Source organism: Glycomyces sp. NRRL B-16210 (assembly GCF_000719515.1).
Lineage (GTDB): Bacteria > Actinomycetota > Actinomycetes > Mycobacteriales > Micromonosporaceae > Glycomyces.
Genome location: NZ_JOGR01000009.1, coordinates 57,132 through 112,774, shown reverse-complemented (window position 1 = coordinate 112,774; position 55,643 = coordinate 57,132). Strand labels below are relative to the sequence as shown.

55 protein-coding genes, 1 tRNA gene and 1 pseudogene (2 of these 57 cut by a window edge) are annotated in these 55,643 nt (G+C 69.8%); 29 read left to right on the top strand and 28 right to left on the bottom strand.

Features of this window, described 5'->3' with window-relative positions; translation table 11 throughout:
- The 3 genes from IF12_RS0113850 to IF12_RS0113840 all read right to left on the bottom strand — a co-directional run.
- On the bottom strand, window positions 1-693 hold the beginning of the coding sequence (locus IF12_RS0113850) for an FAD-dependent monooxygenase (protein ID WP_035749083.1). The gene continues 732 nt to the left of window position 1, outside the view; 693 of the gene's 1,425 nt are visible here — the first part of the coding sequence; it begins with the start codon at window positions 691-693; its stop codon lies beyond the left edge, outside the window.
- A gap of 250 nt (window positions 694-943) precedes the next feature.
- Window positions 944-2,110, bottom strand: a complete 1,167-nt coding sequence (locus IF12_RS0113845; protein WP_133884349.1) for a VLRF1 family aeRF1-type release factor — start codon at window positions 2,108-2,110, stop codon at window positions 944-946.
- 94 nt (window positions 2,111-2,204) lie between these two features.
- Complete coding sequence (locus IF12_RS0113840) at window positions 2,205-2,921, bottom strand: DsbA family oxidoreductase (RefSeq protein ID WP_030159209.1); 717 nt, start codon at window positions 2,919-2,921, stop codon at window positions 2,205-2,207.
- A 119-nt stretch (window positions 2,922-3,040) separates the two neighbouring features.
- On the opposite strand from IF12_RS0113840, the gene IF12_RS0113835 reads away from it, so the two are divergent.
- Window positions 3,041-3,115: transfer RNA gene (locus tag IF12_RS0113835), tRNA-Val, on the top strand.
- Window positions 3,116-3,183: 68 nt separating this feature from the next.
- Here the strand turns inward: IF12_RS0113835 and IF12_RS25010 are convergent.
- From IF12_RS25010 to IF12_RS0113825, 3 genes are read right to left on the bottom strand one after another with little or no spacing between them, the layout of a single operon-like run.
- On the bottom strand, window positions 3,184-3,561 hold the full coding sequence (locus IF12_RS25010) for a tyrosine-type recombinase/integrase (RefSeq protein ID WP_166659614.1): 378 nt from the start codon (window positions 3,559-3,561) through the stop codon (window positions 3,184-3,186).
- Window positions 3,549-4,316: a site-specific integrase gene (locus IF12_RS23085; protein WP_081913585.1), complete on the bottom strand. Its 768-nt coding sequence runs from the start codon at window positions 4,314-4,316 to the stop codon at window positions 3,549-3,551. The genes IF12_RS25010 and IF12_RS23085 overlap by 13 nt, the downstream gene beginning before the upstream one ends.
- Window positions 4,309-5,631, bottom strand: coding sequence for a replication initiator (locus tag IF12_RS0113825; RefSeq protein ID WP_035749081.1), 1,323 nt, complete (start codon window positions 5,629-5,631; stop codon window positions 4,309-4,311). Before IF12_RS0113825 ends, IF12_RS23085 begins: the two co-directional genes overlap by 8 nt.
- Before the next feature lie 465 nt (window positions 5,632-6,096).
- Here IF12_RS0113825 and IF12_RS0113815 point away from each other — a divergent pair, with 465 nt between their 5' ends.
- Window positions 6,097-6,693 (top strand): helix-turn-helix transcriptional regulator, encoded by a 597-nt coding sequence (locus tag IF12_RS0113815; RefSeq protein WP_030159203.1) that lies wholly within the window; start codon window positions 6,097-6,099, stop codon window positions 6,691-6,693.
- Entirely contained in the window at window positions 6,694-7,011 is a 318-nt protein-coding gene (cutA, locus tag IF12_RS0113810) for a divalent-cation tolerance protein CutA (RefSeq protein ID WP_030159200.1), read from the top strand.
- A 71-nt stretch (window positions 7,012-7,082) separates the two neighbouring features.
- On the opposite strand, the gene IF12_RS25670 is transcribed toward cutA, so the two are convergent.
- A complete protein-coding gene (locus tag IF12_RS25670) occupies window positions 7,083-8,507 on the bottom strand; it encodes a hypothetical protein (RefSeq protein ID WP_133884350.1) in 1,425 nt (474 codons plus the stop codon).
- Window positions 8,508-9,112: 605 nt separating this feature from the next.
- Between IF12_RS25670 and IF12_RS0113805 the strand changes: the two genes are divergently transcribed.
- The 6 genes from IF12_RS0113805 (at window position 9,113) to IF12_RS0113780 (ending at window position 13,800) form a co-directional block, all read left to right on the top strand.
- Entirely contained in the window at window positions 9,113-9,643 is a 531-nt protein-coding gene (locus IF12_RS0113805) for a hypothetical protein (RefSeq protein ID WP_030159198.1), read from the top strand.
- Between the two features lie 948 nt (window positions 9,644-10,591).
- Window positions 10,592-10,747, top strand: coding sequence for a hypothetical protein (locus IF12_RS25665; RefSeq protein WP_156036837.1), 156 nt, complete (start codon window positions 10,592-10,594; stop codon window positions 10,745-10,747).
- A 30-nt stretch (window positions 10,748-10,777) separates the two neighbouring features.
- On the top strand, window positions 10,778-10,900 hold the full coding sequence (locus tag IF12_RS26920; RefSeq protein ID WP_255343551.1) for a hypothetical protein: 123 nt from the start codon (window positions 10,778-10,780) through the stop codon (window positions 10,898-10,900).
- A 15-nt stretch (window positions 10,901-10,915) separates the two neighbouring features.
- A complete protein-coding gene (locus tag IF12_RS24200) occupies window positions 10,916-11,104 on the top strand; it encodes a transposase (protein ID WP_133884351.1) in 189 nt (62 codons plus the stop codon).
- Between the two features lie 394 nt (window positions 11,105-11,498).
- Complete coding sequence (locus IF12_RS26225; RefSeq protein WP_166659615.1) at window positions 11,499-11,996, top strand: hypothetical protein; 498 nt, start codon at window positions 11,499-11,501, stop codon at window positions 11,994-11,996.
- Window positions 11,997-12,051: 55 nt separating this feature from the next.
- A complete protein-coding gene (locus IF12_RS0113780; protein ID WP_166659616.1) occupies window positions 12,052-13,800 on the top strand; it encodes a M48 family metalloprotease in 1,749 nt (582 codons plus the stop codon).
- A gap of 598 nt (window positions 13,801-14,398) precedes the next feature.
- Here IF12_RS0113780 and IF12_RS0113775 read toward each other — a convergent pair.
- Both IF12_RS0113775 and IF12_RS0113770 read right to left on the bottom strand, forming a co-directional pair.
- On the bottom strand, window positions 14,399-14,986 hold the full coding sequence (locus tag IF12_RS0113775; protein ID WP_030159192.1) for a maleylpyruvate isomerase family mycothiol-dependent enzyme: 588 nt from the start codon (window positions 14,984-14,986) through the stop codon (window positions 14,399-14,401).
- A gap of 80 nt (window positions 14,987-15,066) precedes the next feature.
- Window positions 15,067-15,570, bottom strand: a complete 504-nt coding sequence (locus IF12_RS0113770) for a MarR family winged helix-turn-helix transcriptional regulator (protein ID WP_051704376.1) — start codon at window positions 15,568-15,570, stop codon at window positions 15,067-15,069.
- A gap of 116 nt (window positions 15,571-15,686) precedes the next feature.
- Between IF12_RS0113770 and IF12_RS0113765 the strand changes: the two genes are divergently transcribed.
- Entirely contained in the window at window positions 15,687-16,166 is a 480-nt protein-coding gene (locus IF12_RS0113765) for a MarR family winged helix-turn-helix transcriptional regulator (protein ID WP_030159187.1), read from the top strand.
- Between the two features lie 3 nt (window positions 16,167-16,169).
- Here IF12_RS0113765 and IF12_RS27240 read toward each other — a convergent pair whose 3' ends face one another.
- Both IF12_RS27240 and IF12_RS0113760 read right to left on the bottom strand, forming a co-directional pair.
- On the bottom strand, window positions 16,170-16,475 hold the full coding sequence (locus IF12_RS27240) for a GNAT family N-acetyltransferase (RefSeq protein WP_369807728.1): 306 nt from the start codon (window positions 16,473-16,475) through the stop codon (window positions 16,170-16,172).
- Between the two features lie 36 nt (window positions 16,476-16,511).
- A pseudogene (locus IF12_RS0113760) lies at window positions 16,512-17,447 on the bottom strand (pirin family protein); the annotation flags it as partial.
- Between the two features lie 143 nt (window positions 17,448-17,590).
- On the opposite strand from IF12_RS0113760, the gene IF12_RS0113755 reads away from it, so the two are divergent.
- The 3 genes from IF12_RS0113755 (at window position 17,591) to IF12_RS0113745 (ending at window position 19,872) form a co-directional block, all read left to right on the top strand.
- Window positions 17,591-18,055, top strand: coding sequence for a carboxymuconolactone decarboxylase family protein (locus IF12_RS0113755; RefSeq protein ID WP_030159183.1), 465 nt, complete (start codon window positions 17,591-17,593; stop codon window positions 18,053-18,055).
- 81 nt (window positions 18,056-18,136) lie between these two features.
- Window positions 18,137-19,231, top strand: a complete 1,095-nt coding sequence (locus IF12_RS0113750) for an LLM class flavin-dependent oxidoreductase (RefSeq protein ID WP_369807727.1) — start codon at window positions 18,137-18,139, stop codon at window positions 19,229-19,231.
- Window positions 19,228-19,872, top strand: a complete 645-nt coding sequence (locus tag IF12_RS0113745) for an NADPH-dependent F420 reductase (RefSeq protein WP_030159179.1) — start codon at window positions 19,228-19,230, stop codon at window positions 19,870-19,872. Before IF12_RS0113750 ends, IF12_RS0113745 begins: the two co-directional genes overlap by 4 nt.
- Window positions 19,873-19,935: 63 nt before the next feature.
- Here the strand turns inward: IF12_RS0113745 and IF12_RS0113740 are convergent, their stop codons facing one another.
- Together IF12_RS0113740 and IF12_RS0113735 are read right to left on the bottom strand one after the other, a co-directional pair.
- The gene (locus tag IF12_RS0113740) at window positions 19,936-20,841 is read right to left on the bottom strand and encodes an inorganic polyphosphate kinase (RefSeq protein ID WP_030159177.1); all 906 of its coding nucleotides are present in this window, start codon (window positions 20,839-20,841) and stop codon (window positions 19,936-19,938) included.
- A complete protein-coding gene (locus tag IF12_RS0113735) occupies window positions 20,838-21,839 on the bottom strand; it encodes an SPFH domain-containing protein (protein ID WP_030159175.1) in 1,002 nt (333 codons plus the stop codon). Before IF12_RS0113735 ends, IF12_RS0113740 begins: the two co-directional genes overlap by 4 nt.
- A 58-nt stretch (window positions 21,840-21,897) precedes the next feature.
- Here IF12_RS0113735 and IF12_RS0113730 point away from each other — a divergent pair, with 58 nt between their 5' ends.
- The 3 genes from IF12_RS0113730 (at window position 21,898) to IF12_RS0113720 (ending at window position 24,348) form a co-directional block, all read left to right on the top strand.
- A complete protein-coding gene (locus IF12_RS0113730; protein ID WP_030159173.1) occupies window positions 21,898-22,584 on the top strand; it encodes an NUDIX domain-containing protein in 687 nt (228 codons plus the stop codon).
- Window positions 22,585-22,685: 101 nt separating this feature from the next.
- A complete protein-coding gene (locus tag IF12_RS0113725; protein ID WP_133884352.1) occupies window positions 22,686-23,354 on the top strand; it encodes a HEAT repeat domain-containing protein in 669 nt (222 codons plus the stop codon).
- The gene (locus IF12_RS0113720) at window positions 23,341-24,348 is read left to right on the top strand and encodes a HEAT repeat domain-containing protein (protein WP_030159169.1); all 1,008 of its coding nucleotides are present in this window, start codon (window positions 23,341-23,343) and stop codon (window positions 24,346-24,348) included. The genes IF12_RS0113725 and IF12_RS0113720 overlap by 14 nt, the downstream gene beginning before the upstream one ends.
- Window positions 24,349-24,385: 37 nt before the next feature.
- Here the strand turns inward: IF12_RS0113720 and IF12_RS0113715 are convergent, their stop codons facing one another.
- The 5 genes from IF12_RS0113715 to IF12_RS0113695 form a co-directional block, all read right to left on the bottom strand.
- On the bottom strand, window positions 24,386-25,228 hold the full coding sequence (locus IF12_RS0113715; protein WP_030159167.1) for a carbohydrate ABC transporter permease: 843 nt from the start codon (window positions 25,226-25,228) through the stop codon (window positions 24,386-24,388).
- Complete coding sequence (locus IF12_RS0113710) at window positions 25,218-26,162, bottom strand: carbohydrate ABC transporter permease (RefSeq protein ID WP_030159165.1); 945 nt, start codon at window positions 26,160-26,162, stop codon at window positions 25,218-25,220. The genes IF12_RS0113715 and IF12_RS0113710 overlap by 11 nt, the downstream gene beginning before the upstream one ends.
- Entirely contained in the window at window positions 26,159-27,427 is a 1,269-nt protein-coding gene (locus tag IF12_RS0113705; protein WP_030159163.1) for a sugar ABC transporter substrate-binding protein, read from the bottom strand. Before IF12_RS0113705 ends, IF12_RS0113710 begins: the two co-directional genes overlap by 4 nt.
- Window positions 27,428-27,488: 61 nt before the next feature.
- A complete protein-coding gene (locus IF12_RS0113700) occupies window positions 27,489-29,093 on the bottom strand; it encodes an FAD-dependent oxidoreductase (RefSeq protein WP_030159161.1) in 1,605 nt (534 codons plus the stop codon).
- Window positions 29,090-30,127, bottom strand: coding sequence for a LacI family DNA-binding transcriptional regulator (locus IF12_RS0113695; protein ID WP_030159159.1), 1,038 nt, complete (start codon window positions 30,125-30,127; stop codon window positions 29,090-29,092). Before IF12_RS0113695 ends, IF12_RS0113700 begins: the two co-directional genes overlap by 4 nt.
- A gap of 219 nt (window positions 30,128-30,346) precedes the next feature.
- Between IF12_RS0113695 and IF12_RS0113690 the strand changes: the two genes are divergently transcribed.
- Window positions 30,347-31,312, top strand: coding sequence for a hypothetical protein (locus IF12_RS0113690; RefSeq protein ID WP_030159157.1), 966 nt, complete (start codon window positions 30,347-30,349; stop codon window positions 31,310-31,312).
- 50 nt (window positions 31,313-31,362) lie between these two features.
- On the opposite strand, the gene IF12_RS0113685 is transcribed toward IF12_RS0113690, so the two are convergent.
- From IF12_RS0113685 to IF12_RS0113670, 4 genes are all read right to left on the bottom strand, one after another.
- Window positions 31,363-32,289 (bottom strand): diacylglycerol kinase family protein, encoded by a 927-nt coding sequence (locus IF12_RS0113685; protein ID WP_030159155.1) that lies wholly within the window; start codon window positions 32,287-32,289, stop codon window positions 31,363-31,365.
- A gap of 211 nt (window positions 32,290-32,500) precedes the next feature.
- On the bottom strand, window positions 32,501-32,956 hold the full coding sequence (locus IF12_RS0113680; RefSeq protein WP_030159153.1) for a hypothetical protein: 456 nt from the start codon (window positions 32,954-32,956) through the stop codon (window positions 32,501-32,503).
- A gap of 165 nt (window positions 32,957-33,121) precedes the next feature.
- Entirely contained in the window at window positions 33,122-33,895 is a 774-nt protein-coding gene (locus tag IF12_RS0113675) for an ABC transporter permease (protein WP_030159151.1), read from the bottom strand.
- Window positions 33,892-34,815, bottom strand: coding sequence for an ABC transporter ATP-binding protein (locus IF12_RS0113670; protein ID WP_030159148.1), 924 nt, complete (start codon window positions 34,813-34,815; stop codon window positions 33,892-33,894). The genes IF12_RS0113675 and IF12_RS0113670 overlap by 4 nt, the downstream gene beginning before the upstream one ends.
- 132 nt (window positions 34,816-34,947) lie before the next feature.
- Here IF12_RS0113670 and IF12_RS0113665 point away from each other — a divergent pair, with 132 nt between their 5' ends.
- Window positions 34,948-36,069, top strand: a complete 1,122-nt coding sequence (locus tag IF12_RS0113665; protein ID WP_030159146.1) for a sensor histidine kinase — start codon at window positions 34,948-34,950, stop codon at window positions 36,067-36,069.
- The gene (locus IF12_RS0113660) at window positions 36,066-36,716 is read left to right on the top strand and encodes a response regulator transcription factor (protein ID WP_030159143.1); all 651 of its coding nucleotides are present in this window, start codon (window positions 36,066-36,068) and stop codon (window positions 36,714-36,716) included. Before IF12_RS0113665 ends, IF12_RS0113660 begins: the two co-directional genes overlap by 4 nt.
- 3 nt (window positions 36,717-36,719) lie before the next feature.
- Here the strand turns inward: IF12_RS0113660 and IF12_RS0113655 are convergent, their stop codons facing one another.
- A complete protein-coding gene (locus IF12_RS0113655) occupies window positions 36,720-37,457 on the bottom strand; it encodes a TetR/AcrR family transcriptional regulator C-terminal domain-containing protein (protein WP_030159140.1) in 738 nt (245 codons plus the stop codon).
- Window positions 37,458-37,596: 139 nt separating this feature from the next.
- Between IF12_RS0113655 and IF12_RS0113650 the strand changes: the two genes are divergently transcribed.
- Window positions 37,597-38,805 (top strand): DUF418 domain-containing protein, encoded by a 1,209-nt coding sequence (locus IF12_RS0113650; protein ID WP_051704375.1) that lies wholly within the window; start codon window positions 37,597-37,599, stop codon window positions 38,803-38,805.
- A 116-nt stretch (window positions 38,806-38,921) separates the two neighbouring features.
- Here the strand turns inward: IF12_RS0113650 and IF12_RS0113645 are convergent, their stop codons facing one another.
- Window positions 38,922-39,899 (bottom strand): LysR family transcriptional regulator, encoded by a 978-nt coding sequence (locus tag IF12_RS0113645; protein ID WP_197034713.1) that lies wholly within the window; start codon window positions 39,897-39,899, stop codon window positions 38,922-38,924.
- A gap of 53 nt (window positions 39,900-39,952) precedes the next feature.
- Between IF12_RS0113645 and IF12_RS0113640 the strand changes: the two genes are divergently transcribed.
- The 7 genes from IF12_RS0113640 (at window position 39,953) to IF12_RS0113610 (ending at window position 48,348) form a co-directional block, all read left to right on the top strand.
- Window positions 39,953-41,200 carry an acyl-CoA dehydrogenase family protein gene (locus IF12_RS0113640; RefSeq protein ID WP_030159135.1) on the top strand — a complete coding sequence of 416 codons (1,248 nt, stop codon included), beginning with the start codon at window positions 39,953-39,955 and terminating at the stop codon, window positions 41,198-41,200.
- A gap of 40 nt (window positions 41,201-41,240) precedes the next feature.
- On the top strand, window positions 41,241-42,347 hold the full coding sequence (sfnG, locus tag IF12_RS0113635) for a dimethylsulfone monooxygenase SfnG (protein WP_030159132.1): 1,107 nt from the start codon (window positions 41,241-41,243) through the stop codon (window positions 42,345-42,347).
- Entirely contained in the window at window positions 42,344-43,561 is a 1,218-nt protein-coding gene (locus tag IF12_RS0113630; protein ID WP_030159130.1) for an SfnB family sulfur acquisition oxidoreductase, read from the top strand. The genes sfnG and IF12_RS0113630 overlap by 4 nt, the downstream gene beginning before the upstream one ends.
- A 14-nt stretch (window positions 43,562-43,575) precedes the next feature.
- Entirely contained in the window at window positions 43,576-44,721 is a 1,146-nt protein-coding gene (locus IF12_RS0113625; protein WP_030159128.1) for an LLM class flavin-dependent oxidoreductase, read from the top strand.
- A gap of 23 nt (window positions 44,722-44,744) precedes the next feature.
- Window positions 44,745-45,266 carry a flavin reductase family protein gene (locus IF12_RS0113620; RefSeq protein ID WP_030159126.1) on the top strand — a complete coding sequence of 174 codons (522 nt, stop codon included), beginning with the start codon at window positions 44,745-44,747 and terminating at the stop codon, window positions 45,264-45,266.
- Window positions 45,267-45,386: 120 nt separating this feature from the next.
- On the top strand, window positions 45,387-47,165 hold the full coding sequence (locus IF12_RS0113615) for an ABC transporter substrate-binding protein (RefSeq protein ID WP_030159124.1): 1,779 nt from the start codon (window positions 45,387-45,389) through the stop codon (window positions 47,163-47,165).
- A gap of 217 nt (window positions 47,166-47,382) precedes the next feature.
- Entirely contained in the window at window positions 47,383-48,348 is a 966-nt protein-coding gene (locus IF12_RS0113610) for a cation diffusion facilitator family transporter (RefSeq protein WP_030159122.1), read from the top strand.
- A gap of 73 nt (window positions 48,349-48,421) precedes the next feature.
- Here the strand turns inward: IF12_RS0113610 and IF12_RS0113605 are convergent, their stop codons facing one another.
- Window positions 48,422-48,886 (bottom strand): peroxiredoxin, encoded by a 465-nt coding sequence (locus IF12_RS0113605; protein ID WP_030159120.1) that lies wholly within the window; start codon window positions 48,884-48,886, stop codon window positions 48,422-48,424.
- A 125-nt stretch (window positions 48,887-49,011) separates the two neighbouring features.
- Complete coding sequence (locus IF12_RS0113600; RefSeq protein ID WP_030159117.1) at window positions 49,012-49,428, bottom strand: DUF3052 domain-containing protein; 417 nt, start codon at window positions 49,426-49,428, stop codon at window positions 49,012-49,014.
- A gap of 374 nt (window positions 49,429-49,802) precedes the next feature.
- Between IF12_RS0113600 and aceE the strand changes: the two genes are divergently transcribed.
- Window positions 49,803-52,535: a pyruvate dehydrogenase (acetyl-transferring), homodimeric type gene (gene aceE / locus IF12_RS0113595; protein ID WP_030159115.1), complete on the top strand. Its 2,733-nt coding sequence runs from the start codon at window positions 49,803-49,805 to the stop codon at window positions 52,533-52,535.
- A gap of 106 nt (window positions 52,536-52,641) precedes the next feature.
- Here the strand turns inward: aceE and IF12_RS24195 are convergent, their stop codons facing one another.
- Window positions 52,642-54,099 (bottom strand): PDR/VanB family oxidoreductase, encoded by a 1,458-nt coding sequence (locus IF12_RS24195; protein ID WP_051704374.1) that lies wholly within the window; start codon window positions 54,097-54,099, stop codon window positions 52,642-52,644.
- Between the two features lie 180 nt (window positions 54,100-54,279).
- The gene (gene trxA / locus IF12_RS0113585) at window positions 54,280-54,651 is read right to left on the bottom strand and encodes a thioredoxin (RefSeq protein WP_030159110.1); all 372 of its coding nucleotides are present in this window, start codon (window positions 54,649-54,651) and stop codon (window positions 54,280-54,282) included.
- Window positions 54,652-54,833: 182 nt separating this feature from the next.
- Here trxA and IF12_RS0113580 point away from each other — a divergent pair, with 182 nt between their 5' ends.
- Window positions 54,834-55,643 carry the 5' portion of a CdaR family transcriptional regulator gene (locus tag IF12_RS0113580; RefSeq protein WP_030159108.1) on the top strand. 360 nt of this gene lie beyond the right edge of the window, so the window shows 810 of its 1,170 coding nt (coding positions 1-810); its start codon is at window positions 54,834-54,836; its stop codon lies off the right edge, out of view.

The following is a 55,643-nucleotide window of genomic DNA, read 5'->3' as shown; positions in this document are numbered from 1 at the left end:
GTCGACCGGGGCGTCGTCGTCCTGCTGGTTGTCCTTGTTCCAGGCGACGAAGCGCCAGTAGCCGTCGCCGAAGTCGGCGAGGAACCCGAACGCGCCGCGAGCGGTGGAGATGAGCGGGCTGCGGGCGGGCGGGGCGTCGACCTCGACGTCGGCGAGGATGAGCGAGCGCAGGACGGCCTTGCCCGGGAAGGGCATGTCGATCGCGGTGCGGACGGCGCTGTGGACGCCGTCGGCGCCGACGACATAGGCGGCGCGGTATTCACCAGTGCCGGTGCGGACGGTGACGCCACTGGAGTCCTGCTCGATACCGGTGACCTCGACGCCGTGCTCGACGCGGACGCCCGCGGCGGCGGCGCGGCGGCGCAGGACGGCCTCCACGTGGTACTGGGGCGTCACCAGCAGGTACGGGAAGCGCGAGTCGAGCTTGGAGAGTTCGAGCGTGGCGATGCCGAAGAGGTTGACGCCGGGCATCGGCGAGCCGCCTTTGGCGAGGAGCTCGTCGGCGAGGCCCCGGGCGTCGAGGACTTCGAGGGTGCGGGCGTGGACGGCGAAGGCGCGGGAGAGGTTCGACAGGTCGGCGCCGCGCTTCTCCAGGACGGTGACGTCCACGCCGGCTTCGGCGAGGTCCCCGGCCAGGAGCAGGCCGGTGGGCCCGGCGCCGACGACGATGACTTCGGGTTGCTGGACGGACATGGTGGTCTCCCTCGGGGTGGACCGCTGAATTCATCAACTGATGAATTAAATGTAGACCCGCGGACACGGCGAAGGAAGCCCTTCGAAGGCGTTGTGACGGAGGTCAACGGCGGGCCTCGCGCAGCGGAGGCGGGCGGGCCGCGGGGGAACCTGGGAAAGCACCAGGGCCGCGGGAGGTGAGCGCCCGCGGCCCTGGGTCGTGCTGCCGAAAGAAGGTTAGCATAACCTAAGTTCGGGTTTCAAGAGACGGTCACCAACGGAGGAATGCCCCTACACCGCCCGCCTTCTCCCCCAGCGTGGCGCCGTCGCCGAGGATCGACACGCGGGCGTCGGAGGCCAGCGCCATCTCGATCATCGCCTCGCCGAGCTGCGCGTCCGCGACCGCTTGGGCGAGTTCGGGTTCGCCCGGTGCGATGGCGTCGGCGAGGACGGCGCCCGGCGGGATCTGCCTGCCCGACCACACCGAGTCGCGTTCGATGACGAGCCGGTCGACCCGGCCGCCTTGGAGCGCGTCGAGCACCGCTTCGGAGCCGGTCGCGGCCTTCGGCGGGGCCTCGGCGAACGCGGCGGCCAGTTTCGCGTCGCGTTCGGATCTGGCGGCGGCGATCTCGGGGGCGAGGGCCTCTTCGATCTGCGCGGGCGTGGACTGGCTGAGGACCAGTTTCGAGGCGACGACCTCGGCTTTGACGCCGTTGCGCAGGGACTTCGAAGCGGCTTCGACCAGTTCGGGGTCGCCGGTGACGACCAGGAGTTCCCAGCCGAAGGTCGTCACGTGCTCTTCGAGCGTGGTGTGGGCGGCGGCGAGGAACTTCTGGAGGTGCTCGGCGACGCGGTTCTCGAACAGGTCCTGCTGGTTCGAGGAGACGAAGCCGTCGCGGCCGCGCCAGGCGCTGTGGGAGGCGGTGGGGCCCTTCAGGACCCGCCATTCGTCGGTGTCGAGTTCGAAGGAGAGGCCGGAGACCTCCTCGCTGCGCCCGAAGCGGGTGTCGAGCAGGCGCATGCCCTTGCCGTCGACGACGGCGACGCCGACCGGCGCGCCTTCGGCCCAGGCGGCGAGCATCGGGGCGATGTGCGTGCGGGGGCCGAGGGCGACGCGGTCGGCGAGGGGCGTCTGCATCGCCACGCGGTGGGACTCGCCGCTGCCGAGGGCGACGAAGAGGCCGCGGCCGATCCCGGGCGAGCCGGGGCGGACGAGTTCCTCGAGGTCGAGCTTCATCTCCTCGATCCGGCGTCCGAGCAGGGAGCGGGTGCCGTTGTCGACGGCTTCGAGCAGTTGCTTGAGGCCCTGGTCGAGCCGGGTCTTCCAGGGCGGTGTGGAACCTTCCTGCCGGGGGTCGGCGTTGACGTAGAGCGAGAGCACGCCGGTGTCGTCGCGGAGTTTCACCAGCCTGAGTTGCGCCTCGCGGTCCATGGGCATTGGCGATCGCCTCCTCGTTCAGCGGAATTCGCCTCAGGATATTCCCGGGGCCTCCCGTTCGTGAAGGTTTCAGCACTTATGCCCGCGGGCTCGGTCAGACCGGGCACCCGTCTGGGCCGCAGGCCTCGGCGTCGGCGGCGCCCGCGATGGTGGTGATGGCCGGTTGCTTTTCGCCCCAGGCCTTTTCGAGGATCTCGGCGAACAGCTCGGTGGGCTGGGCGCCGGAGACGCCGTACTTCTGGTCGATGACGAAGAAGGGCACGCCGGTGGCGCCGAGGGCGGCGGCCTCGGCCTGGTCGGCGCGGACGGACTCGCGGTAGGCCGCGGGGTCGTCGAGGACCGCGACGACCTCGCCGCGGTCGAGCCCGGCGGCGACGGCGACGTCGATGAGCCGTTCCCGCTCGAAGATCGAGGCCTCGTCGGCGAAGTTCGCGGTGTAGAAGGCGCTCCAGGCCTCGGCCTCCAGGCCCCGCTCGGCGGCGAGGTGCAGGAGCCGGTGGAGGTCGAAGGTGCTGCCGTGGTCGCGGCCCTCGGTCCGGTATTCGAGCCCTTCGGCTTTGGCGAGGTCGCCGAGCTTGTACTCGTTGGCCTGGGCCTGGGCGGGGCTGATGCCGAGTTTCCGAGCGACCATGGGCACGACGGCGGTCACGTCGCCGGGCTCGCGGTTCGGGTCGAGTTCGAAGGACCGGTGGCGGACCGCCACGTCGACCTTCCCTTCGAGCAGGGTCACGGCCTTGTCGAAGCGAGCCTTCCCGACATAGCACCAAGGGCAGGCGATATCCGACCAGATTTCTACACTGAGCTGAGTCACCCAAGTACCAACACTGGAAGCTTCAACTGAATTCCATTCAGGGCCGCAACCCTGCACTCGCGCCCAAGCCCCCGTTCAGGTACCCTGTCTCAGGCTCGGCGCGCCCATCAGCACGCCCAGGGTGCTTAGCTCAGCGGTAGAGCACCTCCCTTACAAGGAGGTGGTCACAGGTTCGATCCCTGTAGCACCCACCAGCAGGACGGCCCCCGACGCAAGTACCGCCGAGGGCCGAAAAGAGCCGGATCAAGAGCCGGACTCCCTCTCAATCCGCCTTCAAGAAGTCGCTTCCGAACGCCTTATCGAGCAGCTCAGCACCCGTGGTGATGACCGGTCGGAGCTGATGGCGATAGACCGTCCGAGTCGTGCTCGTTTTGGCGTGGCCGACAAGATCGGCGATCAGATCATCCGAAGCGCCCTGGTCTGACATGAGTGAGACGAAGGTGTGCCGAAGCTCCCGCGTTGTCCACTCCCCTGGAATCTCGGCATCCTCGACAACCGTGCGGAAGAACCGCCGGACGTTCCGCGCCTCCATCACCGTGTCGTTGCGAGTACCGAAGACGTAGACGATGCCGGCAGACTTGTGCCCGTTCCGCGCGCGACGCTCCCGCTGCTCAGCCTGATACGCGCTCAGGATCTCCACGATGAAGTCCGGGAGCCCAACCGCCCGCAGGAGCAGGTCTCATCCTTGACCGGGTTGAGGTGCGTGTTTTCCCACTTCAAAGGCCGCGCCTCCTCGGTCCGCACGCCGGTAAAGATCGACAGCGCGATGTAGGCGTGAATCCACTTCCCTTGGCTCTCTTCGAGAATTGCCTTCGCCTGGTCGAGCGTGAGCGACTTGCTCTGTCGGCTCTCCTTGCCCTCGAGAGCGTCCACGAGCATCGCGACGTTGCGCCGGACCTTGTTCCGCGACTCGGCATGTCGGATCACGCGGCGGAGCGTCCCCAGGATCCGCGCGATCGTAGAAGTCCTCAGGCCCTTCTTGACCAGACCCTCCAGGAAGTCGTCAACGTCGTTGGGCGTGAGCCGCTTCAGCTTGGCCTTGCCGATGCTCGGCACGATGTGCTTCTCGACCTCAGTCGTCTTCCGCTCGATCGTCGCCGGAGCACGGCCGCTGAGCTTGCGTTCGAGCCAGTCGCGGGCGGCCTGTTCGACGGTGTACTTGTCGCCGAGCTCGATGCCGTCGTCGAAGTCCTCCTTCAACTCCTTGAGCTTGGCGCGGACCTCCTTCTGCGTGGCACCTCGGACGCTCGGCCGGTTCCGAGACCCATCAGGCTTGTAGCCCAACGAGATCGAGCCGACATAGCAGCCGTTGGCCTCATCCCAGTAGATCGAACCGTCGCCGCGGCGAGCTTGCTTCCAAGCCCGGCGCTTCAAGCCCTCCTTACTGTCACTCATCGGTCCCGCCTCCGTTCCGGGCCTCACGGCGCATCTGTCTGGTATGGACCATCGCTTCCGCGATCGCTTGCGCTACTTCGCGTTCGGCATCGTTGTCATGCCCGAAGCCGACTGCTTCCCAGTCGTTGACGACCAGGACCGCGTCCTCGGTGACCTCCAGCTCAGCGAGGACCTCGGCGAGCCGGAACCGGGACCGGATCGCCCGCAGCTCCCCGAGAGTGGTCGACCAGGCCCGCGACTTGGTGAGGAAGTGACCGCGGAAGCCGAGCATGTGCGCCCAACGCCGCAGGTTCAGATCGGAGTACATCTCAAGGCCTCCAAGCTCCCATGCGGTGCGCATCATCGCCTTGTGGTGCGCCGAGACTGGCAGCTCCTCGATATCGGCCGCCGACCGGATACGCCTGTCGGGCCCGTCATGGGAGCCGGTGGACTTGGTGGCGTACTTCGCGACGTAGGAGGCCACCCGGTCAGCAGCGACCCGCGCCGACTCGCCTTCCTCGCTCCGGCCGGCATCGGTGATGTCCCGCAGATCCAACTGCGCCCCGAAGGCGAGATCCAGGACGGTCCCGTCTTTGCGTGCCGTCGTCACGGTGACCGAGTCCGCCGCCGAGCGCACCGCGTCCGCGAGGACCTTCTTCGAAGCCCACCGGGGCGGCGTCGCCGAAGCACCCTCCGCGCCGTCCAGGCGGACCGCGGCATGGAAGTGGACCATGCCCCGCCGCTGGTACTCCGCGACCTTCGAATACGACAGGCGGACTTCACGGTTCAGGTCCGCGACCCGCAGGCCGCCCAGACGAGTAAGCTCCCGCTTCAACGCGATCGTGAACCGATGCCACAGCGCGCCCGCGTGGGCCTGCCACAGCACCGCCGCCTCGAAGTCGTAGGCGCCCATGTCGATCGCCTGCCCGAGACGCGTGTCGGCCTCCTTGTGCCACTCCCCGCATGAGCATGGCCGCATGAGACGGCCACCGGCACCGACGACCCGGGAGTGGACCGGACCGAATGAGGGCGGCGTGAGGGTGACGAACCAACGGGGCCGGTCGGCAACGTCGGCCGTAATGCCCTTTGAGGCGTCGCCGCACAGTCCGGCCCGGATGAGGAGGAACGCGTCTTGGGCATACCACTGCGAGCAGGACGGGCACAGCTTCTCCCGCCGGGTCCCGCACGGCACCCACACCGAACCGACCTTGGACTTGAGGACCTTGCCGGAGGCGCGGTGCGTGATCGTGGAGGAACCGCACAGCTTCACCAGTGCCGCGCAGCCATGCACGGACTTGACCTTCTTGCGCCACAAGGCGAAGCCGGGAGAGCGCATGAGTTGCGCCAACTCCCGGTCACTGACCCAGGAGAATCTGCTCAGGGGTCGGGGTCTCGCCGGGAACCGGATCGAACGAGCCCTGCTCAGCTACGATCGAGTCCTCGTAGCGGACCTGAACAGCTTGGGCCTCAAGCCAAGCGCTGAACTTCACTGCCCGAGGCGCGGCCTTTCCCAGGAACGGTGCGAGCATGTCGCGGGCGATCGCGGCACCGTCCTCACCGGGAGCGGTGGTTGGTAGCGTGAGAGGACATCTGATACTCCTTGGAGCTATCTGAGGAATCCAGCCCTGGCGAGTTGCACCTGGCCGGGACTTTCTCGTCCTTCCCATAGGACGTTTACGCCCCTATATTAGAGGACATGAACGACCGCGTCAAGGACACAAATGACCTCTTCGGAGAAGACGATAAAGTCCCTGCTAGAGGACAAGAAGGTCCTCCCGCGGGGGGAGCTGAAACCGTGGAGATGAACGAAATCATCCAGGAAAAGCGCGAGGAGCGAGGGCTCTCGCAAGCCGCACTCGGGAAGCTGGCCGGCGTCGAGGCACGCCAGATCCGGCGCTACGAGGCGGGCGAATCCCATCCGACGCTGCCCGTCGCAGTGAAGATCGCGAAGGCCCTCGGCATCTCCGTCGATGAACTGGCCGGACTCGCCACCCACCACGTCGACCTCTCCGGAAGCTGGTGGACCAGCTGGCAGACCTCGAAGGTCTTCGAGGAAGTCATCACGGCCCAGGGAGTCGAGATCCGCCAGCAGGGAGAACAGCTCCGTATCGAGACCACGACCCGCGGCATCGCTGTCGAGGACGGCGGATACCACTGGAAGGGGGAACTTCGCCTGTGGGACAACGAAGTCCTCATCGGCTGGTACGCCGCCGACGACGGAGCGGTGCGCTCGAAGGGCACGTTCTACTTCACCGTGCACCCCCACGGCGTCCACATGAAGGGCCGCTGGGTCGGCATGAGCTACGACGGCAGCATCCGAACCGGCTGGGGCGCCATCGCGCGCAGCGAGGCCGAAGCACGTTCGCTAATCGTGGAACTCAAGCAGGAGGAGTCCTAAGTGCAGCCCCTCTGCGAAGTGACGATCACAGCCCCCGATGCCGGCTGGCTCGTCGAATTCACGCGCAAGCTGGTCGAAGAGCGCCTAGCCGCCTGCGGACACAACCTCACCGAGATCCGGTCCATCTACCGCTGGGACGGCCAAGTCCACGACGAGCCCGAAGCCCGCGTCATGCTCCACACCCGAGAGTCCCTGGTCCCCGAAATCATCGAGCTCGCCCGCCAGAAGCACCCCTACGAAGTCCCCTGCGTAATCTCGACACCAATCACACAAGCTAACTCCGAGTATCAGGCCTGGATCATTGCCGAAACCGAATAAACAGGGTAAATCACGCAGGTTGCAGCCACGTTCAACGGGTGGAACTTCCATTCCCACAGTTATATGCACTGCTACCTAGGGGTGACGTTGTAGTGATTGGAGTAAACTCGAAGCTTCTTCATGATGTACGCGGCAATTGCAGCGGCCTTCATTTTCGCATCACTAAGATGATGAAACTCCAGATGAAGATCGCGATCGCTTAGAGGAATCACCGCATCCGCGTAGGCGTCTTGCTCACCCAGGTCAACTTCGAAGCCGCCAAGTTCAGCATTGAAATCCGGAACATTTCTTGAAGCGAGTGCGCAGATAGCCTGATTGATCGATTTGTGACGCTTGGATGAGAGACCTTGGATATATGAATACGCCTCAAGGATCGAGTCAGACGTTCTACCTTTGGAGGTGGAGGTCAACTCATTCATTCCCGCGCCGCTAATGAATTTGCTGAAATCGGTGCTCCCAAAAGTCAAGTTTGCCTTTCCTTGACCCCTTTGGATTCCCAGCGCCTTCAACTCTTCTTGCATGTCCCCTGGACCGAATTCGGCGACTGCGTACACCACCGAACTTGGAGTCATCGTCACCAGCTTTGCACGGAACAGTGAAATCGTATACGCCAAATGATACTTAGGCGTTCCATTTCTCTCCTTCCACCACTTGCCAGCTTCCGATCGCGGCGAGTAGCTGACTAGCTCCTCTGCCTTCAGGATCATGGCGCCAGCTCGCCTTAGGCGATTTGCCTCGCCTACAATTCCGCTCGTAGAGGTGACAACAAAAAGAATCTCAGGAAGATCTTCTTGGACAAAATCTACCCGGCTTGCGATTTCGTCCCTGATAGACGAAAGAAAGTCTCCCACCGTGGAGCTTGAATCGATGGCTTCAAGAATAAACTCTTGCCCCATCCCAAGATCCTCGAGCCGCTGGTCAAGTTGAATGAAGAGCCGGTCCAGTACGTCTGACCATTCAGTCTTGGATGGCCCCAAAATCGTGACATCTGCCGTTTTAGGGGTGAGAGAAGTCCCCCCAATATCTCGCGCAAGAGCTATAAGCTCATTCTTCCAATCGTCATTCGTTGTAGGCCAACAAACAATGACATCTTCACGTTGCCTCAGGATTTGATTTAGCGTCGACATGAATTGGCGGAGGCCAACCGTGTCGTCAGAGGATTCTCTGCCATCCATCAACACCGGAATTGATCTATTGGTGCGAGAGGGCAAATTATCGTGAATCCAATTGGCTACGTCTCGCAGCGAAATGACAGTTGGAACTGAGAGCACTTGAGTGAACTTATCGGACATATTAATGGAGGCCGACCAGATCGAGGTGGTCTTACCACATCCACTCTTTCCGCTTAGGAACGCAAGAATGCCACCGCTTTGAATCTCGGTAGTCTTCCGAAGGATCTCGAATTTCTTTAGATCCTCCTGCACTCTGACAATAAGAGGAGCGGACTCAAGACGATCATTCACAAGAATATGTTCAAAACGAGTAGGTATCTTCATTGATAGTTCCTCACTCCATGCGCAACCGACTGGTATCAGATTAACACAGCAGTGTGCCCAGAAGCACGACCATCCTTCGCGCCCTGTGATGGGGCGTTGCATCATTCCTTATGCCTCTTTTCTCAGGACATGCCCTTCGTGAAACAGCCTTCACGTGCGTGTTCAAACTTTCTATACATCATTTTTCCAAGGGCGCGCTGCGCGCGCCTGGCGCTCGCCGCTCGCCCGGGGCATGCGACCTCCGGCCGTTCCGCGGGCGGCGGCGGCGCCAGCGAGACGGATCAAATGAAGAACGGCCAGCATGGAGCAGGACGCCGGTCCGGGTGGGTGCAGGGGCGCCAGGGCAGCGACGAGGAGACCGTGGGGAGCCCGGACCCCAGGCGGCTGTTCAGCGAGCATTGAGCCCGACGTAGCCCCGTTCGCCAACTCGGTTGAGGTCGACACGAACGTAGTCCGCCGCCATCGTGGAAGCGGTCCGCGGCGGTCGGCGGCACCACCGCAGGAGCAGATAAGGCTACTTGCCGTCGCAAGCGCTGGCTGCGGCAAAGTGGTAGGCAGGAATCGCTAAACCCCCTGAGGCACGGCTGGAGTGCTACGGTCCGTAAATGAAAGATCCCCAGTACCTTGCCGCTGTCGCTGCAATTCTGACCGCTTTGATCGCCTTGTTCGCGCTCGGGCTCAGCATCATCGGAGTCGTGCAGAGCAAGTCAGCTTCGAAGGACGCCCAGGCTGCTCGAGAGAAAGCCTCAGACGCCCAATGGAAGATGACCGAACATCTAGAAACAATCGCGGTGTCCCTCAGGGAGAGCTCGATTTCCGGCGCGGCAGCGGGTTCGTTGGGCGGTCAGCTCACAGCACGCTTGGTACGGCGCGGTCGAGGCGAGAGCCTGGTCGTGGCCAATGTTGGAACTCAACCTGTACGGGTTGAGGACATTGCTGTCATCGACCAGCCGAACATCTTGATCGCGAGCCAGGTTGAGCCACTGAGGGGGTCCGAGCTCCTTCCGGGTGAAGACCACTCGGTTCTGGCGGCCCTCTCCTTGGGCACGCGTCTCCCGCTCAAGGTTGCGCTGAAGTGGAGCGATTTCGACGGTCAACAGCACGAGAGAGAACAGCTAGTCAATTTCTCCAACTAGAGGTTGCGCGCTGATCAGAGCCGAATCCAGAGCCGTTCGCAGCGGACAACAACAGCCAACAACCACCATTGTCCACCGCCCTAAAATAGCCCTCAGCTGCGAAAACGTCCTCGAAACCGGACACTGCCGGGCACAGGTTCTTGCTTACAAGGAGGTGGTCACAGGCTCGATCCCTGTAGCACCCACCATAGACACCCAGGTCATAGGCCTCATTTACGCGACACGCCGACAGGCTCCAAGCTCTTGTCCATGTCCGCGTCCACGAAGACCATGAGCTCAACCCGTTGGTGACACTCTGATACTTCGGACCAGTAGAGTTCGGGGTGCAAGGAGTGACGAGTGTCAACACCAAAGGAGTAAGGCCTCAGGTAGTAGGCGATGTTCTCGGGGTCGATGATCGACCGGCGGGCCAGCACCGACCGGGCATCGCCGGCACGAAGCTCACCACCGGGCGGCAGCAGCCCCAGGCCCAGTCGTACTCGCGCGGGCCGCGTTCGTCGTCTCCTTGAGACAGGCGTGTCCTCGCCTCGGCTGGGACGTTCAAAGGCACCTGGGGACAACACCCGCTCGCCGCCTGGTGCGCAACACTATGGAATGCCTGCATGTGGTCCTGCGCCCGGGCAACGCCGGAGCGAACGACACCGCCGACCACCTCACGGTGTTCACCGCAACCCTCGTGCAAGTCCCCACCACGGGGGGAAGCTCTGTACGCATCGACGGGGCCGACGCCAGTCACACCCTGCTCGAACACTTCCATTCCCTCTGCACCACATGGCGGCGGGTCGCTTACACGGTCGGCTGGAAGATGACGCCCGCCGACGAGATCGCGATCGGCGCCCTGCCCGAGACCGCCTGGTCCGAAGCGGTCACCACCGGGGCGAAGTCCCGCACGGCTACCAGGTCGCGGAACCCACCGGGCTCTCCACCAGGCCCGGCTGGCCGACCGGGATGCGATTGATCGCCCGCCGCGTCCGCCCCTCGCGCCGCCAGATCAAGAACATGACCGCCTTCGAACGCGAACGCGGCTGGGTCTACTCGATCCAAGCCTCCAATATCGCCCACACCGGCCTCCGCTGGAACCTGGCAGGGACCGGCACGATCTAGTTCCTCGACGTCCTCCACCGAGGCCACGCCGTGGCCCGAGACCTCGTCCGGCAGGCCAAAGCCTGCGGCCTGCGCTTGTTGCACTCCCAGTCCTGGGCGGTGAACAAGGACTGGATGCTGGCCGCGAACCTCGCCGCCGACCTCGACACCTGACTCAGGCTCCTCGGCTTGCGCGACCAGCCCGACCTCGCAGGCTCCGAGATCCACGCGATGCGTCACCGCCTCTATACGATCCCCGGCCGACTCACCCGCCACGCGCGCAGGCGCACCCTCCGCCTCGCAGTCGACTGGCCCTGGGCCAAAGCCTTCACCCTGTGCTGGAACCGCATCGGCGCCATCGCGCCGTCACCGACCTGACCAATACCCCAGCCCCAACGACCCGTCGCCAAGAGGCGCAGACGCGGCCGCTACCAGGCAAGCGACATCGCCTGGCGCCACCGCTACGACACCGCGGTCCGGCACCTCCCCACACGGCCGCGGACAAACCAGGAGAACCTAGACCACCCCTCAAACCACAATGGGCGCAGACGAATCGAGGTTAAAACTCAAGCCCGATGTTGGCATTGATGCCACAGGGACCCGACTGGGGTTGTCAGACATAGGGCGGTGGCCCGAAAGGCGCGGCCGACGGGGTACGAACGGTCGGATTCACGGAGGCATGATCGTCGCAAAAAGTTCAGAAGTGCAATCGTGCCCATGCGTTACCAAATGAGGTTTGACAGGGGTACGGAACACGATCAGAATATCCTCCATGCCCCTCCGAACTCCCGATGACGCAAGCTGTGCCATCACTGTTGATCAAGTTTCCAAGGCCGTAATTGCCAAAGTGGCCCCTGGTGAGGCAGGTGTCCTTGACGTGTATCTCGTGGCTTATTCGCGAGACACAAGTGTCGTCGACGCAGTAGCCCGCCCCGGGGCCGACAGCACAGGCTTCGGAGAGTACCTCGAATCGACCACTCCATATGTGGTCGCCCTGTGTCACTTTACACTGCATCAAGTAATCATCAGTGCGGCGGTGGACACTGCTAAAGATAGAATACGAGGTGGGTCGAGATTTCTTCTGAACCGCATGCGGAAACCACAGACTCCACAAGTGACAGTGTCGACCATCACCAGCCTCACTTCGGCGCAGCTTAATCTGGTGCGAGAACGCACTGAACGCAAAGCGCTTCAGTTGGGATTGGCTGATGACACGGCGTCAGTTCTCGCAGACGCTGTTATCGGTTCGATTGTCGAAGCTACCAGCTGAGGCGACCCGTAACACTGCGATGGCACTAGCCCTCATCCGTTCGAAGGACACGAATGTGAACGAACGCCCTGCATCGATTCCCGAAGGCGGGAAGTCAGGACCGAAGCCGCATCCACATTTCGGCGACCTCATCCCACCACCTCCGCGTCGACCTCCAGTCGGCACTGCAGACGGCGAGGGCGATACCGGCGTGTACCTGCACATTCTCGAAGCGGCCGTGCAGGTCCCGAGTGACGCCCAGATGCGGCTCCTCATGCTGCTCGCAGTGCCGTGCACCTTGGTGCTGTTCGTATACTCGGTCACCGGGAACCCCATTGTATTCCTGGTGGTGTTCCTCCTCGCAAGTCGCCGAATGCGCGAGCGGCACCTTCGCCTGGTTCGGAAGAGGAAGCAGATTCCGCTAGCCAGCATCGAAAGTGCCTACCCAGTCCTGCATGCCATCGTGCACCTGGCGAAGCATTTCGATTACAGACAGGCGCCCACGGTTTTCCTGGATCCGAGGTCGCGGTTTCCCGCCGCGACCATTGGGACACCGATGCGACCGGCTCTTGCCCTGGGTCCGAAAATGCTCCAGTTGCACGAATCCGACAAGAACGTGTTCTACACGATTCTGGTCCACGAATTCTTCCACATGAGATTGGGAGACTTGTGGATCTCTTATATCGCAAGGGCTGCGATGCGAACGCTCATCGTTGTCGCCGCCCTGACCGCGATAATCCTCCCGCTGGGCAGCAACATGTATTCCGTGCTGATCTTCGCGCCTCTTCAGATCGGGATCATGGTTTGGGTCTGTACAGTTGGAGTCCTCGGCGTTGAACGGCAGCGCGAATTTTATGCGGACGCGTTCACCGCGCTGCATTTCAAAGGGACCGCGATCGTACGCCGCGCCTTGACTGTGTCCGAGCGCCCTGTTCGACGTGCGTTTCGCTCGTTTCGCACACATCCCACTTTTAGCGAGCGGCGAGCGGCGCTAGAGGAACCTGAGCGGGCATTGCGCATGCGCGCCTCATGGGTGTTCGCTGCCGGGATCGCCACAGGAGTCCTCGTTCCCTCCCTATTCCGGTTCCTGTTCAGCCTCTTCGAGAACACCGCCGTCGGCGCCTACAGCCTGCATATTGCGGCAGGGATCGCTGGAACCGGTTTGGCACTCGTGCTCTCCACCGGTATCTGGCGCAACACCCATCTCGCCATGATGCTCGGAGCGAAACCCGATCGAGGCGTTGCCGCCGGCGCGGCCGCCGGGGTCGGTCTCATCATCGGCAGTCTGCTGCCCGTCGAGGAAGCGTACGGCCTGAGCTACCCGGCAATGCCTCTGTTTGTCTTCGCGATAGTCGCGATTCCGGTTGCCCTCGTCCTCTATTGCGCCTGGCTGTCCTGGTGCGCCCGGATCTATCTCATCCGTGAACCCTGCGTATGGCTCCGCGTCACCTACATGGAGGACTACACGGGGGCGCTGCTAGTCCTCCGGGTCGGATCAGCGGTGGTCGGCGCTGCCCTGGTGTACGCCATTTATTTGATGACGATCGGCTCATCGGTCGAGATCAGCATCAAGATCGCCTCAGTAGTACCTCCTCCATCGGTCGCTGACCATTTCCTCATCATGCAGCAGCACGTGCCGATGGCCTTCTTCACCTATGTGGGGCACCATCCGGGGCTGTACGTAGTGCTGGCGTTGGCTGCTTTGACCACGTGGTCGATCTTTCGGCGGGGACAGCGTGCGGCGTACCGTTTCCGCAGCGACCTGCTCGCATCGAAGCCTCCCTCCCACCCGAAGGACGACACAGGGGGCATGAGTGATGGTTGAGCCGGCAGGACTCTCCGGCCCCGTGGGAAACCTGGTAAGCATGCTGATGCGGCGAGCGCAGGACCATCGCAGAAAGCAGCGTCTGCGACGCGGGAAGGACACCACCGAAGTCCGCTCCGCGCTGGAAACGGTCGTCAGCGACGCTGTGGCCGATGCCGGGCGGCTCCTTGATCTTCCGGTCGTGTCCTGACATCATTGGGCCCTAACGCCGGGTCCTCACATTCCGCGGAAGCGGCGGTGCCATGTCGCAGTTCAGGCAGTCAGCAGTCGGTAGATGCTGCGGCGACTGATCCCGTACTCCGCGGCCAACTCTTTCTTGCAATAGCCGGCCCGCGCCGCGGCCAGTAGCCGCTGATAGTCGGCCGGATCAAGGCGGTCCCTGATCGCGCAGGGTTCTCCGTTATGGGACGAAGCTGCCAACGCCGAGTCTGGCGGACCCGGCTGGTGCCGTTCCCGGGCCGCCGCGGCCGAAATGACGTCCCGTACGCGCGCCAACATGCCTGTGACCTGCGGTGATGAGCTGCAGTAAGCGGCGCTAAGGTCCACTTGGCGTTCATTGCCTTGCAGCGAGGCCCTTCGGGGTGCGGCCCAGCGGGCTTCAGGTGTTGGTTTGTGCGTTTTGGAGGGCGGCTATTGCTTCTGGGGATCCTGTTAGGTCGGTTTCGGCGGCTTCTCGGCGGCCGCTGAGGTAGAGCAGGATCTCCACTGGTTGGCCGGTCAGTACCGCGCCTCCGGCGGGGCCAAAGCGGCGTGTTCGGCCTCCCGGGCTGCGCAGTTCCAGGCCGTGCGGGCGGATCTTGCGGGCGGCACGCCAGCCGGTCAGACGGCTCATCTTCCAGGCGACCTCGTCGAGGTCGGGGCGGTCGGTCCGGCTGTCCATGCCGTTGGCGCGGCGGATGTCCTCGTGGTGGATCAGGTACTCGACGCCGTTCAGGGCCGTGCGGACTCCCGGTATCCGCCACGGCAGCAGCGGGGCTCCCGCGCGGAGCCGGTCGATCAGGGCGGGGAGGCCTTTGGCCTTCTCCGCCGCCATGTTCGCCTCGGTCCATTTGGCGAAGTGCTCGCGCAGCACAAGGTGCGCGGCGAGGTCGAGGGTGGTCCAGCCTTCGCACAGGGTCGGCGCGTCGGGTCCCAGTTCGGCCAGCAGATCGCACAGGTCCCGGCGTTCGCGCGCGTCGAGCGGCATCGCTCGCTCCTTTGTGCTCATTCGCTTCTTCCCCGATCCCGGCCGCGGTGGCCATTTCATCGTACGTCCGTGAGCGGGGCTCAGGCCGGTTCGCCGTCCTGCGTTCCGAGGCGGTCGATCCGCTCCGACAGCTTCGCGGAGAGGCGGCCGAGTTCGGCGAACTCCTCGGCGGTCAGGCCGTCGAGGACGAGGCTGCGGACGAGGTGGACGTGCTTGGGAGCGGCGGCCTCGATGACGGCGCGGCCGTGCGCGGAGATCGCCACATAGGCGCCGCGGCCGTCCTCTTCGCACTCCTCGCGGGCGACGAGGTCGCGTTTGATCATGCGGCGAATCTGGTGGGACAGGCGGCTGCGCTCCCAGTCGATCTCCTTGGCGAGGTCCTGGAAGCGGACGCGGCCCTCCGGGACGTCGGTGAGCGCGACGAGCACCTCGAAGTCGGCGCTGGACAGGCCCGAGCGCGCCTGGAGGTCGGCGGCCATGCGGGCCGAGAGCTTCAGGTGGAGGCCCACGAAGGCGCGCCACGAGCGCTGCTCGTCGGCGCTCAGCCAGGGGACTGCGCTCGATTGGGGGACGGCGTCGTTCACACCGCCGATCCTACTCTTAGTTGATGCGTCATCTAACTTGCACCGCGATTTTGGAAGGGTGTGCGTCGTGAAAGCCGAGTATAGTTGATGTGTCACCTACTTATCGGAGGTCGCCGATGCCACGGAAGCACCGCGCCGCGCTCACCCGGACTGAGCTGGACGGCTGGCGCGTCTTCATCGAGACGACCGAGGACCTGCGCACGGCCCTGGCCGGGCGGTTCCAGTCCGACAGCGGGATCTCGGCCGGGGACTACCGGGTGCTGCTGGAGCTGAGCGAGGCGTCCGGTCGGCGGCTGCGCTCCTCGCACCTGGCCGAAGCGATCGGCTGGGAGCGCAGCCGGCTCTCGCACCACCTGGGACGCATGGAGCAGCGGGGGCTCATCCGGCGCGAGGCCGCGTCCGGCGACCACCGCGGCGCCGAGGCCGTGCTCACCGAGGAGGGGCGCGACGCCCTGCGGCGGTCGAGCGTCCCCCACTTCCACGCCATCCGCGAACTCTTCATCGACGCGCTCACCCCGACGCAACTCGCGGCCGCACGGGACGTCGCCGAGACCCTCCGCGACCATCTCGCCGGGCTCAAGGAGCCCGGCGAGTAGCCGTCAAGCGCCGAGTTCGGCCTCCAGCCACTGGAGCACCTGCGGCGTGGCCTTGTCGACGGCGTCGGCGAACTCGGGGTGCTTCTTGACGAACCGCGCGACGTACGGGCAGACCGGCACGATGCGCTTCCCGGCCGCACGCGCGTCGATCAGCGCCCGCTCCACGAGCGTGGACGCCAATCCCTTGCGGGCGAAGGCCTTGTCCACCTCGGTGTGGTAGAAGATCCGCTGGTCGCCGCGGTCGCGGTAAGCGGTCAGCCCGGCGCGAGCGCCGTCGATCGCGATCTCGTAGAGGCGCTCGGCGTCCACGCGCCGCACGACCGGCTCGTCGGCCCGTTCGCGGGCCGGCGGGTTGCGCCGCGGCAGGATCACCGCGTTGGGCAGCGGCGGCGCGGGGAGCCGGCGTCCGGGATAGCCCTCGACGACGCCGAAGCGGTCGGAGCCGGCCTCCCAGTCCTCACGGGCCCTGACGATCTCGTCATGGCTGCGCGCGATGAAGTTCCACCACATGACGATCTCCTCCTCGAACGGCGGCCCGCCGAGCAGGATCGTCCTCGCCGGAGCATCCGAGTCGTTCACCAGCGCCAGGGACTTCGCGCCCCTGGCCGCGTAGCCGAGTTCGGCCGGGCGGATCACCTTGCCGTCCAAGCGGATGTCCCCGGCGTCCACGAGCAGCCCGTGCTCGAATCCCGGGTCGACATCGAGTGTGACCGCGGCGTGTGGTTCGAGGTCGATCTGGGCGCCCAGCAGCGGCGTGAAGGTGCGGACCGGCGCGGTCGACCCGGCGAGCGAGCCGAGGAAGACCCGGATCTCGGCCCCGTCGAGGCGCACCGGCTCGGGCGCGTAGTGCTGGAAGTCGCGGCCGGCGCCACGGTCGGCCTCGGGCAGCGCGACCCACAGCTGGACCCCGTGCAGGACTTCGGTGTCGGGAGTGGAGACCTCGGAGTGGGCGATGCCGCCACCCCCGGTCATCAGGTTCATCTCGCCGGGGCGGATAAATGCGTGACTGCCGAGGCTGTCGCGGTGCTCGATCTCGCCGCTGAAGAGCCAGCTGACGGTCTGGAGCCCGGTGTGCGGATGCGGGGGCATGTCCATGCCGCCGCTGGACGGCACCCGGACCGGGCCGTAGTGGTCGGCGAAGCACCAGGCGCCGATGAGGGTCCGCGCCCGCTGCGGCAGCGTGCGCCGCACCAGCAGCGCCCGCGGGCCGCCGAGGGGCACGTCACGCGCCGCGAGCACCTCCACCCCGGCCCCGCCGTCGTCCGGCGGGCCGGACCGCATCGCTTCCGGAGCCGCTTCCACATTGCTCACCTGGACCACCCGCAATCCGAAGTAGTTGTCACATCATCTATATTCTCACGAGCATAGCCCTACGATCGCGGAAGCCGACCGGTTCCGCGGTCGGCGACGCGAAGGAGGCCGACGTGAGCGACGGACCAGCGAGGATCTTCATCGACCGGCAGACGCCCGAGGCCTTCGCGGCGATGCGGGAGACCGCCCGCGCGGTGCGCGAGGCCGCGGCCGAGGCCGGGCTCGACCGCATCCTCGTCGAACTGGTCAACCTGCGCGTCTCGCAGATGAACCGCTGCGCCTACTGCCTCGACCTGCATACGAAGGCGGCGCTGAAGGCGGGCGAGTCGACCCGGCGGCTGGGAGTCCTGGCGGCCTGGCGCGACACCGGGCTGTTCTCCCCCGCCGAGCGGGCCGCGCTCGCGCTGGCCGAGGCGACCACCGAACCCGCGAACGCGGCCGCGCAGGACGCCGCCTACGCGGCCGCGCGCGAGGCGCTGACCGAGGACCAGACCGCCGCGGTCATCTGGGCGGCGATCGCCATCAACGCGTTCAACCGGGTCTCGATCATGAGCCGGCACCCGGTGCGGCCGGATTGACGGACCGGGCGGTGGCGCTCGTCGCAGCCGCGGCCAAGATAGTTGACGCATCATCTATATGGATTTACAGTTGACGTGTCAATCAGTTCCCGGCCCGCGGGCCGGGCGATCGAGGAGAGCACCGTGAACGGCATCGAGTTCGGTATCGACAGCTTCGGCGACCTGCCCCGGGACGACCAGGGCGAGGTCACCTCGTTCGCCCGGGCCATCCGCGCCACCGTCGACGAGGCGGTCCTCGCCGACGAGACCGGGATCGACGTGGTGGCCCTCGGCGAGCACCACCGCCCCGAGTTCGCCATCTCCTCCCCCGAGACCGTCCTGGCCGGGATCGCGACGCGGACCTCCCGCATCCGGCTCTCCTCGGGCGTGACCGTGCTCAGCTCCGACGACCCGGTCAGGGTGTTCCAGCGCTTCGCGACCGTCGACGCGCTCTCGAACGGCCGCGCCGAGATCATCCTCGGCCGCGGGTCCTTCACCGAGTCCTTCCCGCTGTTCGGCTACGACCTCGCCGACTACGACGCGCTCTTCGAGGAGAAGATCGACCTCTTCCACAAGCTCCTCGACGAGAAGCCCGTGACCTGGAAGGGCACCCAGCGCGCGACCCTGATCGACCAGGACGTGTTCCCCAAGACCGAGTCGGGCCGCCTGCCCACCTGGGTCGGCGTCGGCGGCAGCCCGCAGTCGGTGGTGCGCACCGCCAAGTACGGCTTCCGGCTCATGCTCGCCGTCATCGGCGGCCCGGCCGAGCGCTTCGCGCCCTACGTCGACCTCTACCGCCGCGCCGCCGACCAGCTCGGCACCACCGCGTACCCGGTCGGCCTCCACTCCCCCGGGTTCATCGCCGACACCGACGAGGAGGCCAAGGAGCTGTTCTACCCGGGCTACAAGGTCGTGCGCGACCGCATCGGCGCACTCCGCGGCTGGCAGCCGCTGCGCCGCGAGGAGTTCGAGAGCGAGGTGGCGCAAGGCTCGCTCTACATCGGATCGCCCGAGACGGTGGCACGGAAGATCGCCGCCAACGTCCGCGCCCTCGACGTCGGCCGCTTCGACATGATCTACTCCGCGGGCGGCGCCATGTCCGCCGGCGCGCGCCTGCGGGCCGTCGAGCTCTACGGCACCAAGGTCATCCCGATGGTCCGCGACATGCTCGCCGACGAGGACGGCGGCGCGCGATGACCCGCCCGCACACGATCGGCGTCCTCGGGGCCGGCAAGGTCGGCACCGTCCTCGCCCGCCTGGCGGTCGCGGCCGGGTACCGGGTCCTCGTCGCGGGCTCCGGCGACCCGGAGAAGATCGCGCTCACGGTCGAGGTCCTCACGCCCGGCGCGGTCGCGGTGACCGCGGCCGAGGCCTCCGGGGAGGCCGACATCGTGATCCTCGCGCTGCCCTTGGGCAAGTACCGGACGATTCCGGCGGCGGAGCTGGGGGACGCGCTGGTCGTGGACGCGATGAACCACTGGTGGGAGGTCGACGGCCCCCGCGAGCGCGTCCTCGATCCGGGCGCGACCTCCAGCGAGGCCGTGCGGGCGTTCCTGGGCGCGGCGCACGTGGTCAAGGCCTTCAACCACATGGGCTACCACGATCTCGAGGCCGAGGCTCGGCCCGCCGGTGCGAAGGGCCGCAAGGCCATCGCGATCGCCGGCGAGGACACCGACCTCGCGCGGGCCGCGGTCCTCGTCGACGCCCTCGGGTTCGATCCCGTGGCCGCCGGGCCCCTCGCCGCGGGCGCCCGCATGGAACCGGGCACGCCGGTCTTCGGGGCCAACGTGGACGCCGAGCGGCTCCGCGAGCTGCTCGGCGAGGCGGCCGCGGTCTAGGCCTTGTATTCGCTCGGAGGCGACGCGATCGGTCGGCGCGCGGGCGTTCCGGTCGTGCTGTGCTTATCGGGCGACGACCAAGTGGAGGTGGCGGTCGGCGACGCCGATGACGACCTGCTGTCCCCAGGTGACGGTGAGGCGGTCGGACTCGACGCCGTCGGCGAAGACCACGAGTCGCTCGCTCTCGCAGACCAGCCGCAGCTCCTCCCCCGTCCGCAGCGTCCCCGCGGTCAAGGTGGTGCCGGTCGCCGGCGAGGGCCAGGCCTCCCTGACGAACCAGGCCAGGGACGGCTCCTCGGGGTCCGGCACGCTCTCGTCGCGGCCGCGTTCGGCCGCGACGGAAGCGCACCAGCCGGTGGCGCCGGTCCCGGTGCCGATGAGGACGCCGGAGGAGGACTGGCGCTCGCCGCGCCCGCTCGCGTCGGCGAGTCGGTAGCGCGCGGACTGGTGGGAGGCGTGGCCCGCGTAGATCTCGTTGAGGCCGGCCAGTTCCTGGCCGTCGTCGAGCCGGGCGGTGACCATGGTGAGCCGCCGGATCGGCGCGGACTGCGCGGCGACGGCCCGGAGGACGCCCTCGATCGCATCGGCCCGGAAGCGGATCAGGACGCCGGGGTTGCGGCCCGGCTCCGGGTCGACGCCGACGACCGGCTGGCCGGCCAGGTACTTGGCGAGGTTGGCGACCAGGCCGTCCTGGCCGACGGCGACCACGATGTCCTCGGGTCCGAACAGGAACCGCGGCAGGTCCTCGCGGTCGACCCGGCCGCGGCGCCAGTCGGCCGGGACGGCCGCGTCCACGGCGGTGAGCGCGGATTCGAGGGCCTCGTGGCGGGCGGTGACCTCGTCGAGGTCGCGGCCGCGTCCGCGCAGGAAGTGCTCGGCCGCGGCGCGGGTGCCGTGGCGGGCGAGCAGTTCGTCCAGTTCGCTGCGGCGGCTGACGACGACCACTCTGGGGGCGAGCGTGGCGCTCATCGCTGGCCGTCCGCGAGCCGCGTGAGGGCGCCGCTGAGGAGGTCCGGGGTGATGGTGAGCTGGCCGATCTCGGGGAGTTGGCCCGCGAGTTCGCGCAGGGCGAGCGCCTGGAGGACCGACGTGGGCAGGTCGCGGTAGACGGCCATGCGGGCCGCCTCGGCCTCGGCCTCGGCTTCGCCGACGGAGCGGATCTGGTCGGCCTGCGCGGCGGCGAGGGCGCGGGCCTTGTCCGCTTCGCCTTGGGCCGCCGCGAATCCGGCGGCGGCGTCCAGTTCGGCGCGGCGCTTGTCGTTGGCGCCCTTCTGCTCCACGAGCTGCTCCTCGCGGCGGGCGAGTTCGATCTTGTTCTGGAGCTCGTTCTCGGCGATGGCCCGCTCCTGCTCGACGGCCTGGGCGCGGCGGGCGTACGTGGCCTTGTCGGCGTCCTGCTGCACCGCTTCGCGGGTCGGCGTCTGGAGCGAGCGCTCCATCTCGGGTTCGGGGCGGATCGCGACGACGCGGGCGCTGACGACCTCGACGCCGACCTCGGCGAGCCGGGCGTCGTCGGCGAGCGCGGCGGCAACCGCCTCGCGGACCTCGGTGATGGCGACGGTGAGGGCCTCGGCGAGCGGGACGCGGGCGAGCAGGTCGAGGGCGGGCTGCTGGGCGAGTTCGGTGAGGAGGGTCGCGACCTGGTCGAGCGGCCGGGCGCGGGCGCGGCCGGTGTACGGGTCGACGGAGAAGTCGAGGCGGGTGGCGGCCAGCGCGGGGTCGGCGATCCGGTAGGTGACGGTGGCCTGGACGGTGACGTCGGCGAAGTCGGCGGTTCGGGAGTGGAACATCAGCGGGAGTTCGCGGTCGTCCACGGGCACTTCGGAGAGGACGGCCACGAGGGGGCGGTACCAGAACGACTGGCCGGTGCCCTCCTGGACGGAGCGGTCGCCCTTCTGGAAGCGGACCCATACGGTGGGGGTGCCGCGCAGGTGGCGCATGTGCAGGAGTCTCGTTACGTCGGCCATGGGTGGCCTCCTTTTCTCGTCACCATGACGATAAGGCTTGTGCTAGGTTATCGTCAATATGGTGATAACGGGTTTTCCAGTGTTCGCGGTCACGGTCGACCTCGTGGTGCTCACGGTCCGGGAGGGCGATCTGCACGCGCTGCTGGTCAGGCGCGGCATCGAGCCCCATCGCGACCGCTGGGCGCTGCCGGGGGGCTTCGTGCTCGCCGACGAGGACCTGCCCGCGGCGGCGCGGCGCGAGCTGGCCGAGGAGACCGGCATCGCCGGTCCGGGCGGGCATCTGGAGCAGCTGGGCAGTTACGGTGCGCCCGAACGTGATCCGCGGGGGCGGGTGGTCACGGTGGCGTACCTGGCGTTCCTGCCCGACCTGCCGGCGCCGACGGCGGGCAGCGACGCGGCCGAGGCCCAGTGGCGGCCGGTCGGCCAGCGGGGCCTGGCGTTCGACCACGACCGCATCCTGGCCGACGGGGTGGAACGGGCCCGGTCCAAACTGGAGTACACGCCGCTCGCGGCGGCGTTCTGCCCGCCGGAGTTCACGATCGCCGCGCTGCGCCAGGTCTACGAGGCGGTGTGGGGCGAGCCGCTGGACCCGCGGAACTTCCACCGCAAGGCGACCTCGACCCCGGGTTTCGTGACCCCCACGGGAGCGTCGACCGAGGGCGGCACGGGCCGCCCGGCCCGCCTTTTCCGCCAAGGCGACGCCCGGATGCTCAACCCCCCGCTGCTGCGCCGCAGACCCGACTGAGGCGCGAGCGCCCCGATTCGGCCGACGGGGGCCGCTTTTCGGCGCGGATTTGACATTGACACGGTGGCAAGGTCTTTACTTGGGTGCCGGAGGTGGTTCCCATGAACGTGGAGCACACGGATTCGCCGGGCACGGGCCCGGTCGCGGCGCTGGCCGCCGCCGACGCGTCGACGCGGCTCAAGGCCGCGCTCGCCATCGGCACGCATCCCGAGCCCTCGCAGGTCGAGGCGCTGGTCGCGCGGTGCGGGGTCGAGCCGGACTTCTTCGTGCGGGACATGCTCACGTGGGCGCTGACGCGCTTCGCACCGGAGGTCACCGTGCCGCGGCTGCGCGCGGAGCTTTCGGGAAGCGCGCAGGCGCGGAGCCAGGCGCTGCATACGCTGTCCAAGATCGGGGACGCCCGGGCGTGGCCCGCGATCACGCGGGACCTGCTGCGCGACCCCGACGAGGAGGTCGCCCGCAGCGCGTGGCGCGCCGCCGTCGCCCTCGTGCCCGAAGGGCGGGAGGAGGACTTGGCCGAGGAGCTCGCCGCGCAGTTCGGCCGCGGCGACCGGGAGCTGCGGCTCAGCCTGAGCCGGGCCCTCGTCGCGCTCGGAGCGGCGATCGAGCCGGTCCTCGATCGGGCGAAGGCGAGCGGCGACCCGGAGGTCCGCGCACACGCGGGGGCCACGGAGCGGCTGCTGCTCGACCCGGACGCCGGGTTCGAGCTCGCCGTGCACGAGGCGAAGCGGATCGTCGCATTGGGAGGGGAGCCGGGTGCTGATAGGTGAGGTCGCGCGCCGCTCGGGGGTCAGCGCCAGGATGCTCAGGCACTACGACGCCCTCGACCTGGTGCGGCCCACCGGCCGCACCGTCGGCGGCTACCGCGAGTACGCCGAGGAGGACCTGCGGCGGATCTTCCACGTCGAGAGCCTGCGGACGTTGGGCCTGTCGCTGCGCCAGATCGGGCAGGTGCTGGGCGACCCCGGCTTCTCGCCCTCCGCGCTCATCGCCGACCTCACCCGGGAGGCCGAAGCGCGGCTGGGCCGGGAGCGGGAGCTGCTGCGGCGCCTGCGCGCGGTCGACGCGTCCGAGCCCTCCGGCTGGGAGGACGTCCTGCGGATCGTCGAGCTCCTGCACGGGCTCGGGTCGCCGAGCGCCGCCCGGCGCCAGCAGGCCGTCCTCGCACCGGAGGCGGAGGCGCCCGCGCCGGTGCTGGCCGAGGCGATCCTGGCCGAGGCCGATCCGAACGTCGCCGGGGCCCTGCGGTGGGCGCTCGCGCGGTCCGACAGCGACGCCGCCGCGGACCTCGCGGCCGGTCTGCACTCCGAGGACGTCGAGGTCAGGCGGCGGGCGGTGGCGGCCCTCGCCGAGGTTCCCGGTGAGGCGGCGACCGCAGCGCTCACCGAGGCGCTCGCGGACGAGGACGCGACCGTCCGCAGGCACGCCGCGCTCGCGCTGGGCGCGCGCGGCAGGGACGAGGCGGTGCCGGTGCTCGTCGGCATGGTCGTCGAGGGCGTGAACGACGTCGACGCGGCCGAAGTGCTGGGCGCCCTCGCGCGGGACCCGGCGAGGGCCGAGCGGATCGAACGCGATCTGCTCGACCAGGTCGCGGCGCCGCCGGCGGTGCGGATGCGCCTGGTCCAGGCGGCCGCCGAGCTGCCGACGGCCGTGGCACTGGAGGTGCTGGCGCGGCTGGCCCGCGACGAGGACCGGACCGTGGCCCGCGCCGCCGCGGCGCTCGCGGGCCTCATCGAAGACCCGAGCGAGGACGCCGGGCGCTGACGCCCCGCGGCGGAGCCGGGCTCCGCCGCGGGCGCGGTCAGCCTTTGAGGCCGGTGTGGGCCAGGCCCTCCACGAACTGGCGCTGGGCCACGATGAAGACGATCAGGACCGGCAGCGCCGTCATCGTCGCCGCCGAGAGCTGGACGTCCCACATCGGACCGCCGTAGGCGTCGGTGAACTGCGTCAGCGCCTGCGGCAGCGTGAACTTCTCCGGGGTGGACAGGAACACGACCGGTTCGAGGTAGAGGTTCCAGCTGTGCAGGAACGAGAAGATCGCGACCGCGCCGAGCGCCGGGCGCGACAGCGGCAGCGCCATCCGCCAGTAGAGCCCGAAGCGGCCCAGGCCGTCCATGCGCCCGGCCTCCTCGATCTCGGCGGGCAGCGCGATGAAGAACTGCCGCATGATCAAGGTCGCCAGGACGCTCGGGGCGCCGAAGATCGGCACCAGCAGCAGCGGCCAGTGCGTGTCGACCATGCCGAACCGGTTGAACATCTGGAACAGCGGCACGATCGTGACCTCGCTCGGGATGAGCAGGCCGACGAGGACGACGAGGAACAGCAGGTTGTGCCCGGGGAACTTGATGCGCGCGAACGCGTACCCGGCCATCGAGGACACCGCGAGGGTCCCGACGGTGACGACCAGGGCGATGTACATGCTGTTGAAGTACTGCACGCCGAAGGGCGCGAAGTCGAACACGCGCCCGTAGGCGTGCAGGGTCGCGTCGGCGGGCCACAGCGTGGGCGGGAACGCGAAGATCTCGTTCGCCGGCTTGAGGCTGGAGGTGACCATCCACCAGGTGGGGAACACGAACGGGACGGCCAGGACGCACAGCAGCCCGTAGAGGGCGAGCTTGGCCCTGCGGGAGCGCTCAGTCCTCATGGACGACCCACTTTCTGCGCATCTGCCACTGAATCACGGTGAGCACCAGGACGATCGCGAACAGCAGCACCGAGAGGGTCGCGCCGTAGCCGAAGTCGTGGAACTGGAAGGCGTTCTGGTACAGGTAGTAGACGAGCACCGTCGTCGAGGTGCCCGGCCCGCCCTTGGTGAGGACGTCGATCTGCGCGAACACCTGGAGCGAGCCGACGACGGTGATGATCGAGGTGAGCAGGATCGTGGGGCTGATCATCGGCATCGTGATGCGCCGGAACCGCGTCCACGCGCCCGCGCCGTCGATCGTGGACGCCTCGTACAGCTCCTTGGGGACCCCTTGGAGCGCGGCGAGGAACAGGACCATGTTGAGCCCCACGTTCTTGAGCACCTGCACGACGATGACGGCCGCCATCGCGGTGGTCTCCCCGCGCAGCCAGTTCGGGCCCTCCGCGCCCACCACCGACAGCAGCCCGTTGATGCCGCCGTCGTCCTGGAGCAGGAAGCGCCACACGATCGTCCAGGCCACCAAGGTGACCGCGACCGGCGAGAAGAAGATCGTGCGGAACAGGATCGTGCCGCGCAGCTTCTGGTCGAGCAGGATCGCCAGCACCAGCGCGAGGCTCAGGTTGAGCGCGACCAGCCCGACCGAGAACGCCGCGGTCGCCCCCAGCACGCCCGGCAGGGCCGGGTCCTGGACGAGCCGCTCGTAGTTCTCGGCGCCGGTGAACCGGAAGCCCCCGGCGAGCACGTTCCACTCGTGGAAGCTGTACCAGAACATCAGCCCGAGCGGCAAGAGCACGAACACGAGCGTCCCGGCCAGTTGCGGCCCGGCGAACAGGAACCCCGCCAGGTTGTCCCGGCGGCGGGCGGTCCACCAGGAGGGCCGCGCCGGCCGGGAGGCTTCCCGGCCGGGCGCGGTTTCGGTGTCCGCCTCGGTCATCGCGCCAGCAGCGGGTCGATGGCGGCGCACAGGTCGGCCAGGACGGCCTCCACGTCGGCGCCGGGGGTCCACAGCGGGTCGAGCGCGGCGCGCACGGCCTGGTCGAGCTGGGCCTGGCCGGTGTGGCTGGGCTTGACGACGCCCGAGTCGATCCGGTCGATGACGACCGCCTGGAGCTGCTCGGCGCTCAAGAGCGGGTTGGCCTGGCCGAGGACCTCGGCGGTCAGCTGCGAGGCGCGCGGCGGCGGGAAGAACTGCGCGAGCTTCACGGAGTTCTCCGGGTTGGTCATGTAGGCGAGGAAGTCGGCCGCCTCCTCCGGGTGCGGGGCGACGGTGAGGACGCCGAGGCCGCCTTGGCCGATGACGGCGTACTCGCCCGAGGGCCCGGCCGGGAGCGGCACGAGGTCCCACGCGAACGGGGCCTCGGCGAGGAGCCCGGCGCGCGAGATCTGCGTGACGGTGAAGGCGGCCTCGCCCGCGAAGAAGTCCGCGGTCGTGCCCGGTCCGGGCATGGCCTCCTGCTCGAACACGGCGTCGTGCATGAACGTGAGCGCCTCGGTCATCTCCGGGTCGTCGAAGCCGCACTCGGTGCCGTCGGCGCTCCAGGCGCTGGCGCCCCAGCCGGTCCACAGGGTCGAGAGGTTGTCCCAGCCGGTGTAGTCGAAGTCGCGGATGACGATGCCGTCGGCGCCGGTCTGGGCGTGGACGGCCGCGCCGGCCTCGACGACCCGGTCCCAGTTCCACTCGCCGGACTCGATGAGCTCGGCGGCGGTGGGCTGACCGGCCTCGGCGAGGAGGTCGTCGTTCGCGAACATCGCGAACGGCGAGGTCGAGAACGGGTAGGCGTACAGCTCGTCGCCCTCGCGCCACAGCTCGGTGGCGGCCGGGACGAGGTCGTCGTACTCGTAGCCGTCGGTGCCCGAGAGCGTCTCGGACAAGGGCACCAGGGCGCCGCTGGTGACGAAGTCGGGCGCGGCGTTCTCCAGGATCCAGGCCAGGTCGGGGGCGTTGTCGCCGGCGATCTGGGTGGTGAGGGTGCTGGTGTAGCCGTCGAACGGGAGCGGGTCGAACTCGATCGCCTCCACGTCGGGGTGGTCGGCGATGTAGGCGTCGGCGATCTCGTTCAGCATCGCGAGGTGGTCCTCGTTGGCCGACCAGGTGGTCATGCGCAGCGTGACCGGCCCGTCGTCGGATCCGCCGCCGCAGGCGGCGAGGACGAGCGGCGCGGCCAGCGCGGCGGCCAGCAGGAGTCGCGGGTGTCTCATAAGGGGTTCTCCTTCTCGGTAGACGGCTCTGTCTGTGAGCGGCAAGTCGGTGAGCGGCACGTTAGTACGCCGCGATGTCGGGCCAGCGCAGTTCGACGCCCTGCGCGGCGAGTCGGTCCTGGAAGTCGGCCAGCAGCTCCCGGTCGGCGCCGACGGCGCGCGGCGGGACGCCGCGGTCGAGGCTGAAGGCGGCGAGGGCGCCGGCGGCCTCGCCGATGTTCCACTCGACCGGGTGCAGGCGGTAGCAGCCGTTGGTGATGTGCGTGGTGCCGAGGTTCTTCCCGGCGGGCAGCAGGTTCTCGGTCCGCACCGGCAGGAGTGCGCCGAGCGGGATCTCGAAGGGGCAGGAGGCGACGTCGATGTAGTTGTCGCCGCCTGTGGAGGGGTGGAGGTCGATGCGGTACATGCCGACGCCGACGCTGTCGTGGTAGGACACCGCGCCCTTGTCGCCGCGGACGGCGGCCGACAGGTCCTGTTCGACGATCGTGTACTCGGCCTTGATGCGGCGCGATTCGCGGTGGTAGGGGGCTTGGGCGAGGCCGTCGGCGGAGCCGGTGACGTCGCCCCTCAGGCGCAGTCCGGGCCAGCCGTGGCCGCCGTCGGGGCGGGGCGCCTCGGTCTGGAGCCAGTAGAAGACGCTGCGGGAGAGGTCGCGGGCCCGGTCCAGGTGGGCCGCGGCGTCGGGGTTGTCGATGACCGGGGCCAGGAAGTAGTCGATCATCGGCCAGTTGACGAGGGTGATGTCGCTGGGGTAGGCCCCGGGGGTGAAGGTGCGGCGGGCGGCGATGCGGCGGAAGGTCCACAGGTTCATGTCGCCGCCGCCGCGGCGCTGGTCGCCGACGACCGCGAGGGGGTCGTCGTCGGGGTTGGGCACGAAGGTCCGCTCGGCCGCCTCCAGCGTGCGCGGGTTCGGGGCGCGGAATCCCAGGAGGTTCCCGCCCCAGAAGTCGGTGCGGAACTCGCGCCAGAAGTCGTAGTCGGCGGGTTTGTCGATCGTGTGGTCGCCGTCGACGTGGTCGATCGCGAAGCACACCGAGACCGCCTGCATGTTGTCCGGCTGGGCCTGGTCGGGCGCGCTCGGCTCGCCGGTGTCGCGCTGGGATTCGAAGCCGGTGACGTACTCGGTGCCGGTGAGCGGCAGCAGTTCGCCGGTCTCGGTGGCGTCCAGGACGAACGGCGCGGCGACGGTGAGGCGGTCGCCGGTGTCGCGGTGGGCGAGGGTGACCGCCTCGATCCGGTCGCCGTCCACGTCGGCGGCGACGGGCCGGTAGGGCTGGAGCAGGCGCAGCAGGCCCGACCCGCGGTAGGGGGCGAGCATGGCCTCGATGACGGCGACGGCCACGCGCGGCTCGTGGCACAGGCGGCTGACGTGCCCGCCGCCGGGGTTGAGGTCGGCCTTGGCGCGGGCGGCCTCGGTGAGCGGGTAGTGGCGCCGGTAGTAGTCGCGGATGCCTTCGCGCAGGCTCCGGTAGGAGGCCGTGACGCCGAACTGCTCGACCCAGGAGGACTCGTCGGGCGGGACGGCCTGGCTCGTCAGTTGACCGCCGATCCAGTCGTGCTCCTCGGTGAGGACGACGCTTCGTCCGGCGCGCAGCGCGGCGAGTGCGGCGGCGACGCCGCCGAGGCCGCCGCCCACGACGAGGATGTCGGCTTGGAGGTCGTTCAAGGCTGGTTCCTTCCGGTGGGTGGCGGCGCGAGGGTCGCGCCGTCGTGCAGTTCGCACGGGAGCAGCCGCTGCGTGTCGGTCTCGGCGTTCTCCAACAGGGCGCCGAACACGTCGAGGGCCTGGCGGCCCATCTCGCGGCGGGGGATGGTGAAGCCGGTGACGTCGAGGTCGATCGACACCGGCCGGGTCGGGTCACCGAGGGCGACGAGGGAGAGGTCGGCGGGGAGGTCGAGGCCCCTTTCGCGGGCCCAGGCGGTGACGGCGGGGACGTCGGCGGGCTCTTCGAGGAACAGGGCGCTCACGCCGCCTTCGACGGCGGCGTCGAGGGCGGCGGGGTCGGCCTCGGGCAGGCGCCGGGTGGCGGCGCCGGCGGCCGCGGCGGCGGTGTCGAAGCCGCGCAGGCGGTCTTGGAAGGACTCGGGTCCGGCGCCGAGTCCGATGTAGGCGAGGCTGCGGTGGCCGAGGGCGGCGGCGCGGGTGACGAGGGCGGCGGTCGCGGCGGGGTAGTCGGCGCCGACGTAGGGGACGGGGCCGCCGGCGTCGTCGCGGCGGCCGACGGAGACGAAGGGGATGCCTTCGGCGACGAGGCGGGTGAGGTCGTCGCGGTCGATCTCGCGTCCGAACAGGACGCAGCCGTCGGCGAGGCGGATGCGGCTGCCCTCGGCGAAGATGCGGCGCCTTCCGTCCTCGACGGGGGCGCTGGTGAGCAGGAGCAGGTCGCAGCCGAGGCGTTCGGCCTGCTCTTCGATGCCGACGAGGAACGGGTGGTAGAAGTCGCGGGTGCCGGAGGGGAAGACGGCCTCGTAGGTGAAGACGCCGATGATGCGGTTGTACTGGTCGGCGAGGCGGCGGGCGACGGGGTCGGCGACGTAGCCGGTCTCGCGGATGGCGTCGAGGACCCGCTGGCGGGTGTCGGGGGCGATCCGCACCCCCGCGTCGAGGCGGTTGTTGAGCACCAGGGAGACGGTGGCCTGGCTGACGCCGCTGAGGCGCGCGATGTCTCGCTGCGTCACGCGGCGGCGGGGTCCGGTCACTGGAGGGCCTTTCTCGATGGGCTGATAATGCGTATCAGCACAGGTGCGTGTGATCATGTTGCACGCCCGTTTCCGGGTCGTCAAGATGATAATTCGTATTATCATCTTGACGGCCGGTCGGCCCCCTCCCAGACTCGTCCCCAAAGGCCCGTATCGGCGCTTGTGCGCCGCCGCGCACCGTGGCGCGGCGGCGGCCGCGCGGGCCGGACTGGAGTGAACATGGATTCCGATCGACCGTCCGCCTTCGGCCGGCGCGGGCTGCTGCTGGGGGCCGCCGCGCTGGGCGCGACCGCGGCGCTCGGCGCCGCCCCGGCCGCCGCGGCCATCCCGGGCTTCCCGACCTTCACGCGCCTGGGCGCGGCGATGGACAAGAGCACCCTGAGCTACGCCCCCGCCAGGAGGGAGATCATCTTCCCCTCGATCCGACACGTGGCCGGGAAGGTCCAGAACCCCTTGGGCGCCTGGTACATGTACTACGCGCCGCACGACGACCCGGGCGGGATCTGCCTGGCCTACGCCGACTCGCTCGAAGGGCCGTGGAGGGAGTACTCGGCCAACCCGATCATCACGCGCGACCCCTACTCGGCGCCGCACGTCTCCAGCCCGCACGCGTACTGGAACGAAGCGGACCGGCGGATGTACCTGTACTTCCACGGGGACAACCGGACCACGCGCGTGGCGACCTCGGCCGACGGGCGCAGCTTCGGCTTCGGCGAGCCGATCCTGCACACCTCGATGCTGCCCTCGAACGTCTCGGAGGCCTCGTACGCGCGGGTGTTCCCGCACCCGGTCCAGCCCGGCGTGTACGTCATGCTGTTCATGGGCAACCAGGCCGGGACCAGGAAGATCTTCATCGGCTGGTCGCACTCGCTGGCCTCGGGCTGGCAGTTCAAGCCGCAGCCGCTCATCTCCCCCGCCGCGGGCGAGGGCGGGCAGCTGTCGGGGCCGCACTACTGGTCACGCAACGGCGGCGGCTACGTGGTCTACCACGGCGGCGACGGGAACATCCGGGTCACGCGGGTCGGCACGAGCTTCGACCGCGAGGAGCACCTCGGCGTCCTGTACACCGAGCCGGTCGCCACCCGCGCGGCCGCCCCGAGCTTCGCCGAGGAGGGCGGGCGGCTGTACATGTTCTACGAGGCGGGGCAGCGGGGCAGCACGAACATCGCCATCGCGCGGGCCTGATACGCGAAGCAGGGCGGGCGACCCGAGGTCGCCCGCCCTTTCAGTTCACGTCAGCGGACCCTGACGGCGTCGGGCTGGATCGCGATCGTGAAGGCCCTCGTCTCGCCGAGGTCCTCGCCGTCGATCTCCAGCACGCGCGGCTCGGGCAGCGCGACCGCGAGCCGGCGCGCCCGCGAGTGCGCGGTCGAGTCGGCGCTGCGCGCCTCGTCACCGGAGCGGAAGAGCCGCCGGATGCCGTTGTGCCACACGAAGGAGTGGATCGTCTCCAGCCACTCGCCTGCGCTTTCGGCGCTGAGCACGAGCACGTCGAGCTCGCCGTCGGAGGGGTCGGCGTCGGGCAGGAGCCTGATGCCGCCCTGGAGCGTCCCGCAGTTGCCGACGAGGAAGGTGTGCCCCGAGGTCCGCTCGGTCGCGTCGCCGTCGACGGTGAGGTCGAACTCCACCACGTCGCTCGCGTCGAGCGCGCGCCCGAGCGACTCGACGTAGGCGAGCCAGCCGACCCTGCTCTTGAGGTCCTCGTCGGTCTCGACGATCATGTGGGCGTCGATGCCGAACCCGGCGATGACGGCGAACGCCTGGCGCACACGGCCTTCGGCGAGGTCGGCTTCGACCCAGCCGAGGTCGATCACGCGCGACTCGCCCTCGAAGGCCCGCGCGAGGGCGCCCTCGAGGTCGCCGATCGGCACGTCGAGGTTGCGCGCCAGCAGGTTTCCGGTCCCGAGCGGGACGATCACGAGGTCGGCCTCGGCCCCGTCGTGGGCGAGCCGCTCGGCGACGGCGCGCACGGTCCCGTCACCGCCCGCCGCGACCACCACGTCGGCGCCCGCGGCGAGGGCCTCGCCGGTGGCCCCGCGGCCGGGATCGTCGGGACTGGTCTCGTACCACGAGAGTTCGGCCTCGGTGTCCGGCAGCGCCGCTTCGAGGTCCTCTCGGGACGTCTTCGACGGGTTCCACACGATCGCGATCCGGCCGGCCATCGGGTTCTCCTTCGCACGCGATCCGACGCGCCCCGGACGGGGCCCGCGGTTCCACAGTCGTCGATGCCTCCCACCCTACTCAGGGTCGAGGCGAAGGGAACCCGATCGTGCCCGCCGCGGCACCTCGTCGAGGCGACGCTCCGGCCGTCCGCGAGCGGTGGGGATCGGCGCGCCGCAGGGCGCTGCCGCCGCACCGGCCGGAGCGCGGGGATCAGGCCGCGGGCGTGCGGGCCGCCTGCTGGGCCCGGAGCGCGGCGAACATGGGCTTGCGCGAGGGCGACTCGGCCAGGCCGCTGTGCAGGACCGCGGTGATCGCGGCCGTGGCGGCGGCGTCGTCGGCCGCGGCCACGCCGGCGGCGACCATGTCGAGGATCTCGTCGGCGGCCGCGGTCACCAGGTCGGGATCGGCGGTCTTGGCGGCGCGGGAGAAGCCGAAGGCGAGGTCCTTGTCACCGGTGACGTTCCAGGCGGCGCAGGTGTGCAGGCGGCGGCCGTACCCCATGCCGTCGATCCACGAGTCGACGACGTAGACGAGCGTGCGGGAGTCCTGGTCCCACAGCAGGTCGCCGTCCAGCAGGTCCGACAGTGCGGGCAGGCGCTGCGCCTGCGGGTGCTTGGATTCGACGACCGCGTCGGCGTCGTTCTGCGAAAGATAGCGGTAGTTCATCCTTGAACCGTAACCGGCCGGGGCGGGTTAGCGGCAGTGCCTGGACCATGAGACTGCCGACTTCGGCGACTTTCACCCCCGGCACCCGCCCGGTCACGCCCCGTCGTCACCGTCGGTGACGCCGCCGCGCCGCCCGCTCGGGGCGGCGCGGTGGCCCCGAACGCGTCAGTCCCAGCGGAACGCGGCGACCGCGACCGCGCTGCTCACCGCGATCGCGACGACCATCGCAATGAGGTGCGCCGGATTCAGGTCCGCGCCGATCCACGCCGCCCCGAAGGCCTTGACGGCCGCGCCGAACGGCAGCGCCTCCCCGATCACGGCGATCGGGCCCGGCAGGACCTCGGTGGGACCGAACATCCCGCCAGTCGCGCCGAACGCGAAGAACAGGCTCAGCCCGATCGCGACCGCCGCGTTCCCCGAGGGCGCGACCGCCGCGACGAACATGCCGACCGCGTACATGCTCAGGGCCGCGAGGCCGAACACGGCCAGGGCCGTCCCGAGGTTCGCCGGGAGCCCCACGTCGAAGAACAGCATCGCCGCGCCCACGCCCAGCGCCACGCCGACCATCGACTGGGCCAGGCTCACGACCACCTGCGCGACCAGGATCATGCCCGGGTTCGCCGGGGTGACCGCCAGGCGGCGCAGGACCTTCGACCGGCGGTAGTAGGCCAGGAAGCTCGGCATGTTCACCACGCCGATGACCGCGACGACCATCGTCAGGGCCACCGGCAGCACGTAGCCCTCGAAGACCGAGTAGCCCGCGAGATCGTCGGCGTCGCGGGAGCTGAGCCCGTTCATCACGAGCACCAGCAGCGGCAGTCCGAACGGGATGACCAGGCCGGAGGTGTCGCGCATGACCATCTTGGCCTCGGCGGCGACGAGGGCGGCCCAGGCGCGCGGGCCCGGCCGGCGGGCGGGGATCGTGGCGACGTCGCTCATCGTTCACTCGTTTCGTCGTCGAAGGCGCTGCCGGTCAGCGCGAGGAAGGCGTCCTCAAGAGAGGCCCGTTCGAACCGCGTGTCGAGGACGACCACCTCGGCCCGCACCAGGGCGGCGCTGACGGCGTGGAGGAGGTTCCCGCTGCCGGTGACGACCACCTGGTCGCCGACCGCGCGCACCGACCGGGCCTCCTCGACCGCCTCGAGGACCGCGAGGTCGAAGGCCGCCGCGGCCTTGAGGCGCACGACCTGCTCCAGGCCCGCGCCGGCGACGAGCCCGGCGGGCGAGTCCACGGCCGCGACCCGTCCGGAGTCCAGGAGCGCGACGCGGTCGCAGAGCCGCTCGACCTCCTCCATGTGGTGGCTGACCAGGAGCACCGTGACGCCGCCCTCGCGCAGCCGCTCGACCGCGCCCCACATCTGGCGCCGCGCCTCGGGGTCGAGGCCGGTGGTCAGCTCGTCGAGGATGACCGCCCGCGGGCGGCCCAGCAGGGCGAGCGCGATGTTCAATCGCTGCTGCTGGCCGCCCGAGAGCGCCTCGAAGCGGGTGCGGCGCTGGCCGGTGAGGCCGACGCGCTCGACCAGCTCGTCGGGGTCGGCCCCGTCGCGGTAGAAGGACCGGTGGAGGCGCATGAGTTCGCGCACCGTCAGCGCCGCGTGCAGCGCGGTCTCCTGGAGCTGGACGCCGAGGACCTGGCGGAGGCGGCGCCGGTCGCGCTGCGGGTCGATGCCGAAGACGCGCACGGTGCCGCCGTCGGGGCGGCGCAGTCCGGCGACGGTCTCCACGGTGGTGGTCTTGCCGGCGCCGTTGCGGCCCAGGACGCCGAAGATCTCCCCGGCCTCGACGCTCAGGCTGACGTCCTCGACGGCGACGGTGTCGCCGTAGCGCTTGCGCAGGTTCACTATCTCGATGGCGGGCAATGGGACTCCTTCGGTGGTGGTGCCTTCGACCGTAGGGATCGGGCCGGGCGCGCGCCTGTCCGAGAGGTCACGGATCGCGCCCATGACTTCCGGCACGGGCGCGCGGCGGCGCCGGCGCATAGGCTGGGCGCGATGACACGGCTGAGAGCGCAGATCTGGGGCGGGGTGTTCATGACGGCGGCCTGCCTGGCCGTCGGCGTGCCGGTCGTGGTGGTCCACTTCCAGGGCGGGCGGCCCGCGTCGGTCCCTTCTGGAGTGTGGCTGGCCGTCTTCGCGGCCTTCGCCGCCGCGTTCTGCTGCACGATGTGGCTCATGGAGACGGCGCGGCGACCGATCCTGCTGGGGACGTTCGCGGCCCAGGCCGCGCTCGCGCCGGTGCTCGTGCTGACGGCGCCGGCGAGCGGCTGGACGCCGATCCTGCTGGTGTTCAACGCCGCGATCGGCGCCTACCTGCTGCCACCTCGCGCCATGGCGGGCCTCGTCGCCGCGAACACCGCGGTCGTGGCCGTCGCCACGGCGCTCGTGAGCGCGTCGCCGTTCGAGATCGGCATGGTCGCGGCCCTGTACCTGATGCTCCAGGCCGCGAGCGTCCTGGGCGTGCACGCGCACCTGCGGGAGACCCGGTCGCGCAAGCGGATCGCCGAGGCGCACGCCCGGCTCCGGGCCGCCTCGGCGCTCCTGGCCGAGGCCAGCAGGGTCGAGGAGCGGCTGCGCATCGCCCGGGATCTCCACGACCTCGTCGGCCACCAGTTGACGGTCCTCGCGCTCGAACTGGAGATCGCCTCGCACCGGGTCGACGGCGCGGCGGCCGAGCCGGTCGACCGGGCCAAGGAGGTCGCGCACGGGCTGCTGGCGGACGTGCGCGCGGCGGTCGGCGAGATCCGCGAAGGCGGCCCGCGCCTGCGCGAACTCGTGGAGGACATCGTGGCCGACCTGCCCGAACCGGCCGTCCACCTGCGCATCGACTCCGGCATCGAGGTCGGCGAGGCGCACACGCGGGTCCTCGTGCGCTGCGTGCAGGAGGTCGTCACCAACGCCATCCGCCACGCCGGGGCCGAGAACCTGTGGATCGACATCGGCGCCGAGGGCGACCTGCTCACCTTCGAGGCCCGCGACGACGGCGTCGGCGCCCGCACCGTCGAGGTCGGGCACGGGCTGCGCGGCATGGCCGAGCGCCTCGCGGCCCTCGGCGGGAAGGTCCGCTTCTCGGGGGACGACGGCTTCCGCGTCCGGGCGGAGGTGCCCGCCGCGTGATCCGCGTCTGCCTGGTCGACGACCAGCACCTGGTGCGCCAGGGCATCCGGCGACTCCTCGACCTCAGCGACGAGGTGGAGGTGGTCGCCGAGGCCGACGACGGCATGGCCGCGCTCGCCGCGGTCGGCGAGAGCGACCCCGACGTGGTGCTGCTGGACCTGCGGATGCCCCGCCACGACGGGATCTGGACCCTGGAGGCGCTGCGCGAGGGCGGCTTCGCGGTCCCCGTGCTGGTGCTGACAACGTTCGACGACGACGAACTCGTGCTCAAGGCCCTGCGGGCGGGCGCGCGCGGCTACATGCTCAAGGACGTGACGCTGGAGCAGCTGGTCGAGGCGGTCAAGACCCTCGCGGGCGGCGGCACGCTCCTGCGCCCGGCGATCACCGACCGGCTCCTGCGGTCGCTGCGCGCGGGCGCGGCCGGCGACGGTGACCCGGCCGGGGCGCCGCCCGCGGCGCTGACCGAGCGGGAGCTGGAGGTGCTGCGGCTCCTGGCGACGGGGCTGAGCAACCGGGAGATCGCCGAGTCGCTGTTCCTCGCCGAGGGCACCGTCAAGAACCACGTGTCCAACGTGCTCATGAAGCTCGGGTCGCGGGACCGCACGCGGGCGGTCCTGCGCGCCCTGCACCACGGCATCCTGGACTGAGCCTCAGCTCCGCTCCGCGGCCTCGACGGCCGCGGCGACGCCGTCGAGGACGAGTTCGAGTCCGAAGCGGAAGTCGTTCGCAGCGGTGTTCGGGCCAGTGTCCTCCAGCGTGTCCCCGGCGAACAGGGCGGCCGCGTCCGGGAAGCGCTCGGGGTCGACCAGGGTCGCCATCGCGCGGCCGTAGGCCCGCTCGGCCGCCGCCTGGTCGAGGCCGGTGCCGTCGCGCCCGGCCGCGAGCCCCGCCGCGAGGCGGACGGCGCTGCCGACGTATTCGCCCACGAGCATGACGACGCGGACCTTCGCGCCCCAGTCGAGGCCGGTGGGCCGCAGGGCGCGCAGCCCGGCGTCGAACCAGGCGATCATGTTGGGGCCCTTCGGGGGCCCGGCGACCGGGGCGGTCGCCAGCCACGGGTGGCGCTCGAGCACCGACGCGTGCTCGGTCGCCCACAGCCGCAGCCGCTCGCGCCAGGGCCCGGTGCCGTCCAGGGACGCCGGGACCGGTCCGGCCGCGGCGTCCTGCATGAGGGCCAGCAGTTCGTCCTTGGAGCCGACGTGCCGGTACAGCGACATCTTCGTGACGCCGAGCGCCTCGGCGACCCGCGGCAGCGTCGCGGCCCCCAGTCCTTCGCCGTCGGCGAGGGCCACGGCGGCGTCCACGACGCGGCCGACGTCGAGCTTCGCGGGGCGGCCGAGGCGCGATTCGGCGGCGATCCGCCACAGCCGCGCCAGATCGGGAGGCATCCGCTCCTCGTCCATGCCCGCGTTCACCTCCGTGTCGCCGCTCGTCGTGCGGGGGCCATCATCGCACACCCTATTAGTATCTCTAGTATAGTATCTTCGAGTAATTAAGTCTTCCGTTCACGAACCCCGAAGGAACGACATGACCGCCGAAGCCACACTCCGACTGCCGCGCATCGGACGCGGCCCGGTGCGCCCCGACGAACGGGCGCTCGCCCCCGACCTCGCCCGCGGCGCGATGCTGCTGTTCATCGCGCTCGCCAACAGCGCCGGCTACTTCCTCGCCAGCGCCCCCGGCGTCGAGACCCACCCGCAGGGCCTCGAGCGCTACTACAACTTCTTCATGATCGAGTTCGTGCACGCGCGGGCGTTCCCGCTGTTCGCGATCATGTTCGGCTACGGGCTCGTGCAGCTCGCCCGGCGACAGGACGCCGCGGGCGCCGAGCCGGGGCAGGTGCGGCGGGTCCTGCTGCGCCGCAACGCGTGGCTGTTCGCGTTCGGCCTCGCGCACGGCGTGCTGCTGTACTCAGGGGACTTCCTGGGCGCCTACGGCCTCATCGGGATCGCGTTCACGCTGATCCTGCTGCGCCGCTCGGACCGGTTCCACCGCCTCGCGCCCTGGTACCTCGCCGTCGGCGGGGTCTACCTGGTAGTGCTGGCCGCGCTGACGCTGCCGGGGCTCGGCTCCGGGTCGGGGGCGGCGATCCCGGTGTCGCCGTTTCCGTCGGTCGAGACCGCGACGTACGGCGCCTCGGTGGTCGAGCGGCTCGCCGAGTGGCCGACGCACACCGCGTTCCTGCTGCCGATGATCCTCATGGTGTGGGTCGGCGCCTGGGCCGGGCGTCGGCGTCTGCTGGAGGAGCCGGAGCGGCACCTGCGGCTGCTGCGCTGGGCCGGTTTCGGCGGCCTGGCGGTCGCGGCTGCCGCGGGTCTGCCGATGGCACTGCTCAGCGGCGGGTTCGCGTCCATGGACGAGGCCACGGCGGGCTGGGCGAAGATGCTGTACGAGACGGCGGGCTTCTTCGGCGGCGTCGGGTACGTGGCGCTGTTCGGCCTGCTCGCGCACCGGCTGGTGCGCCGGCGCAGGGGGACGGTGGTGACGGCCGTCAGCGCTCTGGGGCAGCGGTCGCTGAGCGGCTACCTGTTCCAGTCGGTGGCGTGGCTGGTGCTGGCGACGCCGTTCATGCTGGGTCTGGACGAGCGGGTCGGCAGTCCGCTGCTGGTGTCGCAGGTCTGCGCGCTGGGCGTCTGGCTGGTGACCGTGGTCGCCGCCTATGCGGCGCACCGGCGCGGGTACCGCGGCCCGGCCGAGACGCTGCTGCGGCGGCTCACCTACGGCCGCAAGCGTTAGGACACCGCCGCCGCCGGGTGCGACTTCGGTCGCGCCCGGCGGCATTGTCGTGAGCAGTGCTGTCGTGAGTGGCGCTGTCGTGAGCAGAGCTGTCGTGAGCGGTGCCGTCGCGCGGGTCAGTGCGAGGCCCGGGCGCGCAGGCTCGTGGCGAGCGCGGCGACGGCCGCGGGCGGGCGGGCCGAGCGGCGGCGCAGGAGCCACATGGTGACGCGGGTGCCGTCGCCGGTGATCGGCCGGGCGGTGATGAGGCCGCCGCGTTCCAGGGGATCGCCGCGGACGGAGTAGTCGGGCAGGACGGTCGCGCCGAGGCCTTCGGCGACGAGCATCTTACCCATCTCCGCGCCGTCCACGCTGTGCCAGGCGGCAGGCGGGCGGCCTTGGAACAGGCGCATCGCGAAGCGGTGCATGACGTAGCCCGAACGCATCCCGATGAACGCCTCGGTGCGCAGGTCCTCGGCGTCCACTTCGGACTGCGTGGCGAGGCGGTGGGCGCCGGGGACGACGGCGACGGGACGCCCGCGCAGCAGCGGCGCGCCGTCGAGGCGCTGGGGCATCGCGAACTCGTCGAGGACGTTGACCAGTCCGAGGTCGAGCGAGCCGTCGGCGAGGCCGGTCTCGATCTCGTCCTGTTGCAGGGCGCGGACTTCGACGCGGGCGCTGGGCCGTTCGCGCCGGAAGTCGCGGATGGCCGGCAGCAGCAGGCTCGCGGTGCCGGCGTTGACGGTGCCGACGCGGATCGCGCCGACGCCAGCGCCCGGGCCTCCGGCGGCGGACTGGAGCCGGTCGACCGCTTCGAGCACCCCCATCATGTGTTCGAGGAGTTCCTTGCCGCGCAAGGTCATCCGGGCTCCTTCGCGCCGGCGCTCCAGCAGGGTGACGCCGAGTTCGCGTTCGAGTTTGCTGATCGCCTCGCTGAGCGCGGGCTGCGAGACGTGCAGGTGCTCGCTCGCCCGCCGCAGCGACCCGTACTGCGTCACGGCCGCGACGTACCGCAATTGTTCGATGCGCATCCGCTGCCCGCCTTCGAGAGTCCCATCGGATCGGCCGATCGGGTCATCGGTCGAACCGATGGTCGAGTCCTGTTCCCCGGCCACATTTCCTAGTAACTTGATAGGAAAAGCTTACTATGAGAGAGGGCACGAGCACAATGACGGAACAGGCATCGGCGGGCGCGGAGGCGAACCAGGACTGGTCGTCCCGTCCCGACACCCCCGACGGATGGGTCCGGCGGGCCCGCGAGGTGGCCGCCAGGCTCGCCGTCGACGCGGTCGAACGCGACCGCGCCGGCCAGACCCCCTACGAGGAAGTCGGCCTGCTCAAGGAGGCGGGACTCGTCACGCTCCTGGGCCCGGCCGAGCACGGCGGCGGCGGACAGGACTGGACCACCGCCTACCGCGTCATCCGCGCCGTCGCCGCCGGCGACGGCTCCATCGGCCAGCTCCTGGGCTACCACTACCTGTGGGCCTGGGCCGCGAGGCTGGTCGCCACGCCCGAGCAGATCGCCGCCGTCGAGCAGGCCGCCACCGAGAACCAGTGGTTCTTCGGCGGGGCCGTCAACCCCCGCGACGACGACCTCCTCATCCGCGAGGAGGACGGCGAACTCGTCTACTCCGGGTCCAAGACCTTCTCCACCGGCGGCAAGGTCTCCGACGTCACCGTCCTCGAAGGCATCCTGGAGGGCACCGAGGACCACATCTTCGCGATCGTGCCCACCGACCAGGACGGCATCCGCTTCGCCGGCGACTGGGACAACCTCGGCCAGCGCCTCACCGAGAGCGGCTCGGCCGTCATCGACGGCGTGCGCGTCCCGTGGGCCTCGGCGGCCGGGTACGTCGCCACCGAGGAGGGCCACAAGTTCGTCCCGCGCGTCTACAACACGCTGAACGTGCCGCTCATCCAGCTCGTCTTCACCAACTTCTACCTCGGCATCGCCGAGGGCGCTCTGAGCACCGCCGCGGCCTACACGCGGGAGAAGACCCGCGCGTGGCCGTACGCGGGCGACAAGAAGGAGCGCGGGCTCGACGAGTTCTACGTCCAGGAGGCCTACGGGGACCTGCGGTCCAAGCTGTGGGCCGCCGAGGCCCTCGCCGAGCGGGCCGCCTCGCTCATCGAGGCGATCAACGCCCACGCCGACACCGTCACCCCCGAGGAGCGGGGCGAGGCGGCGGTGGTCATCGCCGCGGCCAAGCAGACCGCGATCGACGCGGGGCTGGAGATCGGGACGCGGATCTTCGAGGTGACCGGGGCGCGGGCGAGCGCGAACGCGGTGGGGCTGGACCTGTTCTGGCGCAACATCCGCACGCACTCGCTGCACGACCCGGTCGCGCACAAGCGGGCCGAGGTGGGCCGCTACGCGCTGACCGGTGAGCTGCCCGAGCCCACCTGGTACACGTGACCGTCCCCATTCGAGTGATCCGATCCCCTAGGAGGAGTTCATGAACGCAGCGGCGCACGAACCGCTGAAATTCGCGTACTGGGTGCCCAACGTCAGCGGCGGCCTGGTGGTGAGCAAGATCGAGCAGCGCACCGACTGGAGCTACGAGTACAACCGGACGCTCGCGCGCCTCGCCGAGGACTCGGGCTTCGAGTACGCGCTCTCGCAGGTCCGCTACATCGCCTCGTACGGGGCGGCGTACCAGCACGAGTCCACCAGCTTCAGCCTCGCGCTGCTGCTGGCCACCGAGCGGCTCAAGGTGATCGCCGCGATCCACCCCGGACTGTGGCACCCCGGGGTGCTCGCCAAGTGGGTCGCCACCGCCGACCAGCTCTCGGGCGGTCGGGCGGCGATCAACGTGGTCTCGGGGTGGTTCAAGGACGAGTTCACCAAGCTCGGCGAGCCGTGGCTCGAACACGGCGACCGCTACCGGCGCAGCGAGGAGTTCATCCGCTACGTCAAGGAGATCTGGACCTCCGAGCACGCCGAGTTCAACGGCGACTTCTACCGGCTCCACGACTTCGACCTCAAGCCCAAGCCCGTCCAGGGCGAGGGCAGGCCCCATCCGGAGGTGTTCCAGGGCGGCAACTCGATCGACGCGCGCGGCATGGCCGGGCGGGTCTCGGACTGGTACTTCGCCAACGGCAACTCCCCCGAGGGCGTCGAGGCGCAGATCAAGGACGTCAGGGAGGTCGCGCAGGTCCACGGGCGCACGGTCCGGTTCGGCGTCAACGGGTTCCTCATCGCCCGCGACACCGAGGCCGAGGCGCGCGAGGTGCTGCGCGAGATCGTCGACAAGGCCGACCGGGAGGCCGTGGAGGGCTTCGGGAACGCCGTCAAGCAGGCCGGTCAGTCCACAGGGGACAAGACGGGCATGTGGCAGGACTCCGAGTTCGCCGACCTCGTGCAGTACAACGACGGCTTCCGGACCGGACTGATCGGCACGTCCGAGCAGATCGCCCACCGCATCATCGATTACAAGCGGCGCGGCGTGAACCTGCTCCTGCTCGGGTTCCTCCACTACCTGGAGGACGTCGAGCACTTCGGGAAGCACGTGCTCCCGATCGTGCGCGAACTCGAAGCGGCCGAACTGGAGCGAGTGGCATGAGCGACCCCGCCTGTACCGGGGTCCCGGTGCTCGACGCCGCGGCGGCGCTCGCCGCGGCGTCGGGCATCGGCGCCGAGTTCGCTGCGGGCGCCGCCGAGCGGGACGCCCGCAGGACCCTCCCCTACGCCGAGCTCGACCGCCTCTCCGCCTCCGGACTCCTCGCGATCACCGTCCCCGCCGAGCACGGCGGCGCCGACCTCAAGGCCGCCGCCGTCGCCGAGGTCTTCCGCCGGCTGGCCCAAGGCGACCCGAACCTCGCCCAGATCCCCCACAGCCACTTCGTGTACGTGGGCCACCTGCGCCGCCGGGCCGCGCCCGAGCAGCAGGAGAAGCTGTTCGCCGAAGTGCTGCGCGGCAAGCGCTTCGGCAACGCGCAGACCGAGTTCGGCACCAAGCACGTGCGCGACCACCGCACCACGCTGACCCCCGACGGGCTCACGAGCGAGGGCGTGCGGCGCTGGCGCCTCAACGGCACGAAGTTCTACTGCACCGGAGCGCTGTTCGCCCATTGGATCCCGGTGCTGACCCACCTGGGCGTCGACGGGCCGATGCACGTGGCGTGGGTGCGCCGCGACGCGCAGGGCGTCGAGGTGGTCGACGACTGGGACGGCATCGGCCAGCGCACCACCGCCAGCGGCACGGTGCGGCTCCAGAACGTCGCCGTCACCGACGAGTGGGTGACCTCCTACGCGCCGACGTTCGAGGAGCCGCAGACGTTCGGGGCGTTCGCGCAGTTGCTGCACGCGGCGATCGACGCCGGGATCGCCAGGGCCGCTTTGGAAGAGGGCGCGGAGTTCGTGCGGACCAAGAGCCGGCCGTACCCGGACGCGGGCGTGGAGCGGGCCGGGGACGACCCGCTCGTGGTGCACGCCTTCGGGGAGATGGACCTGGCGCTGCGCGGGACCGAGGCGCTGCTGGCTCGGGCGGCGTCGGCGGTGGACGCGGCGAACGAGGCGCTCGACGAGGACAGCGCCGCGGCGGCGAGCCTCGCGGTGGCCGCCGCCCGGGCCTCCAGCGCCCAGGTGTCGGTGCGGATCGCCAGCCGCGTCTTCGAGGTCGCCGGGACGCGCAGCTCCCTCGCGGGCGTGGGGCTGGACCGGCACTGGCGCAACGCGCGCGTCCACACCCTGCACGATCCGGCCGCGTGGAAGGTCCAGCACCTGGGCCGGTGGGCCCTGGACGGGACGCCGCCGCCGCGGCACGGACAACTGTGAGAGAGGACGACGGCATGAGCGCATTGCAGTTCCATTGGTTCCTGCCCACGAACGGCGGCGACGGCCGGCAGGTGGTCGACGGCGGGCACGGGGTCGACGCCGGGTCCTCGGCGCGTCCGGCGTCGGTGTCGTACCTGGGGCAGGTCGCCCGGGCCGCGGAGGACAACGGGTTCGCCGCGGCGCTGACGCCGACGGGCGCGTGGTGCGAGGACGCGTGGGTGGCGACGGCGATGCTCAGCCAGGTCTCGGCGCGCCTGAAGTTCTTGGTGGCGTTCCGCCCCGGCGCGGTGGCGCCGTACCTGGCCGCGCAGATGGCCGGGACGTTCCAGCACCTCTCGGGCGGGCGGCTGCTGCTCAACGTGGTCACCGGCGGCGAATCCCACGAGCAGCGCATGTACGGCGACTTCGAGGACAAGGACGCCCGCTACGAGCGGTGCGGGGAGTTCCTCCACATCGTGCGGCGGCTGTGGGCGGGCGAGACGGTGGACTTCTCCGGGAAGCACTTGCGGGTGGAGGGCGCGCGGCTCGCGCAGCTGCCGGACCCGGTGCCCGAGGTCTACTTCGGCGGGTCGTCCCCGGCCGCCGGGGCCGTGGCCGCCGAGCACGCCGACGTGTACCTGACCTGGGGCGAGCCGCCCGAGGCGGTCGCGGCGAAGATCGCGTGGATCAAGGAGCTGGCCGCCGCGCGGGGGCGCGAGCGCCCGATCCGGTTCGGACTGCGGGTGCACGTGATCAACCGCGACACGTCGGCCGAGGCCTGGGCCGAGGCGGACCGGCTGCTGGCGGGGATCGACGAGTCGGCGATCACGCGCGTCCAGGAGGGCTTGCGGCGCAGCGAGTCCGAGGGGCAGCGGCGGATGCTCGCCCTCAACGGCGGCACCAAGCACGGCCTGGAGATCCACCCGAACCTGTGGGCCGGGATCGGCCTCGTCCGCGGCGGAGCGGGCACGGCCCTGGTCGGCGCTCACGCAGAGGTGGCCGACCTCATCGAGCAGTACCACCGGGTGGGGATCGAGGAGTTCGTGCTCTCGGCCTACCCGCATCTGGAAGGCACGTACTGGTTCGGCGAGGGCGTCCTGCCCGAGCTGGCCAGGCGCGGACTGTGGGAGCACCCCGCCCCGCCGCGCGCCCGTCCGGCGGCGATCCCCTTCGCCGGCTGACCGACAACCACAGGAGGCCTCTCGTGACCATCCCCCCGCTGACCACCAATCAAGACCTCGACCCCCGGCTGCTGCGCGCGGCCTTCGGGGTCTTCCCCACCGGCGTCGTGGCCGTGGCCGCCCGCGTGGACGGGCGGATCTGGGGCCTGGCCGCCAGCTCGTTCACCTCGGTGAGCCTGGACCCGCCGCTGGTGTCGTTCTCGATCGCCGCGACCTCGAAGACCTGGCCGGACCTGCGCCGCGCCTCCCGGCTGGGGCTGAGCGTGCTCGCCGACCACCACGGGGCGGTGTGCCGCCAGCTCGCGGGCGACCCCGAGAAGCGGTTCGACGGGCTCGCGCTGACGGCCACCGCCGAAGGGGCGGTGACGCTCGACGACGGGCTCGCGCGGTTCGACTGCTCGATCCACCGCGAGGTGGAGGCGGGCGACCACGTGATCGTCCTGCTGCGCCTCCACGCGGTGGACCATCCCTCGGACGACCCCGACACCTCGGGCCCGCTGGTGTTCCACCGCAGCGGTTTCAGCCGGCTCGCCGAGCCCTCGTGACCGCGAATGTGAGATACAAGAGCATTCCTATCGTTTTAGTTGACTTCCTTTTCCGATGGCGATACGGTTCGGGGCGTGCCCGCGGGCACATCCCCCCAATTCATCGCGAAAGGCACTGTCATGCCCGAGACCAAGGCGCCTCACCGCGGCGCCCTGAGGAAGTCCTTCGCCGCCGCTCTGGCCGCCCTCACCCTGGCGGCCGGAGCGTGCAGCGACGGCGGCGAGGACGGTTCGGCGACCGGCGTCGGCTTCGAGGACTGCCAGACCGAGCCCACCACGTGCAACTCCGGCCCCCGCCAGGAGGGCGGCGACCTGGTGTGGGCCGTCGACGGCAAGTGGGAGGCCTGGGGCCAGGCCGACATCTACGGCTCCAGCCTCGCCTCCTCGATCGTGAACCAGCCCCTGCGGCCCTCGGTGTTCACCTTCGACCAGGAGGGCCAGATCCACTACAACGACGGGATCTACGCCGAGGGACCCGAACTGCTCGCCGAGGCGCCCCTGACGGTGGCCTACCACCTCAAGGAGGACGCGACCTGGGGCGAGGGCACCCCGATCGGCATCGACGACTTCATCTGGCACTGGAAGGCCACCTCCACCGACGAGGCCCAGTGCGCCGAGTGCGCCCCCGCCTCCAGCTACGGCTCCAACGTCGCGAGCATCGAAGAGGGCGAAGGGAACACGGTCGTCGTCACCTACAAGGACGGCTACCTCGACGCCGAGTGGTACGCCGCCGGCGTCATCACCCACCCCGCCCACATCGCCGAGGCCCGCGGCTACCCGGACTGGCGCACCGACCCCGTCGAGATGGCCGCCTCCGTGCGGGACTTCTCGGAGAACCCGCCGCTGGACTACAGCGCCGGACCGTTCCGGATGGTCGAGGGCGTGCTGGGCGACTACGCCAAGTACGTGCCCAACACCGAGTGGACCGGCTCCCTCCAGTCCACGCTGGACTCGTTGACGCTCAAGTACATCGAGGGCGCCGACGCCATGGCGACCGAACTGCGCCAGGGCACCATCCACGGCGCCGCGCCCTCCAGCTTCGACCCCGAGATCCTCGACCGGCTTGCGGGCGAGGAGAACATCAAGTTCAGCGTCGCGCCCCAGTCGGGCTGGTCCCACATCGACGCGAACCTCGACAACCCGTTCCTGTCGGACAAGACGCTTCGCCAGGCGATCTTCACCGCGCTGGACGCCGACGAGATCAACGCCCGCGCCTACGGGACGGCCTACTCGGACGTCGACACCATGCAGAACGTGCTGTTCCGGCCCGGGTCGGAGTACTTCACCGACCAGATCGGCGACTCCGGGCTCGGATCGGGCGACATCGAGGCGGCGCGGGCCCTGCTCGAAGAGGCCGGGTACACCTGGGAGGGCGAGGCGCTGCTGACCCCCGAGGGCGAGCCGGTCAGCCTGCGGTACCGCACCGGCATCGAGGGCAACGCGTTCACCCCGATCATCCAGGACCTGGTCATCACCCACCTGGGCGAGATCGGCGTCGACATCAACGCCGACCCGATCCCCGCGGGGCAGCTCAGCTCGGTGCTGGACGCGAAGGACTGGGACCTCATCCAGTTCTCGTGGATCGAGACGCCGCTGTTCGCCTCCTCGGCCGCCGACTACTGGGGCGAGGGCAACCACACCGGGTTCCAGAACGACGAGGTCGACGACATCGTGGAGCAGCTGGCGACGACCTTCGACCGGGACGAGGCGGCCGAGTTGAACAACCGGGCCGCGCAGATCTCGCTGGACGAGGCCGTGCAGCTGCCGCTGGCGTGGACGCCGGCGCTGGTGATGGTCGACAAGAACGTGGTGAACGTCCGCGACAACTGGGCGACGACCATGCGCGTGTTCTACAACGTGGGCGATTGGGGGTTCCTCGACGAAGGAGAGGAACAGTAAGGCACAGCTTGGACGAGAACGCCGAGTAGCACGACCGGCGCTGACCGACATCTCGGCACCCTGACGCGAGCGGCGTCCAGAACCCGGCGATCCCGGGGGAAGGACGCCGCTCGACTGTCGGCACGCGTTCGTGACGGCGGCGCGGGATCGGCCGACGTCCCCCGCGCTCCGTCCGAACTGACCGGTCGTCCGGCCGTCGCTCGCTTAGGCTCGGGGAGTGAGCGGAGCGGGTGGCGTGGACGAGGTGAAGTCCGAGAGCGTCTTGACGGTGCTCATCGCGGGCCTGATGAATCTCGCCATCGCGATCGCCAAACTCGTCGCGGGCGTCCTGTCGGGATCGGCGGCCATGGTCTCGGAGGCCGCCCACTCGGCGGCCGACACCGTCACCGAGTTCATGCTGTACGTGGCCCTGCGCAACAGCGTGAAACCCGCCGACGAGGCGCATCCGTTCGGGTACGGGTCCACCGCGTACATGTGGGCGGCGCTGGCGGCGGCGTTCACGTTCGTCGCGGGCGGCCTGTTCTCCATCACCCATGGCGTGCACTCGATGCAGGACGGCGGCGAGGCCGACTACCTGCTCTCCTATGTGGTCCTGGCGATCGCGTTCGTGCTGGAGGGCGTCTCGTTCGTGCGGACGATCGTGCAGTTGCGGAGCGAGTCCAGGCGTTGGAAGGTCCGGCCGCGGCTGTTCCTGCGGCACACGCCCGACACCACCTTGAAGGCGGTGTTCCTGGAGGACTTCGCCGCGCTCATCGGTCTCGTCCTGGCGGCGCTGGGGCTGATGCTCACCGAGATCACCGGGAACCCGGTCTTCGACGGCGGCGCTTCGGTGCTCATCGGCGTGCTGCTCCTCATCGTGGCGGTCCTGCTGGGCCACGCGAACCTCTCGCTGCTGATCGGTCGCAGCCTGCCGCGGCGGTTCCGCGAGGCCGTGCGGGCCGAGCTGGAGGCCGCCGAGGACATCGTGGCGGTCCAGGAACTGCTGACCCTCCAGCTCGGACCGACCTCGGTGCTGGTGGCGGCCCGGATCGACTACCGTGACAGCGCCAGCGGCGAGGCGATCGAGCACACCAGTCAGGCCGTCGAGGCCAGGCTGCGGGCCCGGTTCCCGATGATCCGGTACGTGTTCCTGAGCCCATGGGGAGCGGCGACCCTCACCGAAGAAGACCGCAAGCCCCGATGACCTCCTGTGGTCGCGCACGGCCGGGTGGACAGGCGTGAGGGCCGCCGGGTGCCCCGGCGGCCCTCGCGGATTGCTAACCCTGGAGTTCGGCCAGGGCCTTCTGCCAGGCGGCCTGGTCGCGGGCCTCGCCGGGGAGGTTCATCTCGGCGAAGCGGACCACGCCCTGCTTGTCGATGACGAAGGTGCCGCGGTTCGCCATGCCCTTCTCGTCGTTGAACACGCCGTAGGCCTGGGCGACCGCCCCGTGCGGCCAGAAGTCGCTGAGCAGCGGGAACTCGAAGCCCTCGCGCTGCGCCCAGACCTTGTGGGCGAATGGGGAGTCGACGGAGACGCTGAGGACCTGCACGTCGTCGGTCTGGTAGGAGTCGAGGTTGTCGCGGATGCCGCACAGCTCGCCCTCGCAGGTGCCGGTGAACGCGAACGGGTAGAAGACCAGCAGCACGTGCTTCTCGCCGCGGAAGTCCGCGAGGGCCACTTCCTGGTTGTTCTGGTCCTTCAGGGTGAAGCCGGGGGCCTGGGTTCCGGTCTCGATCGGCATGGGCGCTCCTCGCGGTGCGGCCCTCGCGGGAGGGCCTCGGGTGTGCTGACGCGCTCGACGTTAGCGCCGATCGCGCGCGGACACCGCCGGACCCGCCCCGGGAAGGACTTCCGCGACAGGCCGGTTCAGCGCCGGGCGACGACCATCCGGGAGGCGACCCAGTCCGGCGAGGCGTTGAGGGTCTTGGTCGATTTCAGGCCCGCCAGCGCGGCGGACTCCTCGATGTCGGCCGGTTCGATGTGGCCGCGGCGCCCCGCCTTGGGGGTGAGGAGCCAGACCACGCCGTTGTCGGCGAGGGGGTCGCGGGCGTCGAGGAGGACGTCGACGAGGTCGCCGTCCTCGCTGCGGCACCACAGCAGGACCGCGCCGACGATCTCGTCGGAGTCCTCGTCGAGGAGTTCGCCGACGGCCTCTATGACGGCGGTGCGCAGGGCGGCGTCGACATCGGTGTCGAAACCGATCTCCATGACGGCTTCGACGCCGTCGAGCCCGAGGCGTTGTACGACACTCGGCACGTCCACCGGGCTGCTCGGAGCGTTCACTTCGTCCCTCCATAGGTCGGCTGCCAGAGCGTACCGCTCTGCTGTCCACAGGATATGAACTAGAGCATAGGAGGTAGGGCATATGGAGGATTCGCGTGCCCGCGCGCGGCAGGCGTCCAGGCGGCGGATCGCAAGGTCGCGGGGGTCGGCGGTGCGCGGACGTTCACGTGGCCGTGATCTCCTCGGGGCCCGCGGGGCGGGCGGCGGTGCAGGTGAGCGGCTCTCGAGGTCGCGGGGAGTGTGGGCGCGGTCGCATCAACCCGGGTGGGTGGGGGAGGGTCGCGGTAGATTCAAGGGAGGATGGTAGGGAACGATGACACTCTGCCGCCTTAAAGAACCCTGCAAAGCCGCAGTCTAAGAACGAGGGATCGCCCGTGACCACGGAACAGAACCGGCCGCCCATCAGTGACGGATTGCCGACCCAAGTACCGGACACTGACCCCGGGGAGACCAGCGAGTGGCTGGACTCCCTTGACGGCCTCCTCGACGCCGGCGGGCGCACCCGTGCCCGCTACGTCATGCAGCGGCTGCTCGAGCACGCCCGCAAGCGCCAGATCGGCGTTCCGGCGTCCACGAGCACCGACTATGTGAACACCATTCCGGTCGAGGCCGAGCCGCACTACCCCGGTGACGAGGCCGTCGAGCACCGCATCCGCGCGTTCGTGCGCTGGAACGCGGCGATGACCGTCCACCGCGCGCAGCGTCCCGGCATCGGCGTGGGCGGCCACATCTCCACGTACGCCTCCGCCGCGAACCTGTACGAGGTCGGCTACAACCACTTCTTCCGCGGCCGCGACCACGCCGGCGGCGGGGACCAGATCTTCTTCCAGGGCCACGCCTCCCCCGGCATGTACGCCCGCTCCTTTGTGGAGGGCCGGTTGGCCGAGGACGACCTGGACGGCTTCCGCCAGGAGGTCTCGCGTCCGCAGGGCGGCCTGCCGTCCTATCCGCACCCGCGCCTGATGCCGGACTACTGGCAGTTCCCGACCGTGTCGATGGGCCTGGGCCCGATCAACGCGATCTACCAGGCGATGTTCAACCGGTACATGGACGACCGGGGCTTGGCCAACACCAAGGCGCAGCAGGTGTGGGCGTTCCTGGGCGACGGCGAGATGGACGAGGTCGAGTCGAGGGGCGCGCTCCAGTTCGCGGCCGGCGCCGAGCTCGACAACCTCACGTTCGTCGTCAACTGCAACCTCCAGCGCCTGGACGGGCCGGTGCGCGGCAACGGCAAGATCGTGCAGGAGCTGGAGTCGTACTTCCGCGGCGCGGGCTGGAACGTCATCAAGGTGATGTGGGGCCGCGAGTGGGACCCGCTGCTGGCGGCGGACGCCGACGGCGCCCTGGTGAACCTCATGAACACCACCCCCGACGGCGACTACCAGACGTTCAAGGCCGAGTCGGGCGCGTTCATCCGCGAGCACTTCTTCGGGCGCGACACGCGCACGAAGGCGCTCGCGCAGAACATGAGCGACGACGAGATCTGGGACCTGCGCCGCGGCGGCCACGACGACCGCAAGATCTACGCGGCGTACAAGGCCGCGATGGAGCACGAGGGCCAGCCGACGGTGATCCTCGCGCACACGGTGAAGGGCTACAAGCTCGGTTCGACCTTCGAGGGCCGCAACGCGACCCACCAGATGAAGAAGCTGTCGCTGGACGACCTCAAGGGCTTCCGCGACGCGCTCGACATGCCCGTCACCGACGAGCAGCTCGAGGAGAACCCGTACCAGCCGCCGTACATCAAGCCGGAGGAGGGCAGTGCCGAGCACGAGTACCTCCAGGAGCGGCGGCGCGCGCTGGGCGGGTCGATCCCGTCGCGGCGCAACACGGTGGTCCCTTTGACCCTGCCGGGCGCGGACGCGTACAAGTCCGCCAGGCGCGGTTCGGGCAAGCAGAAGGTCGCCACGACGATGGCGCTGGTGCGCCTGCTCAAGGACCTCATGCGGGACAAGGAGATCGGCAAGCGCTGGGTCCCCATCATCCCCGACGAGGCGCGCACCTTCGGCATGGACGCGATGTTCCCGACGGCGAAGATCTGGTCCCCGCACGGCCAGCAGTACCTGTCGGTGGACCGCGACCTGTTCCTGTCGTACAAGGAGTCCGAGCAGGGCCAGCTGCTGCACGTGGGCATCAACGAGGCCGGTTCGGTGGCCGCGTTCACGGCCGCGGGCACCTCGGGCGACACGCTCGGCGTGCCGATGATCCCGTTCTACATCTTCTACTCGATGTTCGGGTTCCAGCGCACGGCCGACGCGATCTGGGCCGCCACGGACCAGCTCGCGAACGGCTTCCTCATCGGCGCGACGGCCGGGCGGACCACGCTCAACGGCGAGGGCCTCCAGCACGAGGACGGCCACTCGATCCTCATGGCGCACACCAACCCCGCGGTCGTCTCGTACGACCCGGCGTTCGGCTACGAGATCGGCCACCTGGTGCAGGACGGCCTCAAGCGCATGTACGAGGACGGCGAGCACGTCTTCTACTACATGACGGTGTACAACGAGCCGATCGTGCAGCCGGCCGAGCCGGAGGGCGTGGACGTCGAGGGCATCCTCAAGGGCATCCACCGCGTCTCCGAGTCCGAGGCCCAGGGGCCGCGAGTACAGCTGCTCGCCGCCGGCTCGGGGATGCCGTGGGCGCAGAAGGCCGTGGAGCTGCTGGCCACCGACTGGGGCGTGGCCGCGGACGTGTGGTCGGTGACCTCCTGGTCGGAGCTCAACCGCGACGCGATCGAGGCCGAGCGGCAGAACCTGCGCCACCCGGAGGCCGAGAAGCGCGTGCCGTACGTGACGCAGAAGCTCTCGGGCGCCGAGGGCCCGTTCATCGCCGTCAGCGACTACATGCGGTCGGTGCCGGACCTCATCAGCCGCTGGGTGCCGGGCGACTACACCTCGCTGGGCACCGACGGCTTCGGGCACTCCGACACGCGCGGGGCGCTGCGCCGCCACTTCAACGTCGACGCCGAGTCGATCACGGTGGCCGCGCTCCAGCAGCTCGCCGCCCGCGGCGAGCTCAAGCCGGAACTGGCGGCCCAGGCCGCGGCGAAGTACCAGATCACCGACCCGACCGCCGCCGAGGCGGGCGAGGCGGGCGGCGACTCCTAAGCCGCGAGCGACGAGGGACCGGGGGCGATGCTCCCGGTCCCTTTCGCGTGAGCGCCGAACGTGCAGCGGCCGAGTTCGTTTCTGGGCGGCGCTTCTGGGACTGCTCTCAGGCGTCGACGACGAGTCGGCCTCGGGAGCGGCCCACGCACGGGTAGAACAGGGGCGAGCCGTCGGGGGCGAAGCCGCCGGGGACCTGCTCGGGGTTCTCGGGCCGGCCCTCCACGACCCGCAGGCGGCACGAGCCGCACACGCCGATCTCGCAGCCCGGCCGCACCTCCACGCCCGCCTCGGCCAGCGCGGTCAGGGCGCTGCGGTCGGCGCCGACGTTCACGGCCGCGCCGGTCCTCTTGGCGATCAGCTCGAACGGCACCGGCGTCGCCGCGTCCGAGGTGAACCGCTCGGTGTGGAGTTCGAGCTGGGGCGCGACGCGGCGGACGATGTCGGCGAGCGCGTCGATGAGCGGGACGGGCCCGCAGGCGTAGACGCCGGTGGTGGCCGGGAGTCCGGCGAGTTCGGACACGAAGTCGGGCCGTCCGAACTTGGCGGTCGGGTAGAGGACGACGTTGCCGGGCCAGGTGGTGGCGAGCTGGTCGGCGAAGGCCATGGTGGAGCGGTCGCGGCCGGTGTAGACGAGCCGCCAGGGCATTCGGGCCCGCTCGACCTGGAGGATCATCGGCATGATCGGGGTGATGCCGATGCCGCCGGCGATGAACAGGTAGCCCGAGTGCAGGAACAGCGGGAACCGGTTGCGGGGCGGGGAGATGCGCAGGAGGTCGCCCTCGCGGAGGCGGTGGGCCTCGCGCGAGCCGCCGCGCCCGGCCTCCTCGCGCAGGACCGCGATGCGGTACAGGAGCCGGTCCCCGGCGTAGGAGCACAGCGAGTAGTGGCGCACCAGGCCCGAGGGCAGTTCGATCTCCAGGTGCGCGCCGGGTTCGAACGGCGGCAGGAGTTTTCCCTTGAGGCCGGTGAGTTCGATGGCGTGGACCTTCGCGGCGACGGGGACGACGCGGCGCACGCGCACCTCGAAGCGGCCGTCGGCGACGGGCTTCTCGGCGGCGGCGCGGCCGATCCGGCCCCAGGGCCGGGCGTAGGAGACGACGGCGGCGAAGAGCAGAGCGGCCGTGCCGAGGGCGGTGCCGGCGGTGAGGGCGGCGTGGTCGCCGCCGGTGCCGGCGCCGCCGGCGAGCGCGGTGAGGCTGGGGCGCAGGAGCAGCAGGCCGCCGGCGATGACGAGCGCGGTGGCGGCGAGCTTGGCGTTGACCCACCAGTGCCGGGCCAGGCCGCGGGGGCCGGTGGCGGCGAGGGCGATCCCGGTGCCGAGGACGAGGAAGGAGACGGCGCCGGTGCCGAGGCCGTTGAACATGCCGGCGACCTTCCAGGCCGCGTCGGCCGCCGCCGGGTCGCTCGAGGCGGCGACCCAGACGCAGAGCACGAGGACGAAGGCCATGTAGGCGAGCCAGAAGACCGAGAGGAGGACGTGACAGGCGGTGAGGACGCGCCGCGCGGCGAAACCGAGCCGTGGCGCGGGTCTGCGGCGGGCGTCGGGGGTGGTGTCGGCCGGCACTGCGAAGCTCCTCGGGGAGTTCGGCGCTGCTCTGTCCAATTGGGCATCAAAGTAACATGAGAACGACTCAGACAAAAGGGGGCGGGCGCACCTGCGGTGCGCCCGCCCCCTTGCCGCCGCCGTCCTTCGGACGCGGCGTCGAGCTCTGCGGCCCCTCCTCTTTCGAGTCGGGGCGCGGCATCAGGCCTCTTCGGCCTCTTCCTTCGCGATCTCGGCGCGCACGGCGTCCATGTCGAGTTCCTTCACCTTGCCGATGATCTCCTCCAGCGCGGCCGGCGGGAGCGCGCCGGGCTGGCTGTAGAGGAGGATGCCGTCGCGGAAGGCCATGAGCGTCGGGATCGACTGGATCCCCGCCTCGGCCGACAGCTCGCGCTGGTCCTCGGTGTCGATCTTCCCGAAGACCACGTCCTCGTGCTGCTCGCTCGACTTCTCGAAGGTCGGGGCGAACATCTTGCACGGTCCGCACCAGTCGGCCCACCAGTCCACCAGCACGATGCCGTTCCCGGTGACGGTCTCCTCGAAGTTGTCCTTGGTCAGCTCAACCGTGGCCATGGGGCCGCCTCTCTGTCGTGGCTTTCGTGGTGCTCTTTCGCGCAACAGTAGTGGCGACCGGGCTATTCCGTCCGACGCCGGCGCGCGGCGCGCGCCACGTCCGGCGGGCCCCGCAGTGGCGCAGGGGCTGTTCCGACCGACGTCGGTGCGCGGCTCGGGCCACGTCTGGCAGGCTATAGGGCATGGACCTGGCCACGACCATTCAGAACATCGAACGCTCCACGTCGGCGCTGACGACCCAGTCGCTCACCCGGATGGACGAACGCCTCACCTGGTTCCGCGACCTCCCCGCCGAGCAGCGCTCGATGGTGACCCTGGTGGCGCAGGCCGGCGTTCGGCAGTTCGTCGAATGGCTGCGCCACTCGGGGGACGACCTCGGCTCCTCCGACATGGTCTTCGAGGCCGCCCCGGTCGAACTGGCCCGCGCGATCAGCCTCCAGCACACCGTCGCCCTCATCCAGGTCGTCATCGACGTCGTCGAGGAGCAGGTGCCCCAGCTCGCCGCCGACGGCGAAGTGGACCAGCTGCGCGAATCGGTGCTGCGCTTCAGCCGCGAGATCGCCTTCGCCGCCGCCCGCGTCTACGCCCGCGCCGCCGAGACCCGCGGCGCCTGGGACGCGCGGCTCCAGGCCATGCTCGTCGACGCGCTCCTGCGCGGGGACAACTCCGACGAGCTCATCAGCCGCGCCGCCGCCCTCGGGTGGTCGGAGACCCAGACGATCACCGTCGTGTGCGGCAACACGCCCGGCGGCGAGGCGACGCTCGTGCTCCACTCGGTGCAGCGGGCCGCCCGGCGGCTCGGGCTCGACATCCTCGCGGGCGTCCACGGCGCCCGCCTCGTGCTGCTCCTCGGCGGCGTCAAGGAACCGGTCGAGATCGTCGAGAAGCTCACCGGGCAGTTCGGCGACGGCCCGATCGTCGTGGGCCCCACCGTGACCGGCCTCGCCGAGGCCTCCTCCTCGGCGCTGGCGGCCGTGGCCGGGCACCGGGCC

Excerpts from the sequence above, each read along its gene's own strand:
- IF12_RS0113685 (WP_030159155.1), bottom strand. The coding sequence starts at position 32,289 with ATGGCCGGCCGGATCGCGATCGTGTGGAACCCGTCGAAGACGTCCCGA.
- IF12_RS0113665 (WP_030159146.1), top strand. The coding sequence starts at position 34,948 with ATGACACGGCTGAGAGCGCAGATCTGGGGCGGGGTGTTCATGACGGCG.
- IF12_RS0113825 (WP_035749081.1), bottom strand. The coding sequence starts at position 5,631 with ATGCGCTCTCCCGGCTTCGCCTTGTGGCGCAAGAAGGTCAAGTCCGTG.
- IF12_RS23085 (WP_081913585.1), bottom strand. The coding sequence starts at position 4,316 with ATGAGTGACAGTAAGGAGGGCTTGAAGCGCCGGGCTTGGAAGCAAGCT.
- IF12_RS0113605 (WP_030159120.1), bottom strand. The coding sequence starts at position 48,886 with ATGCCGATCGAGACCGGAACCCAGGCCCCCGGCTTCACCCTGAAGGAC.
- IF12_RS0113690 (WP_030159157.1), top strand. The coding sequence starts at position 30,347 with ATGGATTCCGATCGACCGTCCGCCTTCGGCCGGCGCGGGCTGCTGCTG.
- IF12_RS0113775 (WP_030159192.1), bottom strand. The coding sequence starts at position 14,986 with ATGCCGCTCGACGCGCGCGAACGCCGGGACCTGTGCGATCTGCTGGCC.
- IF12_RS0113675 (WP_030159151.1), bottom strand. The coding sequence starts at position 33,895 with ATGAGCGACGTCGCCACGATCCCCGCCCGCCGGCCGGGCCCGCGCGCC.
- IF12_RS0113625 (WP_030159128.1), top strand. The coding sequence starts at position 43,576 with ATGAGCGCATTGCAGTTCCATTGGTTCCTGCCCACGAACGGCGGCGAC.
- IF12_RS0113705 (WP_030159163.1), bottom strand. The coding sequence starts at position 27,427 with ATGAGACACCCGCGACTCCTGCTGGCCGCCGCGCTGGCCGCGCCGCTC.
- IF12_RS26225 (WP_166659615.1), top strand. The coding sequence starts at position 11,499 with ATGCCCCTCCGAACTCCCGATGACGCAAGCTGTGCCATCACTGTTGAT.
- IF12_RS0113765 (WP_030159187.1), top strand. The coding sequence starts at position 15,687 with ATGCCACGGAAGCACCGCGCCGCGCTCACCCGGACTGAGCTGGACGGC.
- IF12_RS0113710 (WP_030159165.1), bottom strand. The coding sequence starts at position 26,162 with ATGACCGAGGCGGACACCGAAACCGCGCCCGGCCGGGAAGCCTCCCGG.
- IF12_RS0113715 (WP_030159167.1), bottom strand. The coding sequence starts at position 25,228 with ATGAGGACTGAGCGCTCCCGCAGGGCCAAGCTCGCCCTCTACGGGCTG.
- IF12_RS0113815 (WP_030159203.1), top strand. The coding sequence starts at position 6,097 with ATGAACGAAATCATCCAGGAAAAGCGCGAGGAGCGAGGGCTCTCGCAA.
- IF12_RS0113615 (WP_030159124.1), top strand. The coding sequence starts at position 45,387 with ATGCCCGAGACCAAGGCGCCTCACCGCGGCGCCCTGAGGAAGTCCTTC.
- IF12_RS0113650 (WP_051704375.1), top strand. The coding sequence starts at position 37,597 with ATGACCGCCGAAGCCACACTCCGACTGCCGCGCATCGGACGCGGCCCG.
- IF12_RS25670 (WP_133884350.1), bottom strand. The coding sequence starts at position 8,507 with ATGAAGATACCTACTCGTTTTGAACATATTCTTGTGAATGATCGTCTT.
- IF12_RS0113805 (WP_030159198.1), top strand. The coding sequence starts at position 9,113 with ATGAAAGATCCCCAGTACCTTGCCGCTGTCGCTGCAATTCTGACCGCT.
- IF12_RS0113745 (WP_030159179.1), top strand. The coding sequence starts at position 19,228 with ATGACCCGCCCGCACACGATCGGCGTCCTCGGGGCCGGCAAGGTCGGC.
- trxA (WP_030159110.1), bottom strand. The coding sequence starts at position 54,651 with ATGGCCACGGTTGAGCTGACCAAGGACAACTTCGAGGAGACCGTCACC.
- IF12_RS0113680 (WP_030159153.1), bottom strand. The coding sequence starts at position 32,956 with ATGAACTACCGCTATCTTTCGCAGAACGACGCCGACGCGGTCGTCGAA.
- sfnG (WP_030159132.1), top strand. The coding sequence starts at position 41,241 with ATGAACGCAGCGGCGCACGAACCGCTGAAATTCGCGTACTGGGTGCCC.
- IF12_RS0113640 (WP_030159135.1), top strand. The coding sequence starts at position 39,953 with ATGACGGAACAGGCATCGGCGGGCGCGGAGGCGAACCAGGACTGGTCG.
- IF12_RS0113735 (WP_030159175.1), bottom strand. The coding sequence starts at position 21,839 with ATGGCCGACGTAACGAGACTCCTGCACATGCGCCACCTGCGCGGCACC.
- IF12_RS0113845 (WP_133884349.1), bottom strand. The coding sequence starts at position 2,110 with ATGCCCATGGACCGCGAGGCGCAACTCAGGCTGGTGAAACTCCGCGAC.
- IF12_RS25665 (WP_156036837.1), top strand. The coding sequence starts at position 10,592 with ATGCGATTGATCGCCCGCCGCGTCCGCCCCTCGCGCCGCCAGATCAAG.
- IF12_RS0113740 (WP_030159177.1), bottom strand. The coding sequence starts at position 20,841 with ATGAGCGCCACGCTCGCCCCCAGAGTGGTCGTCGTCAGCCGCCGCAGC.
- IF12_RS0113630 (WP_030159130.1), top strand. The coding sequence starts at position 42,344 with ATGAGCGACCCCGCCTGTACCGGGGTCCCGGTGCTCGACGCCGCGGCG.
- IF12_RS0113725 (WP_133884352.1), top strand. The coding sequence starts at position 22,686 with ATGAACGTGGAGCACACGGATTCGCCGGGCACGGGCCCGGTCGCGGCG.
- IF12_RS0113655 (WP_030159140.1), bottom strand. The coding sequence starts at position 37,457 with ATGCCTCCCGATCTGGCGCGGCTGTGGCGGATCGCCGCCGAATCGCGC.
- IF12_RS0113730 (WP_030159173.1), top strand. The coding sequence starts at position 21,898 with ATGGTGATAACGGGTTTTCCAGTGTTCGCGGTCACGGTCGACCTCGTG.